Source organism: Neorhizobium petrolearium (assembly GCF_017873175.1).
GTDB classification, from domain to species: Bacteria; Pseudomonadota; Alphaproteobacteria; order Rhizobiales; family Rhizobiaceae; genus Neorhizobium; species Neorhizobium petrolearium.
On the sequence record NZ_JAGGJW010000020.1, the window covers coordinates 57,672 to 102,369 of the forward strand.

The 44,698-nt window shown below is 58.8% G+C and carries 51 protein-coding genes and 2 pseudogenes (1 of these 53 running past the window's edge); 31 read left to right on the forward strand and 22 right to left on the reverse strand.

Translation table 11 applies throughout. From position 1 onward, the window contains the following. The 5 genes from J2046_RS29360 to J2046_RS29380 form a co-directional block, all read left to right on the forward strand. Positions 1-1,550 carry the 3' portion of a hydantoinase B/oxoprolinase family protein gene (locus J2046_RS29360; RefSeq protein WP_210057852.1) on the forward strand. Its footprint begins 103 nt before the window's first position, so only the last 1,550 of its 1,653 coding nucleotides appear in the window; its start codon lies off the left edge, out of view; its stop codon occupies positions 1,548-1,550. A gap of 35 nt (positions 1,551-1,585) precedes the next feature. Then, positions 1,586-2,008 carry a RidA family protein gene (locus J2046_RS29365; RefSeq protein ID WP_210057854.1) on the forward strand — a complete coding sequence of 141 codons (423 nt, stop codon included), beginning with the start codon at positions 1,586-1,588 and terminating at the stop codon, positions 2,006-2,008. Positions 2,009-2,178: 170 nt separating this feature from the next. After that, positions 2,179-2,973 (forward strand): DeoR/GlpR family DNA-binding transcription regulator, encoded by a 795-nt coding sequence (locus J2046_RS29370; RefSeq protein WP_267950876.1) that lies wholly within the window; start codon positions 2,179-2,181, stop codon positions 2,971-2,973. A 59-nt stretch (positions 2,974-3,032) separates the two neighbouring features. Next, the gene (locus tag J2046_RS29375; protein WP_210057856.1) at positions 3,033-4,079 is read left to right on the forward strand and encodes a LacI family DNA-binding transcriptional regulator; all 1,047 of its coding nucleotides are present in this window, start codon (positions 3,033-3,035) and stop codon (positions 4,077-4,079) included. 2 nt (positions 4,080-4,081) lie between these two features. Next, the gene (locus J2046_RS29380; RefSeq protein WP_210057858.1) at positions 4,082-4,390 is read left to right on the forward strand and encodes a hypothetical protein; all 309 of its coding nucleotides are present in this window, start codon (positions 4,082-4,084) and stop codon (positions 4,388-4,390) included. Between the two features lie 372 nt (positions 4,391-4,762). Here the strand turns inward: J2046_RS29380 and J2046_RS29385 are convergent, their stop codons facing one another. Next, a complete protein-coding gene (locus J2046_RS29385; protein WP_233470376.1) occupies positions 4,763-5,197 on the reverse strand; it encodes a type II toxin-antitoxin system VapC family toxin in 435 nt (144 codons plus the stop codon). Further along, complete coding sequence (locus J2046_RS29390) at positions 5,197-5,469, reverse strand: type II toxin-antitoxin system VapB family antitoxin (protein WP_037149564.1); 273 nt, start codon at positions 5,467-5,469, stop codon at positions 5,197-5,199. Before J2046_RS29390 ends, J2046_RS29385 begins: the two co-directional genes overlap by 1 nt. A 404-nt stretch (positions 5,470-5,873) precedes the next feature. Between J2046_RS29390 and J2046_RS29395 the strand changes: the two genes are divergently transcribed. The 5 genes and pseudogenes from J2046_RS29395 to J2046_RS29415 form a co-directional block, all read left to right on the forward strand. Further along, entirely contained in the window at positions 5,874-6,383 is a 510-nt protein-coding gene (locus J2046_RS29395; protein ID WP_037149561.1) for an Hsp20/alpha crystallin family protein, read from the forward strand. Between the two features lie 350 nt (positions 6,384-6,733). Next, positions 6,734-6,913: a hypothetical protein gene (locus J2046_RS29400; protein WP_210057862.1), complete on the forward strand. Its 180-nt coding sequence runs from the start codon at positions 6,734-6,736 to the stop codon at positions 6,911-6,913. Between the two features lie 132 nt (positions 6,914-7,045). Next, a complete protein-coding gene (locus tag J2046_RS29405; RefSeq protein WP_210057864.1) occupies positions 7,046-7,435 on the forward strand; it encodes a group II truncated hemoglobin in 390 nt (129 codons plus the stop codon). A gap of 4 nt (positions 7,436-7,439) precedes the next feature. Continuing rightward, complete coding sequence (locus J2046_RS29410) at positions 7,440-7,811, forward strand: DUF423 domain-containing protein (protein ID WP_210057866.1); 372 nt, start codon at positions 7,440-7,442, stop codon at positions 7,809-7,811. Between the two features lie 125 nt (positions 7,812-7,936). After that, positions 7,937-8,377 (forward strand): annotated as a pseudogene (locus J2046_RS29415) (integrase core domain-containing protein); the annotation flags it as partial. Here the strand turns inward: J2046_RS29415 and J2046_RS29420 are convergent. The 3 genes from J2046_RS29420 to J2046_RS29430 all read right to left on the reverse strand — a co-directional run bounded on the left by J2046_RS29420 (position 8,336) and on the right by J2046_RS29430 (position 12,066). Next, on the reverse strand, positions 8,336-8,695 hold the full coding sequence (locus J2046_RS29420) for a hypothetical protein (protein WP_210057868.1): 360 nt from the start codon (positions 8,693-8,695) through the stop codon (positions 8,336-8,338). The pseudogene J2046_RS29415 and the gene J2046_RS29420 overlap by 42 nt on opposite strands. Positions 8,696-9,191: 496 nt before the next feature. Then, on the reverse strand, positions 9,192-10,742 hold the full coding sequence (locus J2046_RS29425; RefSeq protein ID WP_210057869.1) for a Fic family protein: 1,551 nt from the start codon (positions 10,740-10,742) through the stop codon (positions 9,192-9,194). A 514-nt stretch (positions 10,743-11,256) separates the two neighbouring features. After that, positions 11,257-12,066, reverse strand: a complete 810-nt coding sequence (locus tag J2046_RS29430) for a hypothetical protein (RefSeq protein ID WP_152601096.1) — start codon at positions 12,064-12,066, stop codon at positions 11,257-11,259. A gap of 410 nt (positions 12,067-12,476) precedes the next feature. Between J2046_RS29430 and J2046_RS29435 the strand changes: the two genes are divergently transcribed. Beyond that, a complete protein-coding gene (locus J2046_RS29435) occupies positions 12,477-12,935 on the forward strand; it encodes a hypothetical protein (protein WP_210057871.1) in 459 nt (152 codons plus the stop codon). Positions 12,936-13,089: 154 nt separating this feature from the next. Here the strand turns inward: J2046_RS29435 and J2046_RS29440 are convergent, their stop codons facing one another. Further along, entirely contained in the window at positions 13,090-13,404 is a 315-nt protein-coding gene (locus tag J2046_RS29440) for a hypothetical protein (RefSeq protein ID WP_037149545.1), read from the reverse strand. Positions 13,405-13,528: 124 nt separating this feature from the next. Next, a complete protein-coding gene (locus J2046_RS29445; protein WP_210057952.1) occupies positions 13,529-14,230 on the reverse strand; it encodes an IS6 family transposase in 702 nt (233 codons plus the stop codon). Between the two features lie 181 nt (positions 14,231-14,411). Here J2046_RS29445 and J2046_RS29450 point away from each other — a divergent pair, with 181 nt between their 5' ends. Next, entirely contained in the window at positions 14,412-15,152 is a 741-nt protein-coding gene (locus J2046_RS29450) for a DUF6088 family protein (protein ID WP_037149540.1), read from the forward strand. Next, on the forward strand, positions 15,133-16,233 hold the full coding sequence (locus J2046_RS29455) for a nucleotidyl transferase AbiEii/AbiGii toxin family protein (protein WP_210057874.1): 1,101 nt from the start codon (positions 15,133-15,135) through the stop codon (positions 16,231-16,233). The genes J2046_RS29450 and J2046_RS29455 overlap by 20 nt, the downstream gene beginning before the upstream one ends. Positions 16,234-16,419: 186 nt before the next feature. Here J2046_RS29455 and J2046_RS29460 read toward each other — a convergent pair whose 3' ends face one another. Further along, positions 16,420-17,682 carry an FAD-dependent oxidoreductase gene (locus J2046_RS29460; RefSeq protein ID WP_210057876.1) on the reverse strand — a complete coding sequence of 421 codons (1,263 nt, stop codon included), beginning with the start codon at positions 17,680-17,682 and terminating at the stop codon, positions 16,420-16,422. Further along, the gene (locus J2046_RS29465; RefSeq protein WP_210057878.1) at positions 17,679-18,497 is read right to left on the reverse strand and encodes a shikimate dehydrogenase family protein; all 819 of its coding nucleotides are present in this window, start codon (positions 18,495-18,497) and stop codon (positions 17,679-17,681) included. Before J2046_RS29465 ends, J2046_RS29460 begins: the two co-directional genes overlap by 4 nt. A 107-nt stretch (positions 18,498-18,604) precedes the next feature. Between J2046_RS29465 and J2046_RS29470 the strand changes: the two genes are divergently transcribed. The 8 genes from J2046_RS29470 (at position 18,605) to J2046_RS29505 (ending at position 25,983) form a co-directional block, all read left to right on the forward strand. Beyond that, the gene (locus J2046_RS29470) at positions 18,605-19,546 is read left to right on the forward strand and encodes a LysR family transcriptional regulator (protein ID WP_210057880.1); all 942 of its coding nucleotides are present in this window, start codon (positions 18,605-18,607) and stop codon (positions 19,544-19,546) included. After that, positions 19,531-20,445 (forward strand): alpha/beta fold hydrolase, encoded by a 915-nt coding sequence (locus J2046_RS29475; protein WP_210057883.1) that lies wholly within the window; start codon positions 19,531-19,533, stop codon positions 20,443-20,445. The genes J2046_RS29470 and J2046_RS29475 overlap by 16 nt, the downstream gene beginning before the upstream one ends. Continuing rightward, the gene (locus tag J2046_RS29480) at positions 20,429-21,364 is read left to right on the forward strand and encodes a LysR family transcriptional regulator (RefSeq protein WP_210057885.1); all 936 of its coding nucleotides are present in this window, start codon (positions 20,429-20,431) and stop codon (positions 21,362-21,364) included. The genes J2046_RS29475 and J2046_RS29480 overlap by 17 nt, the downstream gene beginning before the upstream one ends. 149 nt (positions 21,365-21,513) lie before the next feature. After that, positions 21,514-22,539: an ABC transporter substrate-binding protein gene (locus J2046_RS29485; RefSeq protein ID WP_210057886.1), complete on the forward strand. Its 1,026-nt coding sequence runs from the start codon at positions 21,514-21,516 to the stop codon at positions 22,537-22,539. A 54-nt stretch (positions 22,540-22,593) separates the two neighbouring features. Beyond that, on the forward strand, positions 22,594-23,361 hold the full coding sequence (locus tag J2046_RS29490; RefSeq protein ID WP_210057889.1) for an ABC transporter ATP-binding protein: 768 nt from the start codon (positions 22,594-22,596) through the stop codon (positions 23,359-23,361). After that, positions 23,318-24,199 (forward strand): ABC transporter permease, encoded by an 882-nt coding sequence (locus J2046_RS29495; RefSeq protein ID WP_325169799.1) that lies wholly within the window; start codon positions 23,318-23,320, stop codon positions 24,197-24,199. The genes J2046_RS29490 and J2046_RS29495 overlap by 44 nt, the downstream gene beginning before the upstream one ends. Before the next feature lie 27 nt (positions 24,200-24,226). Continuing rightward, on the forward strand, positions 24,227-25,261 hold the full coding sequence (locus J2046_RS29500) for a zinc-dependent alcohol dehydrogenase (protein WP_210057893.1): 1,035 nt from the start codon (positions 24,227-24,229) through the stop codon (positions 25,259-25,261). Beyond that, positions 25,258-25,983, forward strand: a complete 726-nt coding sequence (locus J2046_RS29505) for a hypothetical protein (protein ID WP_210057895.1) — start codon at positions 25,258-25,260, stop codon at positions 25,981-25,983. Before J2046_RS29500 ends, J2046_RS29505 begins: the two co-directional genes overlap by 4 nt. 101 nt (positions 25,984-26,084) lie before the next feature. On the opposite strand, the gene J2046_RS29510 is transcribed toward J2046_RS29505, so the two are convergent. The 7 genes from J2046_RS29510 to J2046_RS34270 all read right to left on the reverse strand — a co-directional run bounded on the left by J2046_RS29510 (position 26,085) and on the right by J2046_RS34270 (position 31,738). Then, the gene (locus J2046_RS29510) at positions 26,085-27,005 is read right to left on the reverse strand and encodes an aminotransferase class IV (protein WP_210057897.1); all 921 of its coding nucleotides are present in this window, start codon (positions 27,003-27,005) and stop codon (positions 26,085-26,087) included. 28 nt (positions 27,006-27,033) lie between these two features. Continuing rightward, positions 27,034-27,810 (reverse strand): amino acid ABC transporter ATP-binding protein, encoded by a 777-nt coding sequence (locus tag J2046_RS29515; RefSeq protein WP_233470373.1) that lies wholly within the window; start codon positions 27,808-27,810, stop codon positions 27,034-27,036. Positions 27,811-27,832: 22 nt separating this feature from the next. Next, the gene (locus J2046_RS29520; protein WP_210057899.1) at positions 27,833-28,498 is read right to left on the reverse strand and encodes an amino acid ABC transporter permease; all 666 of its coding nucleotides are present in this window, start codon (positions 28,496-28,498) and stop codon (positions 27,833-27,835) included. Positions 28,499-28,509: 11 nt separating this feature from the next. Beyond that, complete coding sequence (locus J2046_RS29525) at positions 28,510-29,175, reverse strand: amino acid ABC transporter permease (RefSeq protein ID WP_210057901.1); 666 nt, start codon at positions 29,173-29,175, stop codon at positions 28,510-28,512. A gap of 121 nt (positions 29,176-29,296) precedes the next feature. Further along, positions 29,297-30,130: a transporter substrate-binding domain-containing protein gene (locus J2046_RS29530; protein ID WP_210057903.1), complete on the reverse strand. Its 834-nt coding sequence runs from the start codon at positions 30,128-30,130 to the stop codon at positions 29,297-29,299. 28 nt (positions 30,131-30,158) lie between these two features. Next, the gene (gene proC, locus J2046_RS29535) at positions 30,159-31,016 is read right to left on the reverse strand and encodes a pyrroline-5-carboxylate reductase (RefSeq protein ID WP_325169800.1); all 858 of its coding nucleotides are present in this window, start codon (positions 31,014-31,016) and stop codon (positions 30,159-30,161) included. Further along, entirely contained in the window at positions 31,013-31,738 is a 726-nt protein-coding gene (locus J2046_RS34270; RefSeq protein ID WP_210057906.1) for a GntR family transcriptional regulator, read from the reverse strand. Before J2046_RS34270 ends, proC begins: the two co-directional genes overlap by 4 nt. Positions 31,739-32,108: 370 nt before the next feature. Here J2046_RS34270 and J2046_RS29545 point away from each other — a divergent pair, with 370 nt between their 5' ends. The 6 genes from J2046_RS29545 to J2046_RS29570 are packed head-to-tail and all read left to right on the forward strand — an operon-like array spanning position 32,109 to position 37,802. Beyond that, the gene (locus tag J2046_RS29545) at positions 32,109-33,368 is read left to right on the forward strand and encodes an ABC transporter substrate-binding protein (RefSeq protein ID WP_210057908.1); all 1,260 of its coding nucleotides are present in this window, start codon (positions 32,109-32,111) and stop codon (positions 33,366-33,368) included. Between the two features lie 58 nt (positions 33,369-33,426). Continuing rightward, a complete protein-coding gene (locus J2046_RS29550; protein WP_210057910.1) occupies positions 33,427-34,296 on the forward strand; it encodes a carbohydrate ABC transporter permease in 870 nt (289 codons plus the stop codon). Continuing rightward, complete coding sequence (locus J2046_RS29555; RefSeq protein WP_210057912.1) at positions 34,286-35,095, forward strand: carbohydrate ABC transporter permease; 810 nt, start codon at positions 34,286-34,288, stop codon at positions 35,093-35,095. The genes J2046_RS29550 and J2046_RS29555 overlap by 11 nt, the downstream gene beginning before the upstream one ends. Positions 35,096-35,110: 15 nt before the next feature. Further along, positions 35,111-35,863, forward strand: a complete 753-nt coding sequence (locus J2046_RS29560; RefSeq protein WP_210057914.1) for a glycerophosphodiester phosphodiesterase family protein — start codon at positions 35,111-35,113, stop codon at positions 35,861-35,863. Then, positions 35,860-36,915 (forward strand): ABC transporter ATP-binding protein, encoded by a 1,056-nt coding sequence (locus tag J2046_RS29565; protein WP_210057916.1) that lies wholly within the window; start codon positions 35,860-35,862, stop codon positions 36,913-36,915. The genes J2046_RS29560 and J2046_RS29565 overlap by 4 nt, the downstream gene beginning before the upstream one ends. 5 nt (positions 36,916-36,920) lie before the next feature. Beyond that, on the forward strand, positions 36,921-37,802 hold the full coding sequence (locus tag J2046_RS29570) for a MurR/RpiR family transcriptional regulator (protein WP_210057918.1): 882 nt from the start codon (positions 36,921-36,923) through the stop codon (positions 37,800-37,802). Between the two features lie 490 nt (positions 37,803-38,292). Here J2046_RS29570 and J2046_RS29575 read toward each other — a convergent pair whose 3' ends face one another. From J2046_RS29575 to J2046_RS29585, 3 genes are read right to left on the reverse strand one after another with little or no spacing between them, the layout of a single operon-like run. Beyond that, a complete protein-coding gene (locus J2046_RS29575; RefSeq protein ID WP_210057920.1) occupies positions 38,293-39,093 on the reverse strand; it encodes an ABC transporter permease in 801 nt (266 codons plus the stop codon). A gap of 3 nt (positions 39,094-39,096) precedes the next feature. Next, on the reverse strand, positions 39,097-39,891 hold the full coding sequence (locus tag J2046_RS29580) for an ABC transporter permease (protein ID WP_210057922.1): 795 nt from the start codon (positions 39,889-39,891) through the stop codon (positions 39,097-39,099). After that, a complete protein-coding gene (locus J2046_RS29585; RefSeq protein WP_210057924.1) occupies positions 39,888-40,877 on the reverse strand; it encodes an ABC transporter ATP-binding protein in 990 nt (329 codons plus the stop codon). Before J2046_RS29585 ends, J2046_RS29580 begins: the two co-directional genes overlap by 4 nt. 334 nt (positions 40,878-41,211) lie before the next feature. On the opposite strand from J2046_RS29585, the pseudogene J2046_RS29590 reads away from it, so the two are divergent. Next, positions 41,212-41,417: pseudogene (locus tag J2046_RS29590) on the forward strand (MBL fold metallo-hydrolase); the annotation flags it as partial. 80 nt (positions 41,418-41,497) lie between these two features. On the opposite strand, the gene J2046_RS29595 reads toward J2046_RS29590, so the two are convergent. The 3 genes from J2046_RS29595 to J2046_RS29605 all read right to left on the reverse strand — a co-directional run bounded on the left by J2046_RS29595 (position 41,498) and on the right by J2046_RS29605 (position 42,734). Next, positions 41,498-41,779, reverse strand: a complete 282-nt coding sequence (locus tag J2046_RS29595) for a putative quinol monooxygenase (RefSeq protein WP_210057926.1) — start codon at positions 41,777-41,779, stop codon at positions 41,498-41,500. A gap of 98 nt (positions 41,780-41,877) precedes the next feature. Beyond that, positions 41,878-42,243 (reverse strand): nuclear transport factor 2 family protein, encoded by a 366-nt coding sequence (locus tag J2046_RS29600; RefSeq protein WP_210057928.1) that lies wholly within the window; start codon positions 42,241-42,243, stop codon positions 41,878-41,880. 113 nt (positions 42,244-42,356) lie between these two features. Then, a complete protein-coding gene (locus tag J2046_RS29605) occupies positions 42,357-42,734 on the reverse strand; it encodes a nuclear transport factor 2 family protein (protein WP_210057930.1) in 378 nt (125 codons plus the stop codon). A gap of 69 nt (positions 42,735-42,803) precedes the next feature. Here J2046_RS29605 and J2046_RS29610 point away from each other — a divergent pair, with 69 nt between their 5' ends. The 3 genes from J2046_RS29610 to J2046_RS29620 all read left to right on the forward strand — a co-directional run bounded on the left by J2046_RS29610 (position 42,804) and on the right by J2046_RS29620 (position 44,517). Next, on the forward strand, positions 42,804-43,382 hold the full coding sequence (locus J2046_RS29610) for a TetR/AcrR family transcriptional regulator (RefSeq protein ID WP_210057932.1): 579 nt from the start codon (positions 42,804-42,806) through the stop codon (positions 43,380-43,382). Then, entirely contained in the window at positions 43,379-44,050 is a 672-nt protein-coding gene (locus J2046_RS29615; protein ID WP_210057933.1) for a hypothetical protein, read from the forward strand. The genes J2046_RS29610 and J2046_RS29615 overlap by 4 nt, the downstream gene beginning before the upstream one ends. Positions 44,051-44,184: 134 nt before the next feature. Then, a complete protein-coding gene (locus J2046_RS29620; RefSeq protein ID WP_210057935.1) occupies positions 44,185-44,517 on the forward strand; it encodes an SRPBCC domain-containing protein in 333 nt (110 codons plus the stop codon). Positions 44,518-44,698: the final 181 nt, after the last annotated feature.

Below are 44,698 nucleotides of genomic sequence, written 5' to 3' on the forward strand. Positions count from 1 at the left end.
ACATCAAGGAACGTCGCGATTGCTCGACCGCACTCTTCGACCGGCACGGCAACACCCTGTGCCAGGCAGAGCATATCCCGATGCATCTTGGCAGCTTCATCGGCATCATTCCGCATATCAACAAGCGTTATGCGGCAAAGGACATCAAGCCGGGTGACGTCTTCATCGGAAACGATGCCTACGAGGGTGGCGCGACCCACCTGCCCGACATTGTTCTGGCCGAGCCCATCTTCCATGGCGATACCATGGTCGGATGGGCCGTCAACACGGCCCATCACGCCGACTTCGCCGATCGCGGCCATGCGCATATCTACCAGGAAGGGCTGCGCATTCCTCCGGTGCGGCTCTATCGTGAGGGCGAGCTGCAGCAGGATCTGCAGGACATGTTCCTGTTGAACTGTCAGGTTCCCCATGAGCGGCTTTCGGACCTGCGCGCCCAGATGTCGGCCAACCGGCTCTGTGTCCAGCGCATGCAGGACCTTTGCACGAAATATGGAGCAGACAAGGTTCTGGCTGCCGGCGATGCCCTGCAGGATTATGCCGAGCGCAAAATGCGGGCCGGCATCGCCGCCATTCCCGACGGTACCTACAGCTTCACTGACTATTTCGACAGCAACCAGTTCTCCGACGTGATGGAATTAAAGGTGGACATCACCGTCAAGGGTGACGCGATGCATCTCGCTTTCGACGCCCCACCGCAGGTGCCCGCCGGTCTGAACGTCATCTATACCGCGCTTCTCGCCACCTCCTACTACGCGGTCAAGGCCGTCATTGATCCCACCATCCTGCCGAACGCCGGCCTGTCCCGCCCGATTAGCGTCGAGGCGCCGCACGGTTCACTGCTCAATTGCAGACATCCGGCAGCAGTCGACGGGCGTATTGCAGCCTGCCAGCGGGTTGCCGACCTGGTCCAGGGTGCTCTGGCCAAGGCGCTGCCCGGCAAGGTCACGGCGGCTGGCAACGGTGCCTGCACTGGCGCGCTCTTTACCGGCACGCGCGAGGACGGCTCGCTTTGGGTCTATCTCGAGACGATCGGCGGTGGAGGCGGGGCACGGCCAACGGCCGACGGGCTGAGCGGCGTCCACGTTCATATGACGAACACGTCCAATTTGCCGGTCGAAGCGCTCGAGCTGGAATACCCGCTGACGCTACTGCGTTATGAGCTCGTCAATGGTTCGGCAGGCGCCGGCACCTGGCGTGGCGGCATGGGCCTGAGACGCGTCTACCGCATTGAAGCCGATTGCCGCTTCAGCGTCGAGGGTGGCCGGCTTGCGGTCTATCCATGGGGCCTTGAAGGTGGCTTGCAGGCAACCGGTTCTCATTTCGATTTCGGCAACGGCCAGCAAAACCTGCCGGGTACGGTGCAGCTGAGAGCCGGACAGATAGTCGAACTGGTGACGCCAGGCGGTGGCGGCTACGGTTCGCCTTCCGGCCGATCCTTGGAAGCGATCCGCCGCGACATCAAGGAAGAACGCATCACGCCCGAATTCGCCGAACGCGTCTACGGCCATGGCGCCGAACAGAAAATCTATCGGGCAGCGACCGCCTGATCGTCCAATCCCACTTGAAAGGAAGGATCTCACCCGTGGTAAAAGTAACGAAAGTCAAATCCGGCAGTCTCTATGAGGAAAAGGAAAGCTATTCACGCGTCGTTGCAGTCGACAACTGGGTCTTTGTTTCCAATACGGCCGGCCGTAACTACAAGACCCGGGAGATGTCACCCGACCCGGTCGAACAAGCCAAGCAGTGCTTTCATAACATCGAGGGGGCGCTTGCATCCGTCGGTGCTACTCTGGCCGATGTCGTCCGTTCGCGGGTCGTCATTCCGAATGTTGCGGATGCTCCCTCGGTGATGGCCTATGTCGGAGAAAAATTCCGCGGCATCGATCCCTGCAGTACTGTGACCTGCCCGCCACTCGGCGGTCCGGATTTCCGCGTCGAAATCGAAGTAACCGCCTACAAGGGTGTCGGCGCCGCCGGTTCCGAATACATCAACGTCAGCCTGTGATCATCACGTGGTCCGGCCGCCCGACAATCCGGGCGGTCGGACGAATGGAGGCGGACATGGACCGGCTCCTGCTTCCAGTTTCGCGGCTGTTTCTATAAGGTCTGGGCGGTTTGAAGAAGAGAAAGGGCTTGCTGTTGACTGAGACGGAAACACCGCAAACGGAAGACTTTTTGCCCGCCGAGCGGCGCGAGAAAATCATGGAATGGTTTTCTTCCAATCAGGTAGCCTCGAGCCAGGATCTTGCCAAGCGGCTCAACACCTCTATCTCGACGATCCGCCGCGATCTCGATTTCCTTGCACAGCAGGGCGTCGTGCGAAGGACACATGGCGGCGCCGTGCGTGTTCGACGCAACACGACATTCGAGCAGCTCGTCGACGAGGCCCGCCAGACTGCCGTGGAGGAAAAGCGCGCCATCGCCGTCGCCGCGGCGAAGCTCCTTCAGCCTGAACAGAGCATCTTTATCGATTCCCGCTCGACCCTGCATCAGTTCGCCTATGTCGTCGCCGAACTGACGACACCGTTGACCGTAGTGACGAACGATGTTCACGTCGCGGACGTGCTGGTCAACAAGCCTCATATCAAGCTTGTCGTGCCCGGCGGAATCTGTCGCCCTGGCGCTTATTCCCTGCTTGGGGAAACGGCAATCAACTTCGTTCGGGAGCTGCGGTGCGATCATCTTTTCCTGTCTTCACAGGCCATTGATACGGAATGCGCCAGCGATACGTCACTGGAATTAGTGCAGCTTCAGCGTGCCATGATCGATTCCTCCGTGGAAACGACGCTCTTGATCGACAGCAGCCGTTTCGGAAGCAGGGCGATCTATCGGACGACCCCCATCGAAAGGATCAACCGCATCATTACCGATGAGGGCCTCAATCACGATGAACGGGCGAAATTTGCTTCTGTCGTCGCAGACTTAGTGATTGCGCCCTATGTCGACGCGTTTCAGGAGGAACCGGAGTGACGTGTCAAACAGCTCCCAGAAAATGCTCAATTCGTTTTGAGCAACGTTTCTGATCGCCCGTGACCATTCCAAAATCGAAAAGCCAGCCGGTAAGCTCGAAGGCGAGTATTACGATCGTCGATATCGCAAAGCTTGCAGGCGTTAATCCCTCGACCGTCAGCCGTGCCCTCTCGGGATCGTCGGCCGTGACGGCGCAAACGCGTGCGCGAATTACAGATATCGCGCGGGAAAACGGATATGTCGCGAACCATAATGCGCGCATGCTTCGGTCCCGGCGCGCCAATCAGATCCTTGTCATCGTTCCTAATATCGCCGCTTTCTCCCATCCCGAAGTCATCCTCGGCATCGAAGAAGCTCTCGAAGAACACAATATCGGCGTCATTGTCGGAAGTACGAAAGGCAACGAAGAACGGGAACTTGCCCTCGCCCGACAACTTATAACGGGTGCCGCTGACGGTCTCATCCTTTTGAACGGACGCTTCCCATCCGAACTGGGGGAGCTTCCGCAATACAATCGGAGGATCGTCGCAATATCGCGACCGGTCTTGAGCCCCGGGATTGCGTTCATTGGCATCGACAATCAGCAGGCGGCACAGGAAGCGACGCTGTATTTCGTGTCCATCGGACGTAAACGCATCCTGCATATGGGAGGGCCGGAACAAAGCCCGATTTTTGCGGCGCGTGCGCAAGGGTATCGGAATGCGATGCGGCAAGCGGGGCTTGACGGCATTATCGACGTCCAGCATCTGCCGGCTTTCAACATAGTTGCTGGCCGCCAGGCTATGCGTGACATTCTCAACAGGCGTCAGTTGCCCGATGCCATCCTGTGCGCCAGCGATGAGCTTGCCTTCGGTGCCATCCAGGTAGCCAGGGAACTGGGGATCAGCGTACCGCAGCAAATTGCATTCATCGGCTTCGACAACCACCCCGTCGGCGAAGCTTTCAGCCCACCGCTAACCACCATTTCGGTGCCGCGCCGGCGCATGGGTTTTCTCGGAGCTCAGACACTCCTGCAGTCGATTCAGGACGATCGCCCGATCTCCGACTTCCAGCTGCTACCCTATGAATTTCTCGTGAGAGCAAGCTGCGGGGGAAACGGCTGGTAAAGTTGCTGACAGAAAAAATCAGCCTCTGCGACTTTCAAGTTTTGGAAAAACCAGCTGCAAAAAATGGCGCTGGACCACTTATTTCTACAAGGCCTTTTCCACATTTCAGCGTTGCGGAGTTCAAATCGGCAACGACTCAAACAATTCTTTATACCATTGATTTTAAATGCAAATCTTCGGAAATTGGAGAGGCCGCAACGCTGGTTTTTGGCCCTCTATTCCTGTCTTCTGCCATCTCGGTTGCTCCGAAACCGTGGATCGCCCCTGATGCGGACAAACACCCGGTGGGAAGTACAAAAATCGTGTCATAGGGCTATCGGCGGTTCAGTTTGTGAAATGCTTCTAACCGTATCACTCAAAGGTAGCCTGAGTCTGATCTGACGTTTGTACAATTAAATAAGGAATGGAATGCCCAGCCGAACGCTCCAATGCCAGAGGTGCGAGTAGAGGGGGAAAACGTTCAGCTTCAATTTATACTCAATTCTTAAAAGCATTTAGCCAAGGAGGGAAAAGGGGCTTTCTAACTTTCGCGGCTGCAAAGCCTGGCGGCTCGGTTATCCAAATTCTTGATCTCTTTAGCCATTGGCGGTCAGCGCCTCGGCCAGCAGGACGCTGAACTCACCATGCTGAGCGTCACGCATGAGCCGCTGGATGCCGGGTTTTGCGCTCCCTTTCCCGGCCATCTACTTCTTCCGGTTCTTTGGGCCAGGAGCGTCCAGCGCCGAGCGAATATCAGTCAGGCCGAAATCGTTGCCGATATAGAGCAACGGGGCCGAATGCTGTTTTGCCAGCGCGTAGGCGAAGCAATCGCCAAAGTTCAGTCCGCCGCGCATGCCGAATCCCTGGCCGTATTCGATCCTCGCCTTCATCGCCGCGCGGGCCAGACGATCATCGACCGGGGCGATGTCGATGCCGAGCGTGGTAAGAAACTCGTCCAGAATTCCGATAGCCTTCGACCGCCTCGACCCAGTGAGACGACCAGCCAGAACCGTACCCGTCTCCACATAATTGACAGCGGAAATCAGCCGGGCAGACGCACCTTCGAGCCCCTTGGTGCAATCGGGGCTTTCCGGCTCATCGAACAGAATGGCGACGATGGCAGAACTGTCCACCACCATCATTTCGGCAAGCCCAACTGCTCAGGCGTGTCTCCAACGGCTTCATCCCATTCTTCCTTGGTGACGGGACGACGGTCGAACAGATGGGCACGCTTACGCACGAAAGCCTCAACGCGGGCCGTATAGTCACCCTGCGCCTCCCGCTCGGCACGCAGCCGCTCCAGCCGTTCGCGCATGGCCTTGGTGATGGCATCGGTCATGGTCTCACCGGTAAGGCGGGACAACTCACGCGCCAGCCTGTCAGCTTCCTCGGTCTTGATGCTGAGGCCCATGGCACCGCTCCTTTCTAGATCGCGCTTCTAGATAGCATATGGACAGCCTGAGTTCAAATGTAAAAACCCGCTTCCATGCTGCCTTATTCATATTCATCAGCGGTTGATTTGCCTCCTCTGCATCGACCTTCCTATCGCGTGCGCTGTTATCGTTGGCGGCACTCATGGCTTTCGCGTAATCCTCGCGCGCCATGCGCCTGCCGATCAGCCGGGCAATGGACAGCACCACCGCATCCAACTGCTCGGACGCCCCCGCCTGGCTCTACCGAAGGCCGAGACGAGACAGATCGAGGCCGACAAACAGGCGGCCTGAGCCAGGGCCATGGCAAGCGGCGCCAAGCGCCATCGCCTGGCGCCGCAAAAGGAGCTTATCCCGTCAAAGTGAATTGGAAAGGAGACGAACCATGAGTGTCCGTGATCTGATTCCCTGGGACGACAACGGCGGCAGCCGGGTTCCCAGTTTTTTCCGTGATGATGATCGCGATCCGTTTCTGTCGCTGCATCGTGAGGTGAACCGGCTATTCGACGCCGCCTTCCGTGGTTTTGGTTCCGGTCTGCCGGCTTTTGGACGACCCTCCGCGTTCGGCGGTGCCTGGGCGAGCGTGGAGATCTCAGACAATGACAAAGAGATCAAGGTGTCGGCCGAGGTTCCTGGCCTTGAGCAGAAGGATATAGAGGTCCTGCTCAATGACGGCGTGCCGACGTTGAAAGGAGAAAAGCGTTCCGAGGTGGAAGACAAGGACCGTCAGTTTTCCGAACGCTATTACGGTCGCTTCGAGCGCCGCATCCCGCTAGGCTCTGAGATCAAGGAGGACAAGGTGGATGCCCGCTTCAAGAATGGGGTGCTGACCGTAACCTTGCCGAAGAGCGATAAGGCGCAATCCGAGCTGTACGAATGTGATGCCCATCATTGAGTCGACGGTCAAAGCAGACACCGCATCCGACGTCGTCACCGACGCATATTTCTCCAGCAGCGGCCATTCTTGAGGCCAAGACTGTGCCCCGATCGTCATTTCCTCTCGCGGAAGTATCGGCTTCAGCCATGTCATCCTCTAAAGCAGACTGCGAAAGTCGTCACGAATGCCACAGTTGCCGTCCTCATCGTGAAATAGGAAGTCTCCACGCGAAGCATCAGTGCAAGGATGATCCGGTGTTACCCGCAAAATCATCGTCCAGCTCCCGAATATCAGCAAACGGAGCTTTTCCCGAACTCTTCCCCTCCCCCGACGTTTATCGAGAGAAACCAAACGTCGAAGGACCCGACATGGCTGAAGACAAGAAGGCTCAGGAAGCAGTCGAGCACGCCGAAAAACTGACCCGGATCTCAAAGCGCCCGGCAGCCGGACCACACGCCAAAGACCGTCTGACGGATCCGGAGAAGACGCCCGGAACAGTCTCGCTTCCCGAACCGGATGCAAAGGAAACGGATGCAGGTCCCGATTGACCGGAGGCGTCATCGGATCGCCGGATGGACAAGAACAGCAAGACCGAACGCCCCATAAGCTGCGACGCCTTGGCGCTTGCCGTTATTATGCTGCATCGTTAACACCATGAGGCAAATTATGCGGAAGGCGACATGGCGGGCGACACCATCACACTTTATGAAGCGATCGGCGGTGAGGCGACGGTGCGCGCCCTTGTGAAGCGCTTCTATGAACTGATGGATACGCTGCCGGAAGCAGCCCGTTGCCGTGCCATCCATCCGCCGAGCCTTAAAGGCAGCGAGGCGAAGCTTTACGATTATCTCACCGGTTATCTCGGAGGCCCTCCGGTCTATGTGGAAAAACATGGCCATCCGAGGCTGCGCGCCCGCCATTTCGCCGCGGCAATCGGCCCTCAGGAGCGCGACGAATGGATGCTCTGCTTCCGCCGTGCGCTGGACGAGACGATCGACAACGAAAAGCTGCGCGAGATTATCTGGCCACCAGTCGAGCGCCTGGCCCTCCACATGCAGAACCGGGAATAGGCCGATGGAAAGACTCGACAATCTGCGGCCGTTGATTCTTTTTGTGAGCGGCATGATGGGAGCCATGGGCGTCGCCCTGGCGGCAGCGGCAAGCCACGCAGGCGACACGCTGCTTCTGGGTTCCGCCTCCACCATGTGCCTGGCGCACGCACCGGTCCTGTTGTCGCTTTATCTTGGCCAGAAATTCTTTCGTACCGCCACAATTGCCGCACTGGTCCTGGGATTAGGAACGGTCATTTTCGCCGGCGATCTCGTCTCCCGGCATTTTCTTGGCGACCGGCTGTTTGTGATGGCAGCGCCAACCGGCGGAACGACGATGATCCTCGGCTGGCTACTTGTGGCAGCCGGAGCGTTCTTCCGCCAACGTCACGTTTGACCATTGTTCCCTGGAACCCACCTATTTAGGTGGGTTGTCGCCGACCTGGATTGGGCGTTTAGGACGTACGGCGAACCTGCGTCTGACGGAGGTGTATGCGTAATCGGTAGCACAAGGGTACGCAAATCCGTGCTCAGTTCGCCTGCGGCAGACGCTTTCGCGTCCTCAATGTCGTCGATGACGTGACGCGCGAATGCCTGGCGGCGATCCCGGACACCTCGATCTCCGGCCGTCTTGTCGCCCGCGAACTGACAACGCTGATCGAGCGGCGTGGCAAGCCCGGAATGATTGTCTCCGATAACGGCACCGAACTCACCTCGAATGCCATCCTTGCCTGGCCGAAGGATCACAAGGTCGAGTGGCATTACATCGTGCCGGTAAAGCCAATGCAGAACGCCTATGTCGAGAGTTTCAACGGGCGCATGCGCGATGAGCTACTCAACGAGAGTCTGTTCTTCGGCCTCGATTACGCCCGGAGCGCCATCGCGCAATGGGCGGACGATGATAATCATTTCCGGCCGCACTCATCCCTCGGATATCAGACCCCGGCAGGCTACGCCCGGACTTGCCCGCTCGATCACGTCGAAACCATCGAGCCCCCAGGCATAACCCCGCCAGCCCTGGTAAAGCCCGCCGAGCCTCGTCTTGCGGGCAGAACTGCAGGAAAGCGCGATCTTCGGCTCCAGGCCGCGGAAGGCAGGCACGTCGATGCCGATCTTCTGGGTGAAGAAGCCGTTGCCACCACTCGCCGGCCCCTGTTCGGCTGCATGAGCAACCGCGCCGAACATGCCATCCAGGACCGCCGCCCCCGTCACACCACCCGACAAAACGCAAAGCGATACCGTGGCGGCCAAAGCCGCAAACCTTACCCGACTATGTCGCATGAGCCCCCTCGACGCGAATCAGAACGCAACCAAAACACAACCCATCCTAGAAGATCCCGCCCCCAACATCGCAACCCCAAAAATCAGGGGGTCATCAAAATATTATAAACCGCAACAGCTTATGGGACCCACGCCGACAGCCACAAGTTGTTGTCACTCCGAGACAATATAGCCATCGTCCTTTCCGATCGCCTTCGCGCCCGACTAACCCTAGTCGTGCGAACTTTGGCCGCTGTCGTTCCGCGCTGAACGCTGCTTTATCCAGCGTTCGATTTCACCGCTTCAAACCGCCACGAGCCGCCAACCTTGAAGCCGGGTATCTTCCCCTCACTTGACGAGTTTGCAGGCTGTCTTCTCATTGATTTTGAGAAGCGTTGCGATCTTACTAACAGTGAGAATCTCGCTCATCCCACCCCCTCAGCCAGCAGTGATGGAGGATTGAGAAAATCAAAGTGAGTTGGGGAGAAAAAAGGAACTAAGGAGATAATTACGCAAACTATCTCGCATCCTCCGCCGCTTTTTCCATCGACCACTGCACGCGCTCGGCCAGAAAGCCCGCAAACGGGCGAACGTCCATATCGACGCTGGCCCGCTCAAGACCGGCGAGATACCGGTCACGATCCTCCACCGGCACAACCGTCCAGGCGTAGCCGCCCGACGCCAGCATCGCGTTCATTAAGAATCGCGCGATACGTCCGTTGCCATCAGGATAAGGGTGGACGTAGCCGATAAGCCAATGCCCCAGCACTGCGCGCACGGTAGGTTCGGTCTCCTTCTCCAGCAGATCAAAGAGCGCATCCATGCCCTCCGGCACCGCCTCTGCGCGCGGCGGCACATGCCATGATCCGCGCAAGTAAACCGAATGATTGCGATACCCGGCAAGGACGCTTGGCTTGAGAATGCCCGCGGCCACGGACGGACCGAAAAGTTCGCGATACCAATCCCGGTGCTGCTCGTGTACGAGCGCTCCAGGAGGCGTGCCATCGAGAATAGCGGCCACGGAATCCTTCACTTTCTGGAAGGCCTGCCAGTAGCCGCGCGCGGCGAGCGCATCGCGGCTTTGCCTATCCTTTTCATCGATCTCAGGGGTCCATCCACCTTGCCGCACACGGTCGATGAGTTCGGGCGTTACGCTATAGCCTTCGATCGAGAGCGAGTGGTAAGCATCACTTTGGTAGATGTCTTCCACGAACTTCATGTAGCTGCTTTTGTCTGCGGGCAGCCCTGGCGCTTTGGGAAATATTTCCATGACAGGCGTGCGCTGGCTTTCCCAGATGGCGTTAAGCCGGGCCACGATGGGTGGCACGCCGGTGATGATGGCGGGCACATATGGCTGCTCGGCAAAAGGATCGCTTTCGCGAACGTCGTAGTCTGCGCTTTTCATGGTTTTGACGATCTCATCCGCAAAGCCGGTGCGGCCCACGCGGCGGAATGCCCCGGCGATGCGCCCCGCGACGGCGGAATGCCCGCCATCAAGCAACCGGCCCAGGATACCGGACACGTCACGCACGGCTGCCAGCACGACCTGTGCTTCGATGGGTGTGCGCCGAAAGAAGCCTTCCGGCACTTTGACGAGAGCTGCATCCGGCGCGTAGACACGCAGGCCATTTTTCTCCGCCATGTCTTCGGGCGCAGGCATCTCCTTGACCTTGAGATCATAAAGCGAGATGCCGAAGAGAAGTTGCAGATAGTTATTGGTTCCTTTGGGGCTGTTGACGATGACCTGCGGCGGGATCGCGGTCGCTTCCGCGTGCAGCAGGAGCGACTGCTCCGGTGACAGGAACCAGTTGTTCCCGAACCGGTCGTGGCAATAGCGCGCACAGAACTCCCAGAAGGACGCATACCAGGGTGTCGTGTCCCCCGGCAGGGCCTGCGGCCCGGTCGACATAAGCCAACCCTTGATGACATCGCGCAGGAACCCGTGCTGCAAGAGCCGCTCACGATGGGCACGGCTAAACTCGCTGGATTTAAAGATTCGCTGCCCCCCACTTTGCAGCTCCTGCAAGACGCCCAGGGAGTTGGCGAGCTTTTCGTTCGGTGCGGCCATTGCTTCATACCAAGTTTTTTATGCTGCGCGACTACAAGTATATGATGCAACTCAAAACAAGTCAAACATGTCGCGCCATTGCAAGTATTTAATGCCGAGAAATCGCACGTGAATTATGTCGTGACGCTTATCTCGCATCAAGGGCTCGGCAGGTATGGCGGATGCAGGAACATGCCCTCACGCTCAGTGTCAGCGGATCGTCCGCCCGCTCTTGGCTGCGCAGATAGGCTTTCAAAAGCATGCCCAGTGTTCACTGGTCGCTGAATTCCGCCACGCCTTTGCGATTCAGTTCAATGTAACGCCGACCGAGCGCTGAGAATTCGGCCTCATTTTGCGTGATTGCTAATGAATGTCGCAGATGCATCACGATCTGGGGTCTGAGTAGCAATGGAACAGAAAACCTACATAAGGATTTTAAGGTTCTTCGTCCGGATCGGCGGTTTTCGGATCGCGTAGCGGCCTGAGTTCGCCTCTGGCCACGAATTCGGGTTTCCATCCGGTTGCCGCGTCGGCGTCATCCGTCGGACGGCGGATTCTCCGTGGCATTGCGGAACATGCGCACGAGCGTGCGGCGCAGCTTCTGCCGCTGCTCGAACTGGGCGCTCATGCCCGGGTCTGCCACGGCGTCGCAGGTCCCGGGGAACGGGCTCCGCTCCAGCTCCTCCACGCAGCGGGCGGGCCAGCTCGCCGATGCCGCGATCGCTCGACGGTACCTATCGCGCGCTTTGGTGCACAGCGCTGGCGTGTCGTCGGTGCAGCCCATCGCATAGGCCAGATAGGCGATATAGTCGCGTTGCCATGCCGCGTCCGAAAGCCCCATGTCGTCAGCAGTGGGGAGGCTTTCGGCCAGGATCTCGCAGCCGTTTCCATCGATGAACGGTTCGGTATTATGCAGGAAGCAGGAGCGTGACAGGGGCCGGAACGCCAGATCGACCTGCGGCTTCGCTGTCAGACCATTGCGATAGATGATGCCCAGATATTTGCAGGCATAGGGGCCTATCCCGGCATCATCGGAGTCGCAGACCAGGGTCATCCGATCCTTCGCGATGCCGTAGTTCCGACGGGCGGGATCGAGGAAATAGATTTTGCCGGCCTCGTAACAGCCGCCCATCTGAAAACCGGCCGCGCAGGAGCGTTCATAATTTGCCAGGGCAGCGGCAGCATCGTTCCGCTTTTCGGCCGCGACACCGGCGCTCCAGCAACTGTCGACGTTGCTATCCTTGACGCAGGCTGGCGGGGATGGGTCTTGCGTCGAAGGCTGCGCGTGGACAGCTCCGCTGCTTGAAGCGATCACCATCACCAAAGCAAGCAGTAACGATCTCATTTTTCTCTCGGACGATGGCACGGTTTGATCGCCGTGCTACCGGAATTATTGCTTGTGATCGCTTTATACAGGAAATGATCTGGCCGAATCACAAATCTCCCAGCGCTGTCGATCCTTCTATGGCCGATTTCAAAGAATGAGGCAACGGGTGGAGAGGCAGCTGGCACACCCCAGCCGATGCAGAGATGGCGTCGGCAATCATGCACCAAGTTCGATTGACACGATTGATAGCACGTCAGCAAAGATAAGGCCGGCGCACTCTGATCGATAGGAGGATTGCAAGGTCTACTCATCATCAGCACGCCAGTGCCAGACTTTGGCGTCGAATCGACGACTCGACCGCGTCCAACGGCTCCTATACAGGAGCCCGCTGCCGGAGTACCGGCAGAATCAACAAGGCTGAGGTAGCGATGGGACCGATCGAACAACTTCGAGATGCAATCGCTGCGAGCAAAGTTATGCTCGGCCCGCAGATTGGCGACGGTTTTATCTTCGGTACGGCGCGCCTTTTGGCAATTGGCGCTCATGTCAACGTCAACGTGGACCCTGAACTGGAAGACAGGTCGGGAATAGATGCCGGAGCGCTCGTCGCTGCCATCGAACGGGTTCTTGAGGTGAGCCCTCAAGTTTGGCGGCGGATCATCGATGGCATCGCCGAAGAGATCGAGGGCGCTGTCGGTGGCGAGAATGTGATCGAGACCACGGATCTGCGTGACGATTTGGCCGTTCGTTCAGTGGTCGTTTTTGCTGACGCCACTCTCCTATCCTTTGCGGCCCCGATGCAGTTTCCTGACAGTTGGATCCGCGTGCAATTGGACGAGGACTTCGAGGTGGAGGATGTCTCCATCGATCCGAAAGATGAGGATTGAGACCATTGAATCCTCTACGGAGCATCATCTGAGGCTACAAAGCCGGAGTTCCACCTATGCTCAGGGGATCGAGGTGCTGACGGATGTCGACGCCGCGCTGGCGCTGATCGCGTCTCAGTTCAGCGGGTTGTGGCGTGCGTAATGGGGATTCGGCTTAATGACTCCCACGTTCGGTGTGGTCATCGTCCCACTCGGTCAGTGCGCGGCAGGCAGACTCATAGTCGCCCGTTTGCTGCGCCTGCTTTTGTAGACGCGCAATCAAGGCACGTTCTTCGTCAACCGTCGGCATTTCACCTGGTGCCCATGCCCGACCGGCGGCCAGATCCCGTTTTACGCGGGCTTCGAACTCTGCCTGATCGCAGCCGGAGGTGAATAGTATCGATGCCAGCATGGGTAATGGCCGATACGCGGCATAGGCTAGCCCGGCAAGCAGGCCAGCGAATAGATACAGCTTGAGCTTTCTGCCCATTGCCATGCTCCTCATCTTGCGTCCGAGGTACTCCACAAGGGTTTCGGTTTCATATCTATGGTTCGGGCACTGTAAACTTAACGTCGATCGGGCGATTGAAGGCACTTCTACTTGGGGCTGTCGATCAAATCCGAGCGATCTGCGCCCACATGTCCATTGCTGCTGAACGAAGTTCGCGATGATGGTTGGAGGTCATGTCGTGGCGCGGGATGTAGAACAGGTTGGCAATCGGATCGTGGATTGAAACGAAGCGTTGCAAATGTCGTAGTGATTTGAACCGCTTCATGATCCTCTCTCGTCGTCGAATCGGCTGATGGGAATTTTCCGCCCGATTGTTCAACCCTTTGTGGGAACGATGCTCTACGCTTGGCATGATCTCTCGTCTTGCAGCGTCATAGGATCGAAGCTTGTCGGTGATCATCACCCTCGGCGCTCGACCTTTGCCCTTCAACAGCTTACGCATCAGGCGCTTGGCAGGCTTGGCATTGCGGCGGCTTTGTACCAGAGCATCCAGGACAAAACCATCTTGATCAACTGCGCGCCACAACCAGTGTTTCTGGCCGCTGATCGAAACGACGATCTCGTCGAGGTGCCATTTGTCGCCGAGCCGGCCGGCCGTGCGTCTGTGGATGTCGTTGGCGAAGGCGCGACCAAACTTCTCTGCCCAAAGCCGGACTGTCTGATGCGAGACGAAGATGCCGCGGGCGGCCAGCATGTCCTCGACCATTCGCAAGCTCAATGGGAAGCGGAAATAGAGCCATACGGCGTGGGCGATGATTTCGGCGGCAAAGCGATGGCGGTGATAAAGCGGATCACGGTCTGTCATGGCCAAACATCGCACATCGCAATCCAAGTTCCGTTAACTTTACGATGCCAAAGCACTGTATGAAAGCGTGAGCAATCATTCTACTGACCAATGTTTAGATATAAAAATTGGTCATTAAAGCGACGGTTGCAGCAAGTGACCAAATTTTGTATATAATCTTCGGTCACAAGGTAGGATAGTTATGCCGGATCCCACATCGGACACTCTGGAACGCATTCACCAAAGGATTGCCGGTGCGGCGCCTTCGGGCGTTTGGTCGCGTTCCGATTTTCTCGACATCGCAACGCCCAATGCCGTCGAAAAGGCCCTGCAGAGGTTGACCAATCGCGGCGACATCCGCCGCCCTCATCGTGGTCTTTACGACAAGCCAGCTATTAGCCAACTGACCGGCAAGATGGTGTTTCCGCCACGCGCCTCATTCATCGATGCCATCGCACGACGTGACAAGCTTCGTGTTTGCGTTGATGGCATGACGGCTGCCAATGATCTTGGCCTGACGACGGCCGTCCCCGCCAGGTCGACAATCTATGCGGACACATATCCCCGAACCATAGAGATCGAGGCCAATGCCGGCGATGCCGAGGCCACGAAGCCGGTTATCTACATCTTGGACTTCAAGCGCATTTCGGCGAAGACCGCTTTTTGGGCGGGCCGGCCGGCAATGCGAGTGATCCAGGCCCTCCATTGGTTTCGCGACGAGCGCTCCAATCTGGAGGCAGTTGTCGATGCTATCGTCCGCTACGTGGCACGAAGCCCCCACAGGCAGCCGATTGTCGAGGATCTGCGCGAAAACATCCACGCCATCCCAGCCTGGATGTACCAGGCTGTGGAGACCATAACCGCCGATCCGCCGCCCCCGGAGGAGGAAGGCACTCCGCTGGGCCACGACGGAAAGGATGAACATGCGCCAGGGTTTCGTTGATGTCCTTCGCTCAAGCGCTGACGAACAGAGAGCACTATTCTCCGCCGCTGCGTCCGATCTGGAGACGCGGGCCGAGAATATCGAGAAGGATCTCTACGTCTGCTGGGTGCTCGACTTCCTGTTCAACCGACGGAGGGACGGTGCTCTTGGCCTCTATTTTAAGGGCGGCACCAGCCTCAGCAAAGCATATGGCCTGATCCAGCGTTTTTCCGAAGACATTGACATCGGCATCTACAAGGCGGATCTAAAAGTTCCGCTCGAGGCCGATATCGCAGCGCTCCCCTCCGTCAATCAGCAACAGAAGGCTCTGGCCGAGCAGGTGGACGAGGCAGCACGGCATTATATGTCCGGGCCGCTCAAGCGTTTGCTCGATGAGGAAATCGCCACGGTCGAGGGACAGATCGGACAAACGGGACATTTCTCGCTCGCCTTCGGGTACGATCTCTACCGGAAGAAGGAGGCGCTCGACGTACTGGTTCTGGGATACAGAAGCGTCTTTGACACGAGCGGCGGCTATGTCGAGGCGGCGGTGCGAATCGAAGGCGGGGCACGCCCGGATCCGGTTCCGGCCGAGAAGCGAGAGATCATTCCATACGTTGCCTCGGAAATGCGAAAGGGCACTGACCTGACGGTCCAGAATGTAACGACCGTCAAGCCGGAGCGCACTTTTTGGGAGAAAGTTCTGATCCTTCACGCGATGACGGAGATGACGGAAAAACGAAGCATGCAGGATAGTCCTGAGCTGAAAGTTCCAGACCTCAATCGATACTCGCGCCACTACTACGATGTTCATCAAATTTGGACGAATCCCGACTACGGCAAGGCCACTGCATCGATGCTTGACCTCGCCGAGGCTTGCCGCCGGCATAAAGAGCTAATGTTTCGCGCACCGGACCATCGATATGATCGAGCCGTGCCCGGTAGTTTTCGGTTGGCGCCAACGCCCGAGATGCGCGAGAAACTAAGAGCCGACTACGCACGAATGTCTGCCATGATATTTGGAACGCCGCCTGAATTTGAGTCCGTCATGACAAGCATTCAGGAGCTGGAAACGCTTCTCAACACTGTCGCCGACAAGTAAGCGGTGTCCCACTCCCACCGTGGGGTTAGACGCTGGTCTTCTAGGACGGTAATTATCCGCCAAGAGGAGACATGGATTAGGTGAATCGGTTAAACGATGCTGGCGGAATCACCAGCAATCGCCGGCCGAAGATCGGGACCAGACCATGAAAGGACCAGCGATCGGCTCTTCACATGGGCGCGCAAGTCAAATCAATGCGTTCTGAGCGCTCAGTTCCTTCCTGACCGATCTCACCTCCAAATGAGACGAAACGCTTAATGCCGCCATCACGCCGGCGGCTTGTCCCGTTGAAAAAGCGGTGCCCATCACCCTGGAGGAGCCATAGGCAAGCGCATCCGCCCCGGCTACTCTTCCCGCCAGGTAGAGGTTATCCAAATCTGCTGCCTGCAGGGCGCCCGGTGGGATGTCCGCGAAGCCGCCGCCGCCAATGTCAATGAACCGGGCGCGCCCTGGCGCCTCATGGACTTCCATGGGCCATGCGGCACGGCCTATCCCATCATCGCGCCGCAGCCCCTGCTCCAATGCCTTGCCAGTTAAGTCCTCCCGGGATCTTGGCCGGCGGGTTTCGCGAATGCCGATTTGCGGTCCTGTGGCCACGATGAAAGCCTTCTCAAAACCGGGCAGTTGGCGCAGAAGATCAAGATTGCGCCACGCTTCCCGTCTCGCTTGCCGCTCCGCCGCGCCGAGGTCGGCTCCCGTCAATCCATCCGTGGCAAGGTCGATCGTCATCCACCAGTAATCCCCGGATATGGGCAGCCGAAACATGACGCCGCCGTCGCGACGATGGATTGGTGTCTGCTGCGTCAGGTTATGGTTGGCGATCAGCTGCGCCATGCGCTCCCGGTCGAATGCGATTCCGGGGGCGACGCCGCCGATCCGGACCGGCATGGAGGCCGGCTGAACATGGCGACTGGTGAAACTGTCGACCGTCATGTCCACGCCGGACAGAGATGCAAGTGTCGCCTCGCCGCTTGCATCGACAAAGACATTGGCGCCAATTTCATAGCCTCCGGCATGATCTGTGACGGTGATCGACATGATGCGGCCGTCGTCGACAGTCGCGCCGGTGACACAGCTGTGCAGCAAGATTGAGACACCGGCTTCCTCCAGCAGTCGATCGCCGGCAAACTTCACTGCTTCCGGATCAAGCAGAATAATCCTGTTGCCGCTCGGCGAAACGAAAGGAGAAATGTCCTGGCCAAGGCTCGCAAGGTTATTCAGGAATTGCTCGCCGATGCCGCGGACGGCCACTATAGGCTGCGCTCCCTTCTGGAAGAAGCCGCAATAGGCCAGTACGAGCGAGTTTGCGGCGGCACCACCGAGGAAGCCATATCGCTCGATGAGAACAACTTTGGCACCTATTTTGGCGGCCGCAACCGCAGCGCTCATGCCCGCAGCGCCGCCGCCAACAACAACCACGTCGTATCGCGTATCCCGTGTGACAGTCATCGGCTGGGCTCTCCCCCGATGACGCCCATCACCCTGCCAAGTGCAAGAAGCTGTGCCTTGGCCATCTCGTGTCCCAACTGGATCTTCAATCCGCGTTGGGCCGCCAGTTGCAGCAATGGGGTCTGCTCCGGACTGGTGACGACATCGGCGACCAATCCGCCTGGTGCCATAAGGCTCATGGCGCTTTCCGGCACCGGCAGGGGATCTTTGACATCCATCCCGCAAGGCGCGGCGTTTGCCAGGAGGTCAAACGTCTTCTGCGGAGTGGAGCCGGCCTTCACGGCAAGATTTGGGAATAGGTCTGCAAGCCGGGCGGCAAGCGTTGCTGCCTGAGCCTCATTGATATCACTGATGAACAGTTCGGATAGCCCCGCCTCGGCCAATGCGTGGGCGATCGCGCGGCCTGCCGCGCCTGCCCCAACCAGCAGGGCGGATTTTCCGCAGGCGACGAAGCCATTGTCCTTTGCTGCCTGGATAAATCCCTCGCCATCCGTCATATCTCCGGACAACCGGCCGTCGGCGTGCCGCCGCACGACATTGGTAGCCTCCAGGAATTGTGCACGTGGGGTCAGCTCATCGATCAGCCGGGCAACCGCGGTCTTGTGGGGGATGGTGACGACAAACCCATCGAGATTTTCCCATCCGCGAACCAACTTGATGAAGTCTTCGACCTGCTCCGACCGCAGGTCGATCGGGATCATCGCTCTGTCTTCGCCGGTGGTTGCGAAATAGGTGTTGAAGTTCACAGGAGATTTTACCTGCTTGATCGGCGTGCCGATCATCGCGACCAAACGGGTGGAACTGCCTATCATCATGGTAGCTTCCTCTTTTTTGGTTGCAGGATAGAAATGCTCAGCCATTGACGCCAATATGGAAACAGATGCACTTCATAAATCGGATTTATGAGCAGGAGTGCAGCGGGGTGGCGAATCCCAAACTCAAGGAACGCCAGATCGAGATCTTTCGCATCGTAATGGCGACGAATTCGCTAACTGCTGCGGCGCGGCATCTGGGTGTTTCGCAGCCCAACTTATCCATCGCCATAAAACGCCTGGAGGATCAGCTCGGCATAGCGCTGTTCGGCCGCATCGGCGGAAAGCTCGTGCCCACGCAGGAGGCTCAGCTCATCTTCGAAGAGGTTGAGCGTGTCCACCAGCAGGCCGAAATGCTTTCGGATTCCATCTATTCCATCGCCCGCGGCAACGCATCGACATTCCGCTTCGGTGCGACACCCAGCATCGGCATGCGGCTCATCCCGAAGGCCTTGAGGCGGCTGCAATTGGCAGGGGCGGCAGGCACCTATTATTGCGATTCGCTTCCGCAACGGGATATCCGCGACTATCTGCTGTTTGGACGAGGAACATGCGTGGCGACCATTGCCCGGATCGACGACCCGGTTATTGAGACGACTGCGATCGCCGAAGCCGGACTGGTCTGCGTGATGCCTGCCGACCATCGCTTGGCGGACAGAACATCGATAAGCCCGGCGGAATTGTCGGAGGAGACCCTTATCTCCTTCGGTTCGACCACGACGCATGGCCTTTACATCGACGAGACTTATCGCCGAAGCGGCGCCGTGCGAAATACCGCCGTCTACGTCCATTTCGTCGAGGCCGCGCTGTCCTTCGTCGCCGAGGGGATCGGCGTCACCATACTCGATGCGTTTTCCGCCATAGATTGCGCGACCGCCGGGATGGCGGCCGTTCCGATCGCAAACAGCGTGTCGGTTTCCGCCTATGTTCACACCAACCGCCTGCGCCCCCGGCCGACCACGGTCGAAAGCCTGATCATGGCGCTTCGCGACGTCGCCTTGACGGAAAGCAGCTTTACCAACGGAATAATCAAACCATGCAACGACCCGTAAACGCACTTTTCCCTGGTTTCGAAAACAAGGTCGTCGAGACGGCCGACGCAAACCTTGCTGTCCTGACAGCCGGCTCCGGCCCGGCGGTTCTGCTTCTGCACGGGTATCCCGAAACCAGAGCCGCATGGCATCGCATCGCGCCTGTCCTTGCCAACGATTATACCGTCGTGGTGCCCGATTTGCCGGGCTATGGAGACAGCAATCTTAAAAGCTCTGCACAAGGCATGGGCTCAAAACGACGCATGGGGCAATGTCTGCGTGACATGATGAAGGCGCTCGGCCACGATCGCTTTGTCACTATCGGTCATGATCGCGGCGGGCGTGTCGCGTACCGGATGGCCCTCGATTTCCCTCAAGCCGTGACGGCGCTTGTTTCCGTAACCGTGGTGCCCACCCCGGAAATGTGGGAGGGCGCAGGCAAGGCGTTTGGAATGGGCGCCTGGCACTGGTTCATGATGGCCCAGCCCGCGCCTTTGCCTGAAAAACTGATGGCGGGAGATCCCCGCTTTCTGATCGATCTCACCCTCAACAAGATGGCGGAGGGCATCGAAAAACTAAACCCGTTGGCGCTGGAAGACTACCGGACAGCGTTTGATCGGGCCGAGGTCCGGCATGTGATGTGTGAAGATTATCGGGCGGGCGCCACGGTCGATGAAGAAGACGATCTTGCCGATCGCACCGTAGGCCGCAAGATTGCGGCTCCAGTGCTTGTGTTTTGGGAAGACGGGCGACGTTATGGCGGTGGCCGGGAACCGCTCGACATATGGGCGGACTGGGCGCACATCGTAGAAGGCCGCGGTCTTTCCGGCGGCCATCTGCTGCCGGAAACGCGCGCCGACGAAATCCTCGATCTGCTGCTGCCCTTCTTAGAAAGGAATGCAGATGCCATCACGGGATGACGACGACAGGCCGGAAGCGGCGAAGCCGGTTGACGGCCTGCTCAGCCTCCGCCAGATCGAAGTGTTTCACGCGGTCATGCAGGCTCGTTCGATTACCGGCGCGTCGAAAGTGCTGAACGTCTCGCAACCCGCATTGAGCAGAACGATCCGCCGCATCGAAGACATACTTGGGATTGCGCTCTTCCTGCGCGATCGCAACGGCCTCGTGCCGACGTCGGAGGCCTTGGAAATTCACGCCGAGATCGATCCGCTGATGCGGCAACTCACAGGCGTCGGGAACCAGATCGGCCGCATCGCCCGCGGCGAGACTGCCATCTTTCGAACGGGTTCGACAGCCAGCGTCGCACGCGCACTGGTGCCTCAGGCATTGAGGGATCTCTCCGTCGAAGTGCCTGGCATCGAGCTCTTCTTCGACGTTCTTCCCGTTGACCAGATAGAGGATTATCTCATAGCCGGCCGCGGCGAAGCCGTGGTGACAATTGCAACCTCAGAGCATCCGTTGATCGCAACCGAAGTGGTCGGGAATGCCGATCTGGTTGCGTGTATCCCCAAAAGTCATCGCCTGGCTGTCGAAACCGTCATCAAGGCCTCGGATCTGCAAGGGGCCGACTTCGTCGCATTTGCAGCCGGCGGCGCTCATCAAAAAGTTGTCGACAGCTTTCTTAATCGTGCCGGTATCAAGGTCAATGCCAAGGCGGTTGCCCGTTTTTCCGACACGGCGTTGGCACTTGCCAACGAGCAGATGGGCATAGTCCTCGTGGATTACCTAACGACGCTTGGCCCGGTCGGCAGCAATCTCGTCATCCGGCCTCTCGACAATGCCCCGCATTTCCAGATTTCGGTACTTTGGAACCGGCGAAGGCCACATTCCGCCAATCTGCGGAAATTGATCGAGATCCTGTCGCGCAAGCTCTCCTGAACTCGGGCATGGTCTAACATGGACGTTAGGGGCGCCATCATGCCCTCAAGGCATGGGAAGCATAATCATTGTTTGTTGTACTCGCTCAATTTGAGTGGCACTGAAAAGATACGACGTCACATAGCCGTCGATAGGAGGAGATTTCCAAGATGAATTTAACCTTGAACCGTCGCCAGGCACTTCTAACCATGGGAGCTGCGGGCGCCGCAGCAGCTTTCGGGATTCCAGCCCGCGCGGCAAGCAGGCGCAATCTCGCGGTCCTCAGTCTTGCCAGCCATGCGCCAAGCTTCATCGCTTACGAGCGCGGCTACTTCAAGGACGCAGGCCTCGACATCGAACTGAAGTTTTTCGAAGCCGCGCAGCCAATGGCTGTGGCGATCGCATCCGGCGATGCCGAGTTCGGCGTTACCGCTATGAGCGGTGGCCTGATTAGCCTCGCCCAGAAGGACGCGGTCAAGGTCGTCGGCGGTGCGCTGACGGAAGAAAAGGGCGTTGTCGGCGCCGTTATTCTGGCATCCAACAAAGCGTATGACGCTGGCCTGACCGACCCCTCGAAATTGGCAGGCAAGAGCTTCGGAATTACCACCGCAGGTTCGTCGTTTCATTTTATGGCGCACAAGATCGCAGCCGCCAACAACATCAAGCTCGCTGATATCCAGCTGCGTCCGCTGCAAAAGCTCGGCGCCATCGTCGGCGCGCTTTCAACTGGTCAGATCGATGCCTGGGCAATCCAGGCGAACGTTGCCAACAAAATGATCCGAGAAGGCGCTGCCAAGAAGATCGGCATCGTATCCGATTATGCGCCTGACTATCAGGTCACGACAGCCTTTACCTCGACGAAGAACGCCAAGGACAACCGATCGCTGACGGAATCCTTCATCAAGGCTTACGCCAAGGCGATCGATGACTACAACGGCGCCTTCGTGGATAAAACGTCGAACGACGAGGAGCGCGACGCTGTGGCGAAGCTCGTCCACAAATATGTGGAAAAGGACAGCCCGTACGACGTTGCCAAGCAGAACCTCATCGAAGGTGCGATGCGCATTAACAAGGGATTGGCTCTGTCGCTCAAAAGCTGCGTTGAACAGCTCGAATGGTTCAAGTCGGAAGACATGGTCAAAGACGCCATCAGCAACGAACAGCTCTTCGACACGTCCTACGTCAAGACGATCTGATCGGCTTGCCAACAATATCGGAGGCCCTAAAAGAGCCTCCGGTGGGGACCCCTTATGGATCTGAAGCTCAAGAACATCACTCATCACTACGGCGCCGTGGAAGTTCTACGCGACATCTCGCTCGACATTCCACAAGGCCAGATCGCCTGTCTTATCGGACCTTCCGGCTGCGGCAAGTCCACCCTGCTGCGGTTTCTCGGCGGGTTGGAGCGCCCCTGCTCGGGCGAAGTCCTTCAGGTGGGCCAGCCGCCGAACGACTGTCTCAACCCGCTTACATATGTTTTCCAGCACTTCGCTCTGCTGCCTTGGCGCACCGTCGAGGGCAACATCAAGCTGGTCCTCGAGGATCATGGGCTGAAGCGCAACGAGATGGACGCGATCGTCGCGGACGTGCTGGAACGCACCCGCCTTTCGGAATTCCGTCACGCCCTCCCCAAGCAATTGTCGGGTGGCATGCGCCAGCGGGTCGCCATCAGCCGCGCACTGGCGGTGCGCCCAGCAGTGATGCTGATGGACGAACCACTCTCGGCGCTCGACAGCCAGACGCGTGAACTGCTCATGGACGACCTCGTCTCGCTTTGGACGCGCCAGCCGTTCACGTCGGTCTACGTCACGCACAACCTGAACGAGGCTGTCCGGCTCGGACACCGTGTGATCGTCCTTTCCCGTCGGCCGGGACGTATCCGCGAAATTGTCGATATCGATATTCCGCTGGCGGATCGCCACCTTGGCGACCCGGTTCTCGAAGAAAAGCAGAAGCAGCTCTGGGAGCTGATGCGTGAAGAAGCAATGGCTGCCGACAAGGAATTGGCCGATGTCTGAAGTAACATTGGTTTCAAAACAATCCGCAGTTGGGACAGAGCCAAAGAGCGAAACCGTAAAGCATGTTCCGTTTCGTGGGGGCGGCTTTTCACCGACGCCCGTACGCGGCATGGCGCTCGCCGTTTTCGTGGCGTTGCTGCTCATCGCGGAGATCGGCACGCGGACCGGGTTCATCTCGAACCTCACCCTGCCCCGTCCTTCCGCGGTCTTCGAAACACTGGTTCAGCTCTGGCAGACCGGCGGTCTCTGGCGGCATCTTCTGCCATCGCTGCAGCGCCTCTTCATTGGCGGAGCCCTCGGTATCGCGGTCGGCATTTCCCTCGGTGTCTTTATCGGTCTGTTCAGCTATGTGCGTGCCGGCCTCGTGCCGCTCGTGGCGGCGCTTTTTCCCATCCCGAAAATCGCCTTGCTGCCGCTTTTCGTCATCTGGTTCGGCATTGATGAGATGTCGAAATATGCGCTCATCGCATTTGGAACCTTTACGCCAACAGTCGTCGCAACCTACGGCGCCGTTGATAACGTCGATCGGACCTTGGTCCGAATGGGACAGAGTTTTGGTCTGAGCTGGTGGTCGATCGTTCGCAAGATCGTGCTTCCTGGAGCTTTCCCAGCCATTCTTTCCGGCCTGCGCGTCTCGATTTCGATTGCCATCATCCTTCTGGTCGCAGCAGAGATGCTTGGCGCGCAATACGGCGTCGGCTCCTATATTTTGGAAGCGGGCTCGCTTTACGATCTCGAAAAGCTCTTTGCGGGTGTCACGATACTTTCTGTACTCGGACTGATCGTGAACTTCATCATCGGCCAAATTGAACGCCATTTCTTGAGCTGGCGCGGTTAGCCCCCCTCGACTTCCGGAGAGACCAAGATGTTGGCACTGCAAAAAGTCCGGCCCGGCGTCGGCGTGGAGTTGCGCACGGTTGAGACACTGGACCTGATCCCGGCGGGTGAAGTTCTCGTTCGTGTCCATTCCGCTGGGATCTGCGGCACCGACCTGCATATCGCGGAATGGACGGCCGGGTACGAGTCGATGCAAAGCGCTATGCCAGTCACCCTCGGGCACGAGTTTTCAGGGACCATTACGGCAGTCGGCAACGGGCTCGAACCAGCCTTGATCGGAAGGCGCATCACCGCTCGGCCTTCGACGACGTGCGGCAATTGCACCGCCTGCCTTGCTGGCGATGAGGATAATTGCAGCAATCGAAAGGGCGTCGGCATAAGTCGCAATGGTGCGTTCAGCGAATTCGTCTGCGTCCCCTTTGGCAACTGCCATACTCTTCCAGACAATTTGGATATGGGAATAGCCGCGCTGACCGAGCCGATGACCGTTTGCGCCGAAGCTGTCGCGACGGCAGATGTCCGTCCTGGGCAGAAGATCCTGGTGATTGGGCCGGGCTTCATCGGGCAAGGTATCGCTGTCCTGGCACGCGCCAAGGGTGCCGATGTGGTCGTCATCGGGCGCGATGACGAACCGAGGCTGGCGGCGCTTCGCTCGATCGGTTTCGAATACTTGGTCGACACAAAGCATGTCACACTTGACGAGGCGCTTTCAAAACTGTCGCCCTTCGATGCCATCATCGAAGCAGCGGGCGTGCCCGCCCTCGTGTCAGCAACACTTCCGTACCTCAAAAAACGCGGCATCTTCACGGTCGTCGGAATTCACCCCCAGCCGGCGGAGATCGATTTAGTCAAACTCGTCAGGATGCATCAGCAAATCCGCGGCTCCTACCGCGCTCCGGCTGAGGACTGGGACGCAGTGATCGCCTTTCTTGCGGCCAATCAGGTAATGATGAGAAAACTGATATCGCACCGGCTGCCATTGGCGGATGCTTTGACCGGCTTCAGGGTTGCCCATCAGCGCGTCGCCACCAAGGTCATTCTGCAGATCGGAGGCGGTGCATGAGCGGCGCGTTTCTGGCTCTCTGGAACAATTATCCCAGTGCCATGACCGAGGAATACGAGGCCTGGCACACATTCGAGCATGTGCCTGAAAGGCTGACTGCACCCGGAATGCTGCGCGCCCGGCGCTACGCGTCTTTTCTGGAGCCTGAAAATCGCTACTTCACGCTTTATGAACTTAAGGATCTGCGCACCATCGAACACCCGGCCTACATGGACCTGGTCAAGAACCCGACCGTCTGGTCGGCAAAGATGCGCCAGCACTTTTCGAATGTGCTGCGAATTCCAGCAAACAAGCTGGCTTCGGGCGGTCGCGGTATCGGCCGCAGCACCCTGGTTCAGGCGTATTCGGTAAAAAGAACGCGCGCCGAGAATGCCGGCTTGCAACTCGCCAGGAAACTGAGCGACATGGTTTCGAGCGGGACGTTACTGAGCTTTATCATTGGCCTTGCGGAGCCGAACCAGCCGTACGAAGTCTTCGCTCAAGATGCTGAGACCGATGACACCACCTATAATGTGGTTGTTATCGCCGACGGCCCATGCCGGCAGACGTTGGAAAGCGCTCACGCCTCGATCAGCGAGACGGCTCTTGACCTCTTGCGTCCGTGCAAATCTTTGCGCGATGAGCTATTCGATCTCGTGGTCGCATTTCCCGACAACTCGCCTCTTTCTGATCGCACAGCCGTTGCCGCAAGCCCCCAGCTCACGCGACGCTTTGAATCTTGAACACTGCTCCCTTATGCCCAATTGACCGCGGCCCCTCGCCCCCAGTCAGCTGGCCGACGACGTTGCGGTTATGGCGGTTCGATCACTCAAAACACCAGGTCTCAGCCGTTGATGTAAGCGGCGTAGAGATCGGCGATGTGCTGCGTGACCGGACCGGGTTGCCCATTGCCGACATGACGACCATCGATACGCGTGACCGGTGTTATTCCGCCAAGCGTTCCGGTCACGAATGCTTCGGAGGCGCTATAGACTTCCGCCAGCGTGAAGTCTTTCTGACGCACCACATGCCCAGCGTCCGAATAGAGCTTGATCACCTTCTTGCGCGTGATGCCGTTGAAATTGTAGCGGCCCGTCGAAGTCCACAGTTCTTCACTGCGAACGATGAAGAAATTGGTGGAATTGCAGCTGGCAACAAAGCCATGCGGATCGAGCATCAACGCTTCGTCGGCACCACAATTGATCGCCTGAATGAGCGCGTGGATGAAGTTCAGGCGGCTGTGGGAGTTGAGCCGCAGGTCGAACACATCCGGCGTACTGCAGCGGATGGTCGAGGTCATCAAGGAGAGACCCTTTGACTTGGATTCCGGCTTCGGGATCTTGAACTCGGCAATAATCACGATTGTGGCCTGTCCCATCGCAAAGCGTGGGTCCTGGTTCGGCGTCTTCTTCTTGCCGCGCGTCACCATCAGGCGTGCATGGGCACCGTCCGTCATGTCGTTCTTCCGGAAGGTCTGCCACAGGGCCTCGGCCAGCTCCTCGCGGGTCATGCCGATGTCGAGCTGGATCGAATTTGCCCCCTCGTAGAGACGGTCGAGATGTTCATCCAGGGCGATGATCTTGCCGTTCACCAGACGAACGCCCTCCCAAACGCCATCGCCCAGGACGAAACCGGCATCGAAGACAGAAACCTTGGCCTCGTCGCGCTTGAAGAATTCGCCGTTCAGGTAGATCAGCACATTATCATTGCGGTGGTCAGCCACGTAACCCTGGGAGCTGGTATTGCTGGCAGCAACTGCATTCATGTTCATATTCCTTGTAAGTTGTCCGAATTCAGAATCCGAATTCGGTAAAGCGTTCGAGAAAGGCGCGCGTTCGTTCCTGCCGGGGGTTCTTCAGAACATCATCGGGCGTGCCCACCTCATGAAACACGCCGTCGGCCAGAAAAATGACCTTGGTCGCGAAGTGATAGGCAAAGCCCAGCTCATGCGTGACGAGAAGCATGGTGCGCCCCTCATCGGCCAACTGGCGAATGACACGCAGAACTTCTCCGACCAATTCCGGGTCCAGCGACGAGGTCGGTTCGTCGAACAGCAGGATTTCCGGCTCCATGGCCAGGGCGCGGGCAATGGCGACCCGCTGTTGCTGCCCGCCGGACAGCTTGCCGGGATAGGCATCGAGTTTGGTGCCGAGCCCCACCTTTTCGAGTTCGCGCACGGCCCTCTCCCTCGCTGCAGCATTTCTCATGCCCTTGACGGTCAGCAGACCCTCCATCACGTTTTCCAGCACGGTCATGTGCGGAAACAGATTGAACTGCTGGAAAACCATGCCGACGCGCTCACGCACCGTGCACAGCTCGGATTCGGGATAACGGCGGGCGCCGTCCCGGCCATGGGGCTTGCCGATCGGCTTGCCGTCCAGCGCAATCGTGCCGCCGCTTGGCATTTCCATGAAGTTCAGGCAGCGCAGAAAGGTGCTCTTGCCGGAGCCGCTGCCGCCGATGATGGCGATGCGCTCACCGGCCTCGACGGAAAAGTCGATGCCCTTGAGAACATGCAGATCGCCGAAATACTTTTGCAGATCGGTGACGCGAAGAATGGGCTCGGTCATGGCGGTGTTCTCCTTGGAAGCATCAGGCCTTCGCCGCCAGGCGCCGCTCTAGACGCGCGGAAAGCCAGGTGCCGGGATAGATGAGGACGAAGTAGATGAAGGCCACGGTCGTCAGGATTTCGAGCGGCCGATAGTAGGTGGAGCTGAGCAGTCGCCCCTGGTACATCAGTTCATGCACCGACAGTACCGAGGCAAGAGAGGACATCTTCGCGACTTCGATAGCCCGGTTGGTGAAGGCCGGGAGCATGCGCTTGAAGACCTGCGGCAGGATGATGCGTTGCAGAATCTTCGAACGGCGCATGCCAAGCGCACGCGCGCCTTCCCACTGTCCCTGCGCGATCGACTGAATGCCGCCCCGGAAGATTTCTGCCGAATAGGCCGATGTGTTCAGCGCCAGGCCCAGCAGCGCCGCGGCGAAAGGTGAAAGCTGCACACCGATGATGATCGGAAACGCGTAGAAGAACCAGATCAACTGGATGAGCACCGGCGTATCGCGAAAGAGCTCGATGTAGAACAGACTCGGCATCCTCAGCCATGGCGATTTCGACAGCCGCGCCAGCGACAGCAGGAAGCCCGCGCACAGGCCGATGAAAATGCTCGGCACCCAGAGCTCGACGGTGACGAGCAGCCCTCGTAACAGAACCGGCAGGCTTCGAAGCACAAGCACGAAATCAAACTGGTAATCCATGCTCCGGCTCCTCAGCGATAGGCCGTCAGGCGTGCTTCGGCAACACGGGCAAGCGTGCTGGCCGTGACAAGCAGGATGACGTACATCAAGGCAATGGTGGTGTAGACCTCAAGCGGGCGGAAGGTTTCGCTGTTGACCAGCATGGCCTGGTAGAGGAGGTCGGCATAGGCGAGCGTCGAGGCGAGCGCCGTGGTCTTGGTAAGCTCGAAGGAGCGCTCCACGAAAGGCGCAAACATTCTCGTCAAGGCCTGCGGCAGGATGATGCGGCGCATCAGTTGCGAATGCCGCATGCCGAGCGCCCGTGCACCTTCCCACTGGCCCTTTTCGATGGACACGATGCCGCCGCGAAACACCTCCGCATAAAAGGCTCCCGACTGCGTGGATAGCGCAAGCACCGCCGCGAGGAAGGGATTGAGGCTGACATTGGCCAGCACCGGCAGGGCGTAATAGAACCAGAAGAAGTGGATGATCGGCGGCGTATTGCGATAGAACTCGATGAAGGCGGTGGCGGGTACGGACAGGAACCGTCGGGGCGAGAGCTTCATGAAAGCCAGCAGCAGCCCGACGATGACGCCAAAGACGATCGAGATGCCGGCGATCTTGACCGTGTTCACGAGTCCGGTCAGCAGCAGGTCCCAGCGGGACCATACCCCGGAAAAATCCCAGTGATAGCTCATGAGATTGAGGTTCCTTGCAAGGAGCAGGGCCGCAACCGCCAGGCGGACATTCCCGGCGATTGATCTGGTGGCGAAGGCAGGAGGCTTAAGGGAAGGACTTGCCCTCCCCTCTCTCTCATTGTTATTTCCAGGCTTCCTTGACCAGGCCCGGGATGCCGGTTGGATCGATATTCTTTGACTTGAGGTAGCCGCTGAAGATCTGGTCCGGCACGCCGTTCTTGTAGAGCTCGGCGAACTGCTCGCTGATCCAGTTGCGGAAGGCGGGGGTCGTTTCCTTGCGCAGGCCTGCACTGGTCGGCACCGGATTGACGGGCGTGGGTAAGATGACCTTGCCGAGATTCAGACGCGAATACTGAACCACAAGCGCCGGATGGAACTGCACGACGACATCGACGCGCCTGGCGGCAAAGGCTGCGATGGCTTCATCATTGCTGGAGAAGCGATTGATTTCGGCGTTCTTCGCCATAGCAGTGATGTTCTTGTCGAGCGAGGTCCCAAGCGTCACCCCGATGCGCGTGCCGGGCTTATCAATGTCTTGCCAGGACTTTGCGGCGGAATCCGCCGCGACCAGCGCTCCCATGGCATAGTAGAAGAGAGGCGCTTCCGGGAAATCGATGGCCTTCCTGCGCTCTTCGGTGGGATCGAGCACAAACATCAGATCGATCTGATTGGCCTGAAGTGCCGCCACCGCGTTTGCCCATGTCGTTTCGACAGGAACAAGCGTCGCGCCGAGACTGGTGGCCAATTTCTCGCCCATGGCTACACCAACGCCTGTCCATTTCTCCGTCATCGGATCCTTGAAAAACCAAGGCTCAGCGGAGGTCACGCCGATGCGCAGTTGCTTGTCCTGCTTGATGCGATCAAGTGTGGAAGCGTCTTGAGCGAACGCCGATGTGGCAAATCCCGCCAGGGCCAGGGTCATTGCGGCGAGAAAAGTTCTCCGTGTGGTAATCATATGTTCGTCCTCTGAGGTTTTGACGTGATCACGGCCTTTGCGGCTCTTGTTCGTATAATTTTGCGAATTCAGTTGCGCGGTTCGCCGCCATCGCCGTTGTTTTCATCAACAATTCGGCAAGGCCGTTTTCCGCCTCCAGAACGGAAAGGCCGGCTTGTGTCGTTCCGCCGGGGCTGGTGACGGCGTGCTTCAGTTCGTGTGCGCCGCGGCTATCCAGTTCCAGAAGGCGAGCAGCGCCGACAACTGTTTGGCGCGCTAAAAGCTCGGCCACGGGAGTGGCGAAACCCATTCGCTCCGCAGCCCGCTGCAAATGCTCCGTGAAGGCGAAAACATAACCAGGCCCACTGCCGGAAATGCCGGTTGCAAGATCAATGTCGCTTTCCTGCTCCACCCAGCAAAAGCGGCCAATGGCTTGAAACAAAGCTTCGACGACCTTTCGATCCAGATCTGAAATCGTGTCCGGCGCGGCATGGCCCACGCTCATTGCGGAAGCGGCCGTCGCGGGCAGATTGGGCATCACTCGCACAATGCGGCTTGTCTGATCCGATCGCGCCCTGATCTGCGCAAGCGGGAATCCCGCTGCAATCGATATGATTAACGCACCGGCGATATTATTCTGCGCCGTCTGAAGTGCCGCCTCGACATGTTGCGGCTTGACGGCGAGGATGCAGACATCGAATGCCCTTGCCCCCAGGCTTTCGGCACTGGGCAGGACACGAACAGGGCTATCGGGGGGCAAAAGCTTCCGCGCCCTAGCGGCATCGTGATCAACGGCTGTGATTTCGATCAATGGCATGCGCGCGGATACGCCAGCGGCAATTGCCGCGCCCATGTTGCCGCATCCCATCATCAAGACAGAATGAGCCGGACAGAAGGCGTCCGTCATCTCGTAGCCCTTGCCTGGACGTCCGACCGCTCCAGCTTGCCAGCGTTCGACGAAAGCAGAAAATCTTCGGTCTGCTGCCCGCCGCGCGCCATGTGCGCCCTGATTTCGGTCCGCATGACATCCAGACTCTCTCCCAACGCATTGGCAACATAACTGTCGTGACCATCGCGGCGAGGCCCACGGATGCCGTGTGCTCGATGATGCGCAGCCCAATAGAGTTGCAGGCGACCACGGATGCTTTCCCAAGTCTTTTGCAGGATCTTGTGGCCGGAAACTTCGTAGATAAAGCCATGAAGCTGGAGTTCAGCGTCAATACTGGCGACATCATCGCTACTGTCGATGCAACGCGTCAATTCCGCCTGGCGCGACAGCAGACCCTGACGGAACGCTTCGTCACGCTTCTCCCACACCAACTCGAACGCAAAGATTTCGAGATTGACACGCATGGAATAGATTTCGCGGACATCATCCACGGACAGTTCGACGACATGGGTTCCTGTGTAAGGGATCGTGACGAGGAGACCCTCGTCAATCAGCTGACGCATGGCCTCGCGCAACGGGCCGCGGCTGACGCCGAACTGCTCTGCAAGGCTCGATTCGGTGACTTGTGCTCCAGGCGAAATTTCTCCTTTCAGGATGGCGCTTCGCAGACCATCGACGATGTGCGCGCGAAATGTCGCCTTTGGAATGCGAATAAAACCCCGGCCACCCTGCTCGTTCACCGGACACCTTCCTGTTGCTCATCGATTGTCAACAATCAATCACAGACAAATTACGCAGTCAACGCGATTTTTGAAGAGACGTGGTCGGCAGACCGGCTGAACTGTGGACGATGCCTCATCCGCACCAAGTCACTTCAATGCTATCGGCAATGACGCACCCCATCGGGTTTGGTTCCCTTCATGTATAAACAGGCGTCTTTCGCGACAGGATGGACGCCGTTGCAGGTCGTTGAACATGCAAATTCCGGTCATCCCGCACCGACAGGGCGATGAAGTGCCCGTCATCAAAGTTTAATAAAGCCTTCACCGAACTGTCTCCTAACGGAGTTACACCGCCTCCATTGCAATTTTATTTGCATAGGAGAGAGACATGACACGCAAATTGCATTCCACGATTGCTGCAACCGTCTTTGCGCTGTTCGGCACGCTCGGCACGGCTGACGCGGCCACAACGGTCAAGTTCTGGCACTCTTTCAACAAAGGTCAGGGTGAGGCGCTCGCCAAGATAATCGCGCAGTTCGAGGCCGCCAACCCGGGCATCGATGTCGAAGCGGAGTTCATCGGCAATTACAACGATATTGTCGCAAAGCTGCAGGCTGCAATCCCGGCGCGCCGTGCGCCGGATGCCGTAATCCTGGAAATCACCCGCTACGGCCTCTTTGCCAACAACAATATCCTGACTGACCTGACACCCTATTTCGACGCCGATCCGCTTAAGAGCGACCTTTATGATTACGCGCGCGAAGTCGGTGTTATTAACGGCAAGAACTATGTCGTGCCGTTCAACTCATCCACGCCGGTGCTCTATTTCAACAAAGACATCTTTGCCCGCGCCGGCCTTTCGGCGCAGACGCCGCTAAAGACCTTCGATAACATCCTTGCCGCGGCAAAGACCATCAGCGAAAAGCTCGGGTCCGAAGGGATTTCCGGCATCGCAGCGCCCGGCCAGTTTGCCCGTTGGGGTCTTGTCATGGCCAATGACAGCGAACTGATCGACCCGACCACGAACGAGATCTTGCTCGACAAGCCGAATACGGTCGAAGCCTATCAATGGATGGCTTCGCTGGTAAACCACCACAAGGTGGCGTCGCCCGATGGCGTAACGGATGAGGACAATGGCCGCGACGCCTTCCTTGCCGGCAAGGTCGGCATCATGATGAATTCGACCGGCAATTATGTCGGTTCGAAAAAAGCGATCGGCGACAATCTCGTCGTGCGTCCGATGCCCTGCAACAAGGTCTGCTCGGTCCCGATTGGCGGCGCGGGCATCGGCATCATGGCAAGTTCTCCGAAGGAAGTCCAAGACGCCGCGTACAAGTTCATCAGCTACGCCGCCTCGCCGGAAGCCAATGCGGCGTGGTTTGCAGCCACCGGCTATCTGCCGATCAACAAAAAGAGCGCCGCTCTTCCGGTCGCCGTCAAGGCGCTAGAAACACAGCCGGGTATCGATGTGGCCATCAACTCGCTGCCATACGCCCATGGCCGCGCCCGCTCAACGGTCGTGACGTGGATGCGCTCCACCGAATACAAGATGTGGGAGGCCATGGCGCTGGGTCAGCGCAAGGTCGACGAGACGATGAAGGATTTCGCCGAGCAGACGCGCGCGGAGAACCAGCGCACCAGCAACTGATCCCTCTTCCTCGAAAGGGCGCCGGTGGGCTTTGTTCCCCGCCGGCGCAAATTCTGCCATGCTCCGCAAGCTGACCCCTTATCTCTTCGTTGCGCCGCTAATGATCTTCATCGCGGTCTTCACGTATATCCCGATCCTCACAAGCCTGAACCTTAGCGTGCGCGAATGGAATTTCCTTTCGTCGAACATGCCGTTCGTCGGTCTGCGTAACTACGAACAATTGCTATTATCGCGCGATTTCTGGAATTCGCTCCGGGTCACCACACTTTTCGCCGTCTTCTCCGTTCCCCTAAGGCTCGGTGCGGCGCTGGTCATTGCGAATTATCTCGTGCGCGAGACCTTGTCATCACGTCTGCTGCGCGGGGCGCTCTTCCTGCCCTCGGTCACCTCCACCGTCTCCATCGCCGTGGTCTTTTCCTGGGTCTTCTCGACCGATTACGGCATGATGAACGCGCTGCTCGAGCCGTTCGGTCTTGGCCGTCCGCAATGGCTGCAGGACCCACATCTGGCGCTCTGGGTGCTGATCTTTGTCAACACATGGAAACAGATCGGCTATGACATCGTCATCTACATCGCCGGCCTGCAGGCGATCCCGCGGGAACTCTACGATGCCGCCTCCGTCGACGGCGGACGCCGTTGGCATGTCTTTCGCCGCGTGACACTGCCGCTGGTGATGCCAACCACCTATTTCCTTCTGATCATCTCGGTGATCGAAGCCTTCCAGGTCTTCACTATCGTCAATGTAATGACGCATGGCGGACCGGCCGGCGCAACCGACATGCTGGTGAACCTGCTCTACGAAATCGGCTTCGTGCTGTTCGACATCGGCCGCGGCTCCGCGCTTGCCGTAATCCTTTTCGTCCTGCTCGTGGCGCTTGCAATCGTCAAATCCCGCATCATCGGCAGCAAGGTGCACTATGAAGCCTGAGAACCGAATTCTTGCGGTCCTATCGCTGCTGGTCGGACTGCTGTTCCTGTCGCCGGTGCTCTATTCCATCTGGATGTCCTTCCAGACGGCAGATGCCTTTTACGCCGGAGAAGTGGCGTTCACGCTCGACAATTACGGCCGCGCCATCGGCCAGTTCAACTTCGCCCGTTATCTTGCCAACAGCCTCATCGTTTCGGGTCTCGTGACGGTGCTGGGCATAACACTTGCCACGCTTGCGGCCTTCGCTTTCGCGCGTTTCCGTTTTCCGGCGAGCGATCTGTTGTTCGGCGCGACCGTGGCGACCCTGATGATCCCTAGCCATATCAGCCTTATTCCCAATTATCTAACGCTTGCGAAGGCCGGATTGCTGGATACCTATGCCGGCTTAATCCTGCCGGCCATTTCGAACGGCTTTGCCGCTTTTTTCTTGCGCCAGTATATCCGAGGCATTCCAAAAGCGCTGGATGAGGCAGCCTATATGGACGGGGCGACACCCTTGCAGGTGCTGTGGCGCATCATCGTACCGCTATCGCGCCCCGCCATCTCGTCCATGGCGCTCTACATCTTCATCACAGAGTGGAACAACTATATTTGGCCGCTCGTCGCGGTGGGCAGGCAAGACCTATACACGCTGCAGATCGGTCTGGCTCGGCTTTACCGCGTCAATCCCGGCGAAGGACTCATCGACTGGCCGCTGGTCATGGCCGCCTCCACCATCACCATCCTGCCCGTGCTCATCGGTTTTCTGCTCGTGGAGCGACATCTCGTGCGCGGCATCACCATGGGCGCAATCAAGTAAGTCGAGGACACAAGAATGACACGCATCGCATCGCATCGTGGCGGCACGCTGGAATTCGGCGACAGCACACCACGTGGTTTTGCCGCAACGGCCGAGATGGCGCTGGAGGAGGTGGAATTCGACATCCATCCGACGGCGGACGGCGCCACAATCGTGCATCACGACCCGACGCTGGACGGCACGACGGACATGTTTGGCGAAGTCGCACGTATGACCCTGGCCGACGTGAAGGCCGCGACGATCAACTATGGCGGCGGAGGCCATCCACTCACATTGCAGGAACTCTGTGCGCTTTACGAGGCAAGCCCCGTCGGTTTCCGCTGTGAGATCAAGCCTGGTGTCGATGGAGAGCCCTATCGGGATTTCGTGCCACGTGTGGTAACCCTCCTCGCCCGGCATGGAATGCTGGAGCGGACGACCTTTTCCTCTTTCCTCGTGCCTTCCCTGGATGAATTGGCCCGTGCCAGCAATCGTCCGCGGCTCTGGCTGGTCAGTCCGCCCGTGCTTCGCCACCTGGGGGTGGAGACCGTGATCGACGTGGCGAAGGCGCATGCCATTCCGGAGATCGGCGTCCACATCGATTGTGCAGATCGTGCGCTTGGCAACGCCGTCCGCGCGGCCGGCCTGGAATTCGGCTGCTGGGCGGCCCATTCGCGCTCACAGATCGAAAAGGCACTCGCGCTCGGCGTCAAGGTGTTCACAACCGATCGGCCGACGCTGGCGATTTCTATTCGCAGCGCCTTTCGCCACAAGGAGACCGCTGCATGAGTGGAATTTCGCTTCGCCATATCCGCAAGGCCTATCCGGGCGGCATGCCGGTATTGCATGGCGTTTCACTCGATATCCAACCGGGTGAATTCGTCGTCATTGTCGGTCCGTCCGGCTGCGGCAAATCCACGCTTCTCAGACTGATTGCCGGGCTGGAGCGCTGCGAGGAAGGCGAGATCGAGATTGGCGGCAAACGCGCCAATGATCTTGCGCCGCAGGACCGCGACATCGCGATGATCTTCCAGAACTATGCACTCTACCCGCATATGAGCGTGCGCGAAAATATCGCTTTCGGTCTCGAGCTGCGCGGCATGCCGAAGGCGCAGCGCAACCGCCGAGCGGAAGAAGTGGCGCGCATGCTTCAGCTCGACCCGTATCTTGAGCGCAAACCGGGGGCACTGTCCGGCGGCCAGCGTCAGCGGGTCGCCATGGGTCGCGCCATGGCGCGCAACACCTCGACCTTTTTAATGGACGAGCCGCTCTCCAACCTCGACAATGCGCTACGCGTGGCCATGCGCACGGAAATCAAGGAACTGCATCGGCAGCTTAGGGCGACCATTGTTTATGTCACGCATGACCAAACGGAAGCATTGTCGCTGGCGGACCGCGTAGCCGTCATGAAGGACGGGCATCTCCTGCAGTTCGATCGACCCGACGTCATCTACGATCGGCCGCGCGACCGCTTTGTCGCCGGTTTTCTCGGCGTACCACCAATCAATTTCGTTGCTGCGGAGAAACTGCCCGGCTGGCAGGGCATGGAAGGGCTGACCGCCGGTCTTCGCCCGGAAATCCTGACCGTCCACACGGAAAGACCCGAGCGTCCGGCGCTGTCGGCGCGTCTTGTGCTCTCCGAAATGACGGGATCTGACCTACTTCTCCATTGCGACAGCCCGGCCGGCCGGCTGACCGTGACGACCCCTCGACGCGAGGTGGCAGAACATTCGGAGGAACTCTGGATTTCCTATGATCTTGACCGCGCATTGTTCTTTGAGAACGACGGCGGCGAACGGGTCGATCTCGCACGCGATTTTCGCAGCATCAGGACATCGTGAGGCTTATGGATAAATACGACCCGGCATCACAAGCGCTCGGCGATCTCATCAGCCGCCATTCGACGCGGCTGACGGACGCTGACACCCGTCTTCTCGACGTCCTGGTCCAGGATCCGATCCGTGCAGCGATGGATAATGGGAAGGATGTCTCCCTCCGTGCAGGCGTGCATCCCGCCTCGGCCGTGAGGCTGGCGCGGCGCTTGGGTTTCAAGGGCTACCCGGAATTTCGAAGCTTCCTGCAGGCGAACCTGATGGTAGGCGGTGAAGATTTCGAAAGCCCGGCCGCGCGCATGGCGGCACGCCTTGTGAGGGCAGAAGAAGGTGGTCTGCTCGCCTCGGTGCTCGACAGCGAGATCGCAGCGTTGAACAACGTCCGCAACAGTGTCTCCGACGCCGACATTCGTGCTTTTTCCGAGCGCCTGTGCAACAGCCGCCGCATCTTCGTCTTCGGCCGCGGCCATTCCTCGGCGCTTTCCGCGCTGATCACGCTCCGCCTGGTTCGCTCCGGATACGACGCATTCAATCTCGGCGACCAAGTGGACCAGCTGCCGGAGGCGCTTTCGACATTTTGCAAATACGATGTGCTCTGGCTGTTGACCTTCCGCCGCACCTCCCCTTTGGTGCATGAGCTTCGAAGGATCGCGGCGGACCGCGGCGCCCAGACGCTGGCCCTGACGGATCTGCATGCGGCTCGCATCGATCCAGCGCCAGAACATCAGATTTCGATTTCGCGCGGCAAGCCGGGGGAATCGCAGTCACTCGTGGTGCCCATGACAATCGCCAACGCGGTGATCCTCGACCTTGCTGCCATTGATGATGGTCGCTCGATCCGCGCGCTCAGGGAATTCCGGTCATTTAAGGCGACATCACGTCTGACTGTGGACTGACGCTGAGCCACAGCCAACGTGGAACAGACTGGGACGGAGGAAAACGCTGCCTTTCAGGACCACATGCGGTTCGGAGACTTCGCCCTCGGTCAGGGCAACGATGGATGACGCGCGCGAACATCAGATGCTTGTAGAAGGTCGCCACCTCCGCCTGATCGCGGCTGATGTGGTCCAGCGCTTCGGCCAGCAACGCTTCGAGCGCGCCGCGCGGCGCCTCTCGCAGAAAGGCGTTGGATGCCGGAACGCACAATGGTGCTGGGACCGGATATGGCCGCATCCCTTAGAGGCGCCGACGACCGCCCATCGTTCCCCCTATGTGTCCTCCCGGCAAAGCCGGGACCAGAGAGTTTCCCGCGAGCGATGAGCTTAGAACGTCGCCGCCGAGAAAGGCTCTGACGGACATCTCCGCGATCTGCCCGAGATGATCCTTTAAAAATTGAGCCGACAAGAGAACTATTGTTGTTTTACAGATCATTATCCGCGCGCTCTTTCATCCGCCGCCGCCCTGATAGCGACGCAGGCAGAAACGCCAGAAGACGACCGCGGCTAGAACGGAGATCGGACCGGCAGCAAGCGCCGCGACCTCCGCAGCACTTCCGAGATAAGCGACCGGCCGCTGGAGCAGGACCGACACCGGCACATACGCCATATAGCCGAGCGGCATGACCGAAACGAGCGCGATCTGGAAGGCCGGGGCAAAGATGCTGGCCGGATAACGCGACAATTCCCAAAAATCAAAATAGATGCCGAAAAGATAGCGCGCACGGCCAAGGATCATGGCGCAGGCACCGATCATGGTGAGCATGGATGCCGTAATGAGCGCCGCGCTCAAGAGCGCACCGAAGATGAGGATGGAGGTCTCGACATCCCACTCGATAGGAATCTGCGGCAGCGCCCAGACGATCAGCCCCGCCCCCAAAAGCACATGCCCGCCATATTCGATGTTGAAGCCCGAAAAGACGAGATAGGCCCAAGGGTTGAGCGGCCGCACCAGCAGCGTGTCAAACTCGCCGCCGAGCACGATCTCCTCCATGCGCCTCAGCTGCACCAGCGTGAAACAGGCGCCAAGCGCATAACCCAGCGTATGAAAGCCGAGGAGCAGCGCCATCTGCGGCCAGGTCCAGCCGCCGATATTCTCGAAGCGGGTAATGATGAGCCAGATCGAGGCGAAGACACCCGCATAACCGAAGGCTTGTGCCGCCCAGGCGATGACCAAACTGGCGCGAAATTCAAGTCGCGTGCGCACCCGAAGCCGCATCAGATAGAGGAGCAGAGACAGCGTGTCGCGCATCCCTCAGCCCCCCTGCACCACGACCTGTCCGCAGGCCCGCGACCAGACAAAGGCAACGGCAAGGCCGAGGGCCATCACCCATCCGCCACCAGCGACGAGGTAAAGAGCGGAAGAGGCAAGATCGCGCGCTCCTAGATAGACCGCCATCGGATGATAGGTGATCCAGGAAAAGGGCAAAACATGCGCTACCGTTGCCAGGCCAGCCGGAAAGAACCAGATGGGCACGAGCCCACCGGAGAGCGTAGCCAAGGCGCCGCGCATGAACCATTCGAGAGAATGCGCATCGAAAACCCAGAATGAAAACAAACCGAGCAGGATGCCCGTCAGCATCAGTACGGCAAGCGAGACAAACAGAAAACCGACAAAGAGAATGCCGTGACCGAAGCTCGCAGGCAATTGAAGTCCGTAGCAGAACCCCATGATGGCGATCACCGGCAGCGAAATCAGCAACCAGTCAAAGAAGCGCGCGCCTAGCTGCTCGGCGAGCAGCATAAGGGGATAGCCCACCGGACGCAGCAGCGTCGCGCCTATCGCTCCGGTGCGGATCGTCGTGCCGACATCGCGCACGATCATCGTGGCATCCCAGCTGGACAGGATCGTGCCGCCGATCAGCGCATAGGTAACCATCTGGGAAAGCGTGATACCGTTCATCGAGCCGTGTCCGCTAAAAACCGCCTGCCAGATCGAAACACGTGCAACGATCTCCACGAGACTCCCGAGGATACGAACGAGCATCTTGGCCCGGTGCTCGACTTCGCGCTGGAAGGAGGCCCGGATGAGGGCGAGGAAGGCGCTCATGCCGCAGCCCTCGCCTGATAATGCGTGCGGATGATCTCCTCGATGCCAGGCTCGTGCAGACGCACGTCGCGCAGGTCGACGTCGGCCTCAAGGGCTGCCAACAGCTCGACGAGAGAGCGTCCATCATCGGCAAGCAGGAATTCGCGAACACGCCCCTCCCCGCCGACAAGCTCCGCGCCCGCAACGCGTACGCGGCCCGGTTCGCTTACAAATTCCAGCGTTAGGCGGCGGCGCGCGCCGAAGCGGGAGCGAAGCTCACCGATTGCGCCGTCAAATAACAGCCGCCCTTCGTCCACCATGATAAGACGCGGGCAAATCTCCTCGATATCCTGCAGGTCATGGGTCGTCAGAATGATCGTCGTGCCGCGTTCGCGGTTGATGCGCGAGAGGAACTTGCGCACCACATCCTTCGCCACCACGTCGAGCCCGATGGTCGGCTCGTCGAGGAAGAGGATCCTGGGATCATGCATCAGCGCCATGGCGATCTCTGCACGCATGCGCTGGCCAAGGCTCAGATGCCGCACGGGGCGATCGAGAAAGGACGAGAGTCCCATCATCTCGGTGAGATCGGTTCGGTTGCGGGCGAAGAGGTCCGCCGGCATGCGATACATGCGCCGATGCAACTCGAAACTCTCAAAGAGCGGCAGTTCCCACCAAAGCTGCGTGCGTTGACCGAAGACGACACCGATCTGACGCGCATTGGCGACCCGTTCCGCCTGCGGCTGTCGGCCGAGCACTGTCACCATGCCGGCGGATGGCGCAAGAATACCGGTCAGCATCTTGATCATGGTGGACTTGCCTGCCCCGTTTGGGCCGAGATAGCCGACCGCCTCACCGGCTGCGATGGAGAATGTGATATCATCCACCGCCGGAACCGGTCTTTTGATCGGAGCGATGAAACCGCGCACGGCACCGAGCACGCCCGGCTGGGACACGCGCTGCTGAAAGATCTTTGACACGTTTTCGGCAGAGATGATCGAAGCCATAGCGGGGACCCTGAAAGTAAAGGCGCTCCCCTTAGAGGAACCGTATGGAACTTATGCGACTCTCAGCTGATTCGCCCGACACATCTTCTGATGGATCCCATTCCCATCAGGAATGGGCAAAGCCGCGGCCTTCACACGAGATCTATACTCGTAAAAAGAACCAATACGCACCGACAAAAAGGCGCCGCTCCCATCGTAGCCGGCTTGAACAGCCTCATGTGGCCCGCCGATATGTCCGCAAAGAGGGTCGTCGAGTTGGCAAGCCGCATCGACCGCTTGCACCGCCCAAGATTTAATCACTTCATCGTTTAAGCTAGGCCGGTTGTAACCCCTTAGTCGCGAGCCGGTCATGAACGATGTCGAGCTCTACGAAGCCGGTGCCGAGATCGTGCCTGGCCTTGCCTCCCGTCGGCGCATCTTCGACAGGGCGACCGCCGAGCGCATTCCCGTACTCGGCTTCCACTTCCGTTCCCCGGCCTCGGCCGGATGCTCAAGACCGATGGTGCCTACGCCTGGGTGCCCGCCAACTGGCAGTTTTGACGCCTACGGCAAGCAGGTATGGGACTTGTAATGGACCAAGGATCAACCGACGCGGTTTTCTTGGCACGATGGGCTCGTCCTCACAACGGCTTTTCGGCCTTGTCGGTGCGGTAGAGGCTTACGGCGACCTTCCGAGGTTTCCCGCGCGGCCCCTTTGCGACCCTGCGCCAGGCGTCCAGCGTGGTCTGATCGCGCCAGCATTCGAAAAGAATGACGCGCTCCGGATCGACCGCGTCCGCGCTTATGGAGAAGTCGAGACAGCCGTCGTGCGCTCTCGCGCGTTCGACCATGCCCTTGAAGGCCTCCACGATGCCGTCCTGCTTCTCAGCGTCGGTGCGGGTGTAACCGGCTATGATGATCATGGGTCTGCTCCTTCGGCTGGCGCCCTATTCCGGCGGCACGCCGCCGTGCATGGTCTGGGATAGCGACCCGCGAGGATCGTCGGTTCGCGATCGGAACGTCAGCCTCCCTTCACGTATCCCAGACCCTCGACGATCTTTCCGGCCTGAACCCGCATGATGTTGACGCCTCGAACTCGATCTTCTTCGCGCTCGCTCCAGCGAAGCTGCCAGCGGATGATCCCGCGGTCGCCAACCGCGGAAACTTCCTCAGCCTTGAAGACAAGGTTGGCTGACGACGCCACCCTCCTCCAGAAAGTGAGGCAAGCCTCACGTCCTTCGTAGCGCGCTCCATCCGGGGCCGGGGCCGTATTTTCGAGAACACAGCCCTCGCCGATCAAATCATCGAGGTCTTCGGGGCGATGCTTCTCAAATGCATTGTGGAAGCGCTCCACGATGTCGCGGGTAATTTTGGTGTCACTGGTCATGTTCCCACCTCGTTGCGTGATGAAGCCGTCGTCTATCTCGAGCGAGTGGTCGATGATGAACGAGGCTGCGGTTGAACAAAGAAAACGACGATGCTTGCGGTTCTGGCCGCGGGTTACTCCGGCAAGGGCGCCGATTGACCGGGGGTTTTGGCATAGGCCAGGGCCTCGACGATCTGGCCGTTACGGACACGGATCAGGCTAACGCCGCGCACCGAGCCACCATCGCCGAAATGGAAGCGCCAGCGGATATTGGCGCGATCGCCCATGACAAAAGTCTCTTCTACCTCGAAGCGGTTGACGCGGTCGGCCGCCATGGCCCGCCAGAACGCCAGGTTGACGTCGTAGCCTGCATAGCGCGTGCCGTTCGGCGCTGGCTGGATCGACTCCATGACGCAATCCGGTGCGATCAGGTCTTCGAAGATCACGGGATCGTGTTCCTCAAACGCCTGGTTGAACCGACGGATGACTTCGGCTGTCTCTCGCGGCTGCATAACATTCTCCTATACAGAACGGTCTGTCTACGTCTTGCACTGTACAGACCTGTCTGTTAAAGTCGACCCATGAAACAACGTGCATCTGAAACCCCACCTGAAGCCGGGTCCGCGCGCCGTCGTCTGCTGGACACCGCGACGCGACTTTTCTACGAGGGGGGGATCCATGCTGTCGGTATCGACCGCATCATCGCAGAAGCCGGCGTGGCCAAGGCGACTTTCTACAACCACTTTCCCTCGAAGGATGACCTCGTCGTCGCCTATCTCCAAGAGATAGACCGGCTCGGCCGGGCGGCAGTTGCCTCCCTTCACAAGCAACCTCCTCGGAAAATGATCCTGGCTATCATGGGGCGCATCAGCGAGGCTGTGACCGCGGGAGGCTGGCGGGGGTGTCCATTCCTCAACGCGGCGGCCGAATATCCCGATCCAGCCAGCCCTGTGCGACAAGCGATCAATGCGCGCCGCGTCTGGTATCACAACAGTCTCGAGAACCTTCTTAAAGAGGACGGCGACCCCGCTCCCTCCGTCACCGCATCCCTTCTCGTCGCGCTTTCGGACGGCCTGCTGGAAAGTGCCTATCTGGATGATGCTGAAAGCGTTCCCGCCCTTGTCTGCGAGGCGGTGACGAGACTGCTGGACCGCCGATGAACGCCGCTCGCCGACCAAGCAGCACCGGTCTGAGCCAATTGTTGGATCTCCAGCAGCAGCGCGATTGGATGGAGGGCAAGACGACCCTGCGCGACGCCGACGAGCGTTTGGAGTCACTGGAACTGCGCTTCAAATATCTCGTCCGGTTTGAGAAGCTGCTCGGCCGACCGCAGGCGCCAGAGGTTCTGGAGATTCTCAGGCGTTACGGCCGCGACTGTATCCCGATCCCCTGCCGGACCGAACGGCACTACTGGTCGGTTTCTTGTCTGCCGTCGACTCCGGGCAAGGCGCTCGTTCGCATCAACGCAAGCTGGATGGAGCTTTTCTCGCTCTATGCGGACGGCGCGGGCGTCCGCGCGCTTTTCGTGGTGCATCTTTCCAATTTCACCACCGACCATTCATTCGATCACGACCAAGTGGACGAAGCTTTTCTTGAGCGCTGCGTCGTGATGCCGGAAGATGTTAGCTATTTCTTCCCGCGAGGCGACGATATTTTCGGCATCAGGGTCCGCGGCTTCTCCTCGATCGGCAAATTCCTCGCGGAGCCTCGAGCGTTGCTGGCCATCCGGGCGTTCAACCTGACGCACATGAACCGGGGCCGGAACGCCTATCAGGCGAGCCACTGCTATAGCCTGGCAGATCACATGCTGAGTGACGAAGAACGCTGAATAACGACCCAGGACATCGGAGTGGCAGAGGTTCGATGGGAAGGCAGGCCAAACGGGGAGCGAGGTGGCCGCGTGGGCCGGAACTACACTTATGAGATGATGTTTCTGTCTTGAAACAGCCTGAGGAAAGCAACATGACTGATCCACAGCTCACGCGCATACCAATTGCCAAGACCGGAATGCTCATCCGCAAGCCGGTCGAGCATGTATTCGAAGCGATCGTGAACCCGGCAGTCACGACGAAGTTCTGGTTCAGCAAAGGCAGCGGAAGACTGGAGACTGGCAAGACCGCCAAGCGGGATTGGGAGAGCCACAATGTCTCCATCGAGGTCACGCCAAAGGTCGTGGAGCCAAACAAGCGCGTAGTGATTGAATGGCCCGGCTATAGCGGCCCGACGACCGTGGAATGGACGTTCCAAGCTATTCCGGACGGCACGACATTTGTGCGCGTGCAGGAGTCCGGATGAACAGGAGATGCCGATAAGCTCATGCGCTATGTCGCTGATTCGACGCAAGGCTTCACGCTTCTCCTCGCGGGGCTAAAGGCGTGGCTGGGACTGTCAGGAATTTTGTGTCTGAGGCCATGATGATGGAAAGGAGAATCATCACATGGCCATTGAGAAGGAACTTTTGGATCAGCTTCTCGCG

Excerpts from the sequence above, each read along its gene's own strand:
- J2046_RS29400 (WP_210057862.1), top strand. The coding sequence starts at position 6,734 with ATGGCTGAAGACAAGAAGGCTCAGGAAGCAGTCGAGCACGCCGAAAAA.
- J2046_RS29455 (WP_210057874.1), top strand. The coding sequence starts at position 15,133 with ATGCGCCAGGGTTTCGTTGATGTCCTTCGCTCAAGCGCTGACGAACAG.
- J2046_RS29575 (WP_210057920.1), bottom strand. The coding sequence starts at position 39,093 with ATGCGCGACACGCTGTCTCTGCTCCTCTATCTGATGCGGCTTCGGGTG.
- J2046_RS29555 (WP_210057912.1), top strand. The coding sequence starts at position 34,286 with ATGAAGCCTGAGAACCGAATTCTTGCGGTCCTATCGCTGCTGGTCGGA.
- J2046_RS29410 (WP_210057866.1), top strand. The coding sequence starts at position 7,440 with ATGGAAAGACTCGACAATCTGCGGCCGTTGATTCTTTTTGTGAGCGGC.
- J2046_RS29600 (WP_210057928.1), bottom strand. The coding sequence starts at position 42,243 with ATGACCAGTGACACCAAAATTACCCGCGACATCGTGGAGCGCTTCCAC.
- J2046_RS29385 (WP_233470376.1), bottom strand. The coding sequence starts at position 5,197 with ATGGTGGTGGACAGTTCTGCCATCGTCGCCATTCTGTTCGATGAGCCG.
- J2046_RS29505 (WP_210057895.1), top strand. The coding sequence starts at position 25,258 with ATGAGCGGCGCGTTTCTGGCTCTCTGGAACAATTATCCCAGTGCCATG.
- J2046_RS29450 (WP_037149540.1), top strand. The coding sequence starts at position 14,412 with ATGCCGGATCCCACATCGGACACTCTGGAACGCATTCACCAAAGGATT.
- J2046_RS29390 (WP_037149564.1), bottom strand. The coding sequence starts at position 5,469 with ATGGGCCTCAGCATCAAGACCGAGGAAGCTGACAGGCTGGCGCGTGAG.
- J2046_RS29500 (WP_210057893.1), top strand. The coding sequence starts at position 24,227 with ATGTTGGCACTGCAAAAAGTCCGGCCCGGCGTCGGCGTGGAGTTGCGC.
- J2046_RS29405 (WP_210057864.1), top strand. The coding sequence starts at position 7,046 with ATGGCGGGCGACACCATCACACTTTATGAAGCGATCGGCGGTGAGGCG.
- J2046_RS29440 (WP_037149545.1), bottom strand. The coding sequence starts at position 13,404 with ATGGGCAGAAAGCTCAAGCTGTATCTATTCGCTGGCCTGCTTGCCGGG.
- J2046_RS29595 (WP_210057926.1), bottom strand. The coding sequence starts at position 41,779 with ATGATCATCATAGCCGGTTACACCCGCACCGACGCTGAGAAGCAGGAC.
- J2046_RS29585 (WP_210057924.1), bottom strand. The coding sequence starts at position 40,877 with ATGGCTTCGATCATCTCTGCCGAAAACGTGTCAAAGATCTTTCAGCAG.
- J2046_RS29520 (WP_210057899.1), bottom strand. The coding sequence starts at position 28,498 with ATGGATTACCAGTTTGATTTCGTGCTTGTGCTTCGAAGCCTGCCGGTT.
- J2046_RS29430 (WP_152601096.1), bottom strand. The coding sequence starts at position 12,066 with ATGAGATCGTTACTGCTTGCTTTGGTGATGGTGATCGCTTCAAGCAGC.
- J2046_RS29610 (WP_210057932.1), top strand. The coding sequence starts at position 42,804 with ATGAAACAACGTGCATCTGAAACCCCACCTGAAGCCGGGTCCGCGCGC.
- J2046_RS29480 (WP_210057885.1), top strand. The coding sequence starts at position 20,429 with ATGCCATCACGGGATGACGACGACAGGCCGGAAGCGGCGAAGCCGGTT.
- J2046_RS29560 (WP_210057914.1), top strand. The coding sequence starts at position 35,111 with ATGACACGCATCGCATCGCATCGTGGCGGCACGCTGGAATTCGGCGAC.
- J2046_RS29425 (WP_210057869.1), bottom strand. The coding sequence starts at position 10,742 with ATGGCCGCACCGAACGAAAAGCTCGCCAACTCCCTGGGCGTCTTGCAG.
- J2046_RS29485 (WP_210057886.1), top strand. The coding sequence starts at position 21,514 with ATGAATTTAACCTTGAACCGTCGCCAGGCACTTCTAACCATGGGAGCT.
- J2046_RS29515 (WP_233470373.1), bottom strand. The coding sequence starts at position 27,810 with ATGACCGAGCCCATTCTTCGCGTCACCGATCTGCAAAAGTATTTCGGC.
- J2046_RS29435 (WP_210057871.1), top strand. The coding sequence starts at position 12,477 with ATGGGACCGATCGAACAACTTCGAGATGCAATCGCTGCGAGCAAAGTT.
- J2046_RS29445 (WP_210057952.1), bottom strand. The coding sequence starts at position 14,230 with ATGACAGACCGTGATCCGCTTTATCACCGCCATCGCTTTGCCGCCGAA.
- J2046_RS29420 (WP_210057868.1), bottom strand. The coding sequence starts at position 8,695 with ATGCGACATAGTCGGGTAAGGTTTGCGGCTTTGGCCGCCACGGTATCG.
- J2046_RS29475 (WP_210057883.1), top strand. The coding sequence starts at position 19,531 with ATGCAACGACCCGTAAACGCACTTTTCCCTGGTTTCGAAAACAAGGTC.
- J2046_RS29465 (WP_210057878.1), bottom strand. The coding sequence starts at position 18,497 with ATGATGATAGGCAGTTCCACCCGTTTGGTCGCGATGATCGGCACGCCG.
- J2046_RS29615 (WP_210057933.1), top strand. The coding sequence starts at position 43,379 with ATGAACGCCGCTCGCCGACCAAGCAGCACCGGTCTGAGCCAATTGTTG.
- J2046_RS29525 (WP_210057901.1), bottom strand. The coding sequence starts at position 29,175 with ATGAGCTATCACTGGGATTTTTCCGGGGTATGGTCCCGCTGGGACCTG.
- J2046_RS29530 (WP_210057903.1), bottom strand. The coding sequence starts at position 30,130 with ATGATTACCACACGGAGAACTTTTCTCGCCGCAATGACCCTGGCCCTG.
- J2046_RS29570 (WP_210057918.1), top strand. The coding sequence starts at position 36,921 with ATGGATAAATACGACCCGGCATCACAAGCGCTCGGCGATCTCATCAGC.
- J2046_RS29565 (WP_210057916.1), top strand. The coding sequence starts at position 35,860 with ATGAGTGGAATTTCGCTTCGCCATATCCGCAAGGCCTATCCGGGCGGC.
- J2046_RS29580 (WP_210057922.1), bottom strand. The coding sequence starts at position 39,891 with ATGAGCGCCTTCCTCGCCCTCATCCGGGCCTCCTTCCAGCGCGAAGTC.
- J2046_RS29550 (WP_210057910.1), top strand. The coding sequence starts at position 33,427 with ATGCTCCGCAAGCTGACCCCTTATCTCTTCGTTGCGCCGCTAATGATC.
- J2046_RS29545 (WP_210057908.1), top strand. The coding sequence starts at position 32,109 with ATGACACGCAAATTGCATTCCACGATTGCTGCAACCGTCTTTGCGCTG.
- J2046_RS29620 (WP_210057935.1), top strand. The coding sequence starts at position 44,185 with ATGACTGATCCACAGCTCACGCGCATACCAATTGCCAAGACCGGAATG.
- proC (WP_325169800.1), bottom strand. The coding sequence starts at position 31,016 with ATGACGGACGCCTTCTGTCCGGCTCATTCTGTCTTGATGATGGGATGC.
- J2046_RS29460 (WP_210057876.1), bottom strand. The coding sequence starts at position 17,682 with ATGACTGTCACACGGGATACGCGATACGACGTGGTTGTTGTTGGCGGC.
- J2046_RS29395 (WP_037149561.1), top strand. The coding sequence starts at position 5,874 with ATGAGTGTCCGTGATCTGATTCCCTGGGACGACAACGGCGGCAGCCGG.
- J2046_RS29605 (WP_210057930.1), bottom strand. The coding sequence starts at position 42,734 with ATGCAGCCGCGAGAGACAGCCGAAGTCATCCGTCGGTTCAACCAGGCG.
- J2046_RS29490 (WP_210057889.1), top strand. The coding sequence starts at position 22,594 with ATGGATCTGAAGCTCAAGAACATCACTCATCACTACGGCGCCGTGGAA.
- J2046_RS29510 (WP_210057897.1), bottom strand. The coding sequence starts at position 27,005 with ATGAATGCAGTTGCTGCCAGCAATACCAGCTCCCAGGGTTACGTGGCT.